This is a genomic window from Cetobacterium sp., from assembly GCF_051653945.1.
GTDB lineage: Bacteria > Fusobacteriota > Fusobacteriia > Fusobacteriales > Fusobacteriaceae > Cetobacterium_A.
Map to the genome: position 1 here is coordinate 57672 of NZ_JBOFXD010000116.1, position 57671 is coordinate 115342.

At 29.9% G+C, this 57671-nt stretch carries 46 protein-coding genes, 9 tRNA genes and 1 riboswitch (2 of these 56 cut by a window edge); of the genes, 48 read left to right on the plus strand and 7 right to left on the minus strand.

Features of this window, described 5'->3' with window-relative positions; translation table 11 throughout:
• The 9 genes from radC to argS all read left to right on the plus strand — a co-directional run.
• Window positions 1–566, plus strand: the 3' portion of a protein-coding gene (gene radC / locus ACRC8M_RS12435; protein WP_438529430.1) for a RadC family protein. 127 nt of this gene lie to the left of the window's left edge; the window shows 566 of its 693 coding nt (coding positions 128–693); the start codon falls outside the window, past its left edge; it ends in the stop codon at window positions 564–566.
• 52 nt (window positions 567–618) lie between these two features.
• Window positions 619–3459: an excinuclease ABC subunit UvrA gene (gene uvrA / locus ACRC8M_RS12440; RefSeq protein ID WP_438529431.1), complete on the plus strand. Its 2841-nt coding sequence runs from the start codon at window positions 619–621 to the stop codon at window positions 3457–3459.
• Window positions 3460–3463: 4 nt separating this feature from the next.
• The gene (ruvA, locus tag ACRC8M_RS12445) at window positions 3464–4063 is read left to right on the plus strand and encodes a Holliday junction branch migration protein RuvA (RefSeq protein ID WP_438529432.1); all 600 of its coding nucleotides are present in this window, start codon (window positions 3464–3466) and stop codon (window positions 4061–4063) included.
• A gap of 4 nt (window positions 4064–4067) precedes the next feature.
• Window positions 4068–5372 (plus strand): PhoH family protein, encoded by a 1305-nt coding sequence (locus tag ACRC8M_RS12450; protein ID WP_438529433.1) that lies wholly within the window; start codon window positions 4068–4070, stop codon window positions 5370–5372.
• Between the two features lie 77 nt (window positions 5373–5449).
• A complete protein-coding gene (secG, locus tag ACRC8M_RS12455; RefSeq protein ID WP_023051568.1) occupies window positions 5450–5674 on the plus strand; it encodes a preprotein translocase subunit SecG in 225 nt (74 codons plus the stop codon).
• 69 nt (window positions 5675–5743) lie between these two features.
• On the plus strand, window positions 5744–6973 hold the full coding sequence (locus ACRC8M_RS12460; protein ID WP_438529434.1) for a replication-associated recombination protein A: 1230 nt from the start codon (window positions 5744–5746) through the stop codon (window positions 6971–6973).
• Between the two features lie 13 nt (window positions 6974–6986).
• Window positions 6987–8228, plus strand: coding sequence for a histidine--tRNA ligase (gene hisS, locus ACRC8M_RS12465; protein ID WP_438529435.1), 1242 nt, complete (start codon window positions 6987–6989; stop codon window positions 8226–8228).
• Between the two features lie 16 nt (window positions 8229–8244).
• A complete protein-coding gene (gene aspS / locus ACRC8M_RS12470) occupies window positions 8245–10029 on the plus strand; it encodes an aspartate--tRNA ligase (protein ID WP_438529436.1) in 1785 nt (594 codons plus the stop codon).
• 324 nt (window positions 10030–10353) lie between these two features.
• Complete coding sequence (gene argS, locus ACRC8M_RS12475; RefSeq protein ID WP_438529437.1) at window positions 10354–12066, plus strand: arginine--tRNA ligase; 1713 nt, start codon at window positions 10354–10356, stop codon at window positions 12064–12066.
• A gap of 102 nt (window positions 12067–12168) precedes the next feature.
• Here the strand turns inward: argS and ACRC8M_RS12480 are convergent, their stop codons facing one another.
• A complete protein-coding gene (locus ACRC8M_RS12480; RefSeq protein ID WP_438529438.1) occupies window positions 12169–13371 on the minus strand; it encodes a class I SAM-dependent methyltransferase in 1203 nt (400 codons plus the stop codon).
• Between the two features lie 145 nt (window positions 13372–13516).
• On the opposite strand from ACRC8M_RS12480, the gene ACRC8M_RS12485 reads away from it, so the two are divergent.
• Window positions 13517–15646: a heavy metal translocating P-type ATPase gene (locus ACRC8M_RS12485; protein WP_438529439.1), complete on the plus strand. Its 2130-nt coding sequence runs from the start codon at window positions 13517–13519 to the stop codon at window positions 15644–15646.
• Window positions 15647–15721: 75 nt separating this feature from the next.
• On the plus strand, window positions 15722–16711 hold the full coding sequence (locus ACRC8M_RS12490; RefSeq protein ID WP_438529440.1) for a hypothetical protein: 990 nt from the start codon (window positions 15722–15724) through the stop codon (window positions 16709–16711).
• Window positions 16712–16719: 8 nt separating this feature from the next.
• Here ACRC8M_RS12490 and ACRC8M_RS12495 read toward each other — a convergent pair whose 3' ends face one another.
• Window positions 16720–18189, minus strand: coding sequence for an ATP-dependent helicase (locus ACRC8M_RS12495; protein ID WP_438529441.1), 1470 nt, complete (start codon window positions 18187–18189; stop codon window positions 16720–16722).
• Between the two features lie 228 nt (window positions 18190–18417).
• On the opposite strand from ACRC8M_RS12495, the gene adhE reads away from it, so the two are divergent.
• The gene (adhE, locus tag ACRC8M_RS12500; protein ID WP_438529442.1) at window positions 18418–21042 is read left to right on the plus strand and encodes a bifunctional acetaldehyde-CoA/alcohol dehydrogenase; all 2625 of its coding nucleotides are present in this window, start codon (window positions 18418–18420) and stop codon (window positions 21040–21042) included.
• Window positions 21043–21116: 74 nt separating this feature from the next.
• Here the strand turns inward: adhE and ACRC8M_RS12505 are convergent, their stop codons facing one another.
• Entirely contained in the window at window positions 21117–21578 is a 462-nt protein-coding gene (locus ACRC8M_RS12505) for a DUF2147 domain-containing protein (RefSeq protein ID WP_438529443.1), read from the minus strand.
• A 237-nt stretch (window positions 21579–21815) separates the two neighbouring features.
• Here ACRC8M_RS12505 and ACRC8M_RS12510 point away from each other — a divergent pair, with 237 nt between their 5' ends.
• The 6 genes from ACRC8M_RS12510 to ACRC8M_RS12535 all read left to right on the plus strand — a co-directional run bounded on the left by ACRC8M_RS12510 (window position 21816) and on the right by ACRC8M_RS12535 (window position 28735).
• A complete protein-coding gene (locus ACRC8M_RS12510) occupies window positions 21816–23318 on the plus strand; it encodes a glutathione ABC transporter substrate-binding protein (protein ID WP_438529444.1) in 1503 nt (500 codons plus the stop codon).
• Window positions 23319–23390: 72 nt separating this feature from the next.
• Window positions 23391–24317: a nickel ABC transporter permease gene (nikB, locus tag ACRC8M_RS12515; RefSeq protein WP_438529445.1), complete on the plus strand. Its 927-nt coding sequence runs from the start codon at window positions 23391–23393 to the stop codon at window positions 24315–24317.
• A 23-nt stretch (window positions 24318–24340) separates the two neighbouring features.
• Window positions 24341–25213: a nickel transporter permease gene (gene nikC / locus ACRC8M_RS12520; RefSeq protein ID WP_438529542.1), complete on the plus strand. Its 873-nt coding sequence runs from the start codon at window positions 24341–24343 to the stop codon at window positions 25211–25213.
• Window positions 25214–25236: 23 nt separating this feature from the next.
• The gene (locus ACRC8M_RS12525; RefSeq protein ID WP_438529446.1) at window positions 25237–26238 is read left to right on the plus strand and encodes an ABC transporter ATP-binding protein; all 1002 of its coding nucleotides are present in this window, start codon (window positions 25237–25239) and stop codon (window positions 26236–26238) included.
• Complete coding sequence (locus ACRC8M_RS12530) at window positions 26228–27193, plus strand: ABC transporter ATP-binding protein (protein ID WP_438529447.1); 966 nt, start codon at window positions 26228–26230, stop codon at window positions 27191–27193. The genes ACRC8M_RS12525 and ACRC8M_RS12530 overlap by 11 nt, the downstream gene beginning before the upstream one ends.
• Before the next feature lie 72 nt (window positions 27194–27265).
• Window positions 27266–28735 (plus strand): nucleoside kinase, encoded by a 1470-nt coding sequence (locus tag ACRC8M_RS12535; RefSeq protein ID WP_438529448.1) that lies wholly within the window; start codon window positions 27266–27268, stop codon window positions 28733–28735.
• A 46-nt stretch (window positions 28736–28781) separates the two neighbouring features.
• On the opposite strand, the gene folP is transcribed toward ACRC8M_RS12535, so the two are convergent.
• Genes folP through folE form a run of 3 tightly spaced genes read right to left on the minus strand, consistent with a single transcriptional unit; the run spans window position 28782 to window position 30989 of the window.
• Entirely contained in the window at window positions 28782–29609 is an 828-nt protein-coding gene (folP, locus tag ACRC8M_RS12540; protein ID WP_438529449.1) for a dihydropteroate synthase, read from the minus strand.
• Between the two features lie 9 nt (window positions 29610–29618).
• The gene (folK, locus tag ACRC8M_RS12545) at window positions 29619–30440 is read right to left on the minus strand and encodes a 2-amino-4-hydroxy-6-hydroxymethyldihydropteridine diphosphokinase (protein WP_438529450.1); all 822 of its coding nucleotides are present in this window, start codon (window positions 30438–30440) and stop codon (window positions 29619–29621) included.
• Window positions 30441–30452: 12 nt separating this feature from the next.
• Entirely contained in the window at window positions 30453–30989 is a 537-nt protein-coding gene (folE, locus tag ACRC8M_RS12550; protein WP_438529543.1) for a GTP cyclohydrolase I FolE, read from the minus strand.
• 147 nt (window positions 30990–31136) lie between these two features.
• Between folE and ylxM the strand changes: the two genes are divergently transcribed.
• The 13 genes from ylxM (at window position 31137) to ACRC8M_RS12615 (ending at window position 46058) form a co-directional block, all read left to right on the plus strand.
• Complete coding sequence (gene ylxM / locus ACRC8M_RS12555) at window positions 31137–31448, plus strand: YlxM family DNA-binding protein (RefSeq protein WP_438529451.1); 312 nt, start codon at window positions 31137–31139, stop codon at window positions 31446–31448.
• 11 nt (window positions 31449–31459) lie between these two features.
• Entirely contained in the window at window positions 31460–32803 is a 1344-nt protein-coding gene (gene ffh / locus ACRC8M_RS12560) for a signal recognition particle protein (RefSeq protein ID WP_438529452.1), read from the plus strand.
• A 66-nt stretch (window positions 32804–32869) separates the two neighbouring features.
• Window positions 32870–33133, plus strand: a complete 264-nt coding sequence (gene rpsP, locus ACRC8M_RS12565) for a 30S ribosomal protein S16 (RefSeq protein WP_023051405.1) — start codon at window positions 32870–32872, stop codon at window positions 33131–33133.
• 114 nt (window positions 33134–33247) lie between these two features.
• Entirely contained in the window at window positions 33248–35413 is a 2166-nt protein-coding gene (locus tag ACRC8M_RS12570) for a Tex family protein (RefSeq protein ID WP_438529453.1), read from the plus strand.
• A 3-nt stretch (window positions 35414–35416) separates the two neighbouring features.
• Entirely contained in the window at window positions 35417–37756 is a 2340-nt protein-coding gene (locus tag ACRC8M_RS12575) for an ATP-binding protein (protein WP_438529455.1), read from the plus strand.
• Window positions 37756–40551: an isoleucine--tRNA ligase gene (gene ileS, locus ACRC8M_RS12580; RefSeq protein WP_438529456.1), complete on the plus strand. Its 2796-nt coding sequence runs from the start codon at window positions 37756–37758 to the stop codon at window positions 40549–40551. The genes ACRC8M_RS12575 and ileS overlap by 1 nt, the downstream gene beginning before the upstream one ends.
• Before the next feature lie 19 nt (window positions 40552–40570).
• Window positions 40571–41029 carry a signal peptidase II gene (lspA, locus tag ACRC8M_RS12585; RefSeq protein ID WP_438529457.1) on the plus strand — a complete coding sequence of 153 codons (459 nt, stop codon included), beginning with the start codon at window positions 40571–40573 and terminating at the stop codon, window positions 41027–41029.
• Window positions 41030–41040: 11 nt separating this feature from the next.
• Window positions 41041–41913, plus strand: a complete 873-nt coding sequence (gene glyQ / locus ACRC8M_RS12590; protein ID WP_438529458.1) for a glycine--tRNA ligase subunit alpha — start codon at window positions 41041–41043, stop codon at window positions 41911–41913.
• A gap of 25 nt (window positions 41914–41938) precedes the next feature.
• Window positions 41939–44014 (plus strand): glycine--tRNA ligase subunit beta, encoded by a 2076-nt coding sequence (glyS, locus tag ACRC8M_RS12595; RefSeq protein ID WP_438529459.1) that lies wholly within the window; start codon window positions 41939–41941, stop codon window positions 44012–44014.
• 55 nt (window positions 44015–44069) lie between these two features.
• Window positions 44070–44157, plus strand: a riboswitch (SAM riboswitch).
• Between the two features lie 81 nt (window positions 44158–44238).
• Window positions 44239–45393 carry a methionine adenosyltransferase gene (gene metK, locus ACRC8M_RS12600; RefSeq protein ID WP_438529460.1) on the plus strand — a complete coding sequence of 385 codons (1155 nt, stop codon included), beginning with the start codon at window positions 44239–44241 and terminating at the stop codon, window positions 45391–45393.
• 83 nt (window positions 45394–45476) lie between these two features.
• Window positions 45477–45833: an arsenate reductase family protein gene (locus tag ACRC8M_RS12605; RefSeq protein WP_438529461.1), complete on the plus strand. Its 357-nt coding sequence runs from the start codon at window positions 45477–45479 to the stop codon at window positions 45831–45833.
• A gap of 71 nt (window positions 45834–45904) precedes the next feature.
• Window positions 45905–45979 (plus strand) — tRNA-Glu (locus tag ACRC8M_RS12610).
• A gap of 3 nt (window positions 45980–45982) precedes the next feature.
• A tRNA-Val gene (locus ACRC8M_RS12615) sits at window positions 45983–46058 on the plus strand.
• Between the two features lie 79 nt (window positions 46059–46137).
• On the opposite strand, the gene ACRC8M_RS12620 is transcribed toward ACRC8M_RS12615, so the two are convergent.
• A complete protein-coding gene (locus tag ACRC8M_RS12620; RefSeq protein WP_438529462.1) occupies window positions 46138–46644 on the minus strand; it encodes an OmpH family outer membrane protein in 507 nt (168 codons plus the stop codon).
• 97 nt (window positions 46645–46741) lie between these two features.
• On the opposite strand from ACRC8M_RS12620, the gene ACRC8M_RS12625 reads away from it, so the two are divergent.
• The 17 genes from ACRC8M_RS12625 to ACRC8M_RS12705 all read left to right on the plus strand — a co-directional run.
• The gene (locus ACRC8M_RS12625) at window positions 46742–48850 is read left to right on the plus strand and encodes a penicillin-binding protein (RefSeq protein ID WP_438529463.1); all 2109 of its coding nucleotides are present in this window, start codon (window positions 46742–46744) and stop codon (window positions 48848–48850) included.
• Between the two features lie 9 nt (window positions 48851–48859).
• The gene (gene priA, locus ACRC8M_RS12630; protein WP_438529464.1) at window positions 48860–51136 is read left to right on the plus strand and encodes a replication restart helicase PriA; all 2277 of its coding nucleotides are present in this window, start codon (window positions 48860–48862) and stop codon (window positions 51134–51136) included.
• Window positions 51137–51177: 41 nt separating this feature from the next.
• Window positions 51178–51681, plus strand: a complete 504-nt coding sequence (gene def / locus ACRC8M_RS12635) for a peptide deformylase (protein WP_438529465.1) — start codon at window positions 51178–51180, stop codon at window positions 51679–51681.
• Entirely contained in the window at window positions 51681–51950 is a 270-nt protein-coding gene (locus ACRC8M_RS12640) for a septum formation initiator family protein (RefSeq protein WP_438529466.1), read from the plus strand. The genes def and ACRC8M_RS12640 overlap by 1 nt, the downstream gene beginning before the upstream one ends.
• Window positions 51951–51958: 8 nt before the next feature.
• Window positions 51959–52984, plus strand: a complete 1026-nt coding sequence (gene glpX / locus ACRC8M_RS12645) for a class II fructose-bisphosphatase (protein WP_438529467.1) — start codon at window positions 51959–51961, stop codon at window positions 52982–52984.
• Between the two features lie 70 nt (window positions 52985–53054).
• On the plus strand, window positions 53055–53549 hold the full coding sequence (locus tag ACRC8M_RS12650; protein WP_438529468.1) for a hypothetical protein: 495 nt from the start codon (window positions 53055–53057) through the stop codon (window positions 53547–53549).
• Window positions 53550–53559: 10 nt separating this feature from the next.
• The gene (locus tag ACRC8M_RS12655) at window positions 53560–55071 is read left to right on the plus strand and encodes a glycoside hydrolase family 10 protein (RefSeq protein WP_438529469.1); all 1512 of its coding nucleotides are present in this window, start codon (window positions 53560–53562) and stop codon (window positions 55069–55071) included.
• A 53-nt stretch (window positions 55072–55124) separates the two neighbouring features.
• Window positions 55125–55200 (plus strand) — tRNA-Gly (locus ACRC8M_RS12660).
• A gap of 9 nt (window positions 55201–55209) precedes the next feature.
• A tRNA-Lys gene (locus tag ACRC8M_RS12665) sits at window positions 55210–55285 on the plus strand.
• Between the two features lie 9 nt (window positions 55286–55294).
• Window positions 55295–55369 (plus strand) — tRNA-Glu (locus tag ACRC8M_RS12670).
• 2 nt (window positions 55370–55371) lie between these two features.
• Window positions 55372–55447: transfer RNA gene (locus ACRC8M_RS12675), tRNA-Val, on the plus strand.
• A 5-nt stretch (window positions 55448–55452) separates the two neighbouring features.
• Window positions 55453–55529, plus strand: a tRNA-Asp gene (locus ACRC8M_RS12680).
• A 25-nt stretch (window positions 55530–55554) separates the two neighbouring features.
• Window positions 55555–55630 (plus strand) — tRNA-Thr (locus tag ACRC8M_RS12685).
• A gap of 2 nt (window positions 55631–55632) precedes the next feature.
• Window positions 55633–55715: transfer RNA gene (locus ACRC8M_RS12690), tRNA-Leu, on the plus strand.
• 126 nt (window positions 55716–55841) lie between these two features.
• A complete protein-coding gene (locus ACRC8M_RS12695; protein WP_438529470.1) occupies window positions 55842–56606 on the plus strand; it encodes a hypothetical protein in 765 nt (254 codons plus the stop codon).
• Complete coding sequence (locus ACRC8M_RS12700) at window positions 56536–57114, plus strand: Maf family protein (protein ID WP_438529471.1); 579 nt, start codon at window positions 56536–56538, stop codon at window positions 57112–57114. Before ACRC8M_RS12695 ends, ACRC8M_RS12700 begins: the two co-directional genes overlap by 71 nt.
• 21 nt (window positions 57115–57135) lie before the next feature.
• Window positions 57136–57671 carry the 5' portion of a rod shape-determining protein gene (locus ACRC8M_RS12705; protein ID WP_438529472.1) on the plus strand. 511 nt of this gene lie beyond the right edge of the window, so only the first 536 of its 1047 coding nucleotides appear in the window; the start codon lies at window positions 57136–57138; its stop codon lies off the right edge, out of view.

Sequence of the window (57671 nt, forward strand, 5' to 3'; positions counted from 1 at the left end):
ATTGCAAAGGGATTGCAAAGAATTTATTATTAAAATTTAAAACTATCAATAAGGTAATAAATGCTGAGTTAAATGATTTAAAAGAAGTTGAAGGTGTAGGTTTAGAAACAGCTTTGTATTTAAAAGTAATTGGTGATACAATGTCAAATCATTATTTTAAAAATTTAGATAAAGCTGATTTAACAACTTTAAAAGGCAAAAATGATTTGGTAAATTATTTGAAGGATGATGTGGGTACTTTGAAAAGTGAAGAGTTTAAAGTAATTTACCTAAGTAGTGATAATAAGATTGTTTGTGACGAGATTTTATTTAAGGGAACAATTGACAGAAGTGTAGTTTATCCCAGAAAGATAATGGAAAGAGCAATTGATAATAGAGCTAAGGGAATAATATTTGCTCATAATCATCCAAGTGGAAATTTAACTCCATCTAAAAAAGATATTGAATTAACCTTAGAAATGCAAGAGTTGCTAGAAAAGGTAGATATAAAATTGTTAGATCATATTATTGTTAGTGACGAGTCTTATTTTAGTTTTTATGAAAATGGATTAATTGAATATTATTAAAAATTTTAGCCCTCTTACATTGATTAAGAGGGTCTTTTAGTAAGGAGGAAAAATGTTAGATAAAATAATTATAAAAGGTGCTAGAGAGCATAATCTTAAAAATTTTGATATAGAAATTCCAAAATATAAATTTGTTGTTGTGACAGGGGTAAGTGGAAGTGGAAAGTCATCACTAGCATTTGATACTATTTATTCAGAAGGTCAAAGAAGATATGTAGAAAGTTTATCAGCTTATGCAAGACAATTTATTGGACAAATGAAAAAGCCAGAAGTAGATAGTATAGAGGGGTTAGCACCAGCTATTTCAATTGAACAAAAAACAACAAATAAAAATCCAAGATCAACAGTAGGGACAGTAACAGAGATATATGATTATATGAGATTATTATTTGCACATATAGGAAAAGCTCATTGTCCAATATGTGGAAAATTAGTAGAGAGACAAAGTGTTGATGAAATTGTAGAAAATGTATATGAAAAATTTAATAATGGTGACAGACTAATGATTTTAAGTCCTGTTGTTAAAGATAAAAAAGGAACACACAAAAATCTATTTTTAAATCTTGTAAAAAAGGGATTTGTAAGAGCCAGAGTTAATGGTGAAATTCTTTATATTGAAGAGGAGATAAACTTAGATAAAAACAAAAAGCATAATATTGAAGTTGTTGTAGATAGAATTGTTGTAGATAAGGAAGATGAGGAGTTTAAATCAAGATTAACTCAAAGTATAGAGCAAGGAATTGAACTATCAGAGGGGAAAATAATAATAAACTGGGGAGATGGAGAACAATTATATAGTGAAAACTTTTCATGTCCAGATCATGAAAATGTAAGTATTCCAGATTTGAATCCAAGACTATTCTCTTTTAATGCCCCTTTTGGAGCTTGTCCTGAATGCAAAGGGATAGGGAAAAAATTAGAGATTGATGAAAGTAGATTAATAGAGGATGAAAATTTATCAATATTAAAAGGTGGATTATATGTTCCAGGAGCAGCATCAGCTAAAAAAGGTTACACATGGACAATATTTGAATCTATGGCAAAAAAATATAAAATTGATTTAGATAAACCACTAAAAGATTTAACTAAAAAAGAGATGGATATAATTTTTTATGGAACTAATGGAGAGAAATTTAGAGTGGATTACACATCTAAAGAGTTCAGTTTTCATGGAGAAAAGGATTTTGAAGGAATTGTAAAAAATTTAGAAAGAAGATACAATGAATCTTTTTCAGAGAGCTCTAGAGAAGAGATCGAAAATAGATTTATGATAGAAAGAATATGTAAGGTATGTCATGGAAAAAGATTAAAACCAGAAGTTCTGGCAGTAACTGTTTATAATAAAAATATAATTGAGATAACAGAGTTAAGTATAAAAGATGCTTTAAACTTTTTTGAAACTATAGAGTTAACAGAAAAAGAGAAACAAATAGCACTAGAGATTTTAAAAGAGATAAAAGAAAGAATATCTTTTATGATAAATGTGGGATTGGATTATTTGAGTTTAGCTAGAGAAACTAAAACATTATCAGGAGGAGAGTCTCAAAGAATTAGATTGGCAACTCAAATTGGATCAGGATTAACAGGTGTATTGTATGTTTTAGACGAACCAAGTATTGGATTACATCAAAGAGATAATGATAAACTTTTAGCTACTTTAAATAGATTGAAAGAGTTAGGGAATACACTTATAGTGGTTGAGCATGATGAGGATACAATGTATCAAGCTGATTATATTTTAGATATGGGACCAGGAGCAGGAGTATTTGGTGGCGAAATTGTAGCTGCAGGAACACCTCAAGAAGTAATGGAAAATGAGAGTTCAATGACTGGAAGATATTTGAAAGGTGAAATAGGTATAACTGTACCAGAAAAAAGAAGAGAATCAAAAGAATATATAACTTTAAAAGGAGCAAAAGGGAATAATTTAAAGAGTGTAGATGTAGATATACCTTTAGGTGTTTTAACTGTTGTAACAGGGGTAAGTGGAAGTGGAAAATCAACACTAATAAATCAAACTCTTTATCCAATTCTATTTAATAAATTAAATAAAGGTAAACTTTATCCATTAGAATACTCTTCTATTGAAGGATTAGAAAGTTTGGATAAAGTTATAGATATAGATCAAAGTCCTATTGGAAGAACTCCAAGATCAAATCCAGCTACATATACAAAGGTATTTGATGATATTAGAGATATTTTTTCTCAAACAAAAGATGCAAAAGCTAAGGGATACTCAAAAGGTCGTTTTTCTTTTAATGTAAAGGGTGGAAGATGTGAAGCGTGTCAGGGTGCTGGAATAATAAAAATAGAAATGAATTTTTTACCAGATGTTTATGTTGAATGTGAGGTATGTAGAGGTAAAAGATACAATAGAGAAACATTGGAAGTTTATTATAAAGGGAAAAATATTTCAGATGTATTGGATATGAGTGTGGGAGAAGCATATGATTTCTTTAAAACAATACCAACGTTGGAAAGGAAATTAAAGGTGTTAGTAGATGTAGGGTTAGATTATATAAAATTAGGTCAACCTGCTACAACACTATCTGGAGGAGAAGCTCAAAGAATAAAATTAGCAAGTGAATTATCTAAAGTATCCAAAGGAAAAACTGTATATATATTAGATGAGCCAACAACAGGATTACACTTTGAAGATATAAGAAAACTTTTAGAAGTCATCAATAGATTGGTGGAGAAAGGAAATACAGTTATAATTATAGAGCATAATTTAGATGTAATAAAAAATGCAGATTATATAATCGATATAGGACCTGAAGGTGGAGATGGTGGAGGAAAAGTTATTTTAACGGGAACTCCAGAGAAAATAGCATCTTCTAAAAAAGGATATACAAGTAAGTATTTAAAAAAAGCACTAAAAGGAGAGAGATAGGATAATGTTTGAATATTTAAATGGAACAATAAAAATAAAAAAACCTGAATACTTAGCAGTGGATGTAAATGGGATAGGATATAGAGTTTATATAACTTTAAAAACTTATGATCAAGTACAAGTGGGAGAGAAAAGAGAGTTATACATATATAATGTGATAAAAGAGGATACATTTAAACTAGTAGGATTTTTACAGGAGAGAGAAAGAGTTCTTTTTGAGATGTTAATAGGAATTAGTGGAATAGGATTATCGTTAGCACTTTCTATAATGTCAACTTTCTCAATAGACAATATTAGAGAGATTGTTTTAACAGAAGATTTTAAAACCTTAAAAAGAGTTCCAAAATTAGGAGAAAAAAAATCGAAGCAGATAATTATAGATTTAAATAATAAAATTAAAACCTTAAATTTAATGGCTATGGAAGATCCATCAGGAGATGTGCTGAATAATGCTATAGAAGAAGAGCTATACATGGCACTAGATTCTCTAGGATACAGTAAAAAGGAAATAGATTCTTTAATGAGTAAAGAGGAGTTAAATAGTTATTCTACTTTAGAAGAAGCAATTAAGGGAGTTTTAAAAAAAATTCAATTAAGGGGATGATTTTATGAGAAAAATCTATGTTCTAGATACAAATGTTTTAATACATGACCACCGTAGTATTTATAGTTTTGAAGATAATGAAGTTATTGTTCCTATATTTGTAATAGAGGAGATAGATAATTTAAAAAGAAATAGTACGACAGCAATACAAGCACGACTAGCAGCAAGAGAGCTTGACAATATAAGAAAAAAAGGTTGTATTGCAAAAGGGGTAGAGCTAGAGAAAAAGATTTTTTTCAAAGTAGAGATAGAAAGTGATTTAAATTTATTACCACCAGCATTAAAAAAAGATTCAATGGATAATATGATAATTGCAACAACTCTCGGAATAAAAAAGAATAATCCAGATATGAAAGTGATATTGATAACTAAAGATATAAATATGAGAATTAAGGCAGACTCTTTAGGGTTAGAAGTTCAAGATTATGAAACGGATAGAACAGATTACACAACTTTGTATGATGGATATGAAGATATAGAAGTTTCTAGAGAGATCTATAATAAATTTGACAAATCTGGGAAAATAAATGTTTGGGAATTAGGCGAGGGATATCACTTTACAGAAAATATGTTTATTAAGTTCAAGTGTGGAGAAGATAAAACTTTTGGAAGATATATAGGTGGAAAAATCAGAAGAAATTTAGAAGGACAAATATCAGCTTGGGGTGCAAGAGCAAGAAATGATGAACAGGAATATGCAATGGAACTTTTAATGGATGAAAATATAAAGGTTGTAACATTGGTAGGTCGAGCGGGAACAGGAAAAACATTACTAGCAATAGCAGCTGGTTTAGAACAAGTTGTTGAAAGAGGAAAGTATAAAAAATTACTTATAGCTCGGCCAATAATACCAATGGGAAAAGATCTGGGGTATTTGCCTGGAAGTGAAGAGGAGAAATTGAGACCCTGGATGCAGCCAATATATGATAATATAGATTACTTAGCTGAAGAAAAAGGCGAAAAAACAGGTGAGAAAGTAATTTTAGGGCTTCAAACTATGGGACTTTTAAAAATAGAGGCCCTAACATATATAAGAGGAAGAAGTATTCCAAATGGATATATAATAATAGATGAGGCACAAAACCTGACTCCTCTTGAAGTTAAAACAATAATAACAAGAGCAGGAGAAAATACAAAGATAGTGTTGACAGGAGACCCTGATCAAATTGATAGTCCATACTTAGATTCAGATACAAATGGACTGACATATTTATCAGACAAATTAAAAAATGAAAGTATAGTAGGTCATGTTACTTTGAAAAAAGGTGAGCGTTCAGCATTAGCTGAATTAGCAGCAAAACTTCTATAATTTTTTCTTTTATTTTATCAATATATATATTATAATAATGTATAAGATAAAAGACGAAATTTGGGAGGAGTAAAGTTATGGAGACACTTTTAACACTGTTTTTATTTATTTTTGCTGTAGCTTTAATAATATTAGTTCTTGTTCAACCAGATAGAAGCCATGGTATGTCAGGTAGCATGGGAATGGGAGGTTCAAATACAGTATTTGGAGTTTCAAAAGATGGAGGACCACTAGCCAGAGCAACTGAAGTAGTAGCATTTTTATTCATACTTTCAGCACTTCTTCTGTATCTAGTAAAATAGTTAAAAGAGTTAAAGGCGTGTTGGGGTACACAATACGCTTTTTTATTTTAAAAAATAGGTTGTGATTAAATGCAAAGTATATTTGGTGGAAATTTTGAAGATGCAAAACCTTTATCTACTCGTTTAAGACCTCAAAAGTTTGCAGATTTTAAAGGGCAGGAAAAACTTCTAGGAAAAAATGGTGTTCTTAGAAAAATAATAGAGGGTAAATCTTTATCTAATATGATTTTATATGGTCCATCAGGCTCTGGAAAAAGTTCGTTAGGCGAAATAATATCAAAAGAATTAAACTATAATTTTGAGACTTTAAATGCAACAGTAGCAAGTTTAAATGATTTAAGAGAGATTGTAGAAAAAGCTAAAAGAAATTTAGAGTTATATGGGAAAAGAACAATTTTATTTTTAGATGAAATTCATAGATTTAATAAAACTCAACAAGATGCGTTATTGTCTTATACAGAGTCAGGAATATTAATTTTAGTTGGAGCTACCACTGAAAATCCATATCATAGTTTAAATAATGCCCTATTATCAAGGTGTTTAATCTTTGAATTTAAGCCATTAACAAGAGATAATATAAGAGAGATTTTAATAAAAGGCGAAAATTTATTAAACTTACAACTTCCTGAAGAGATTAGAGATGTTATTCTGGATATCTCTCAAGGAGATAGTAGAGTAGCTTTAAATTATTTAGAATTATATAAAAATAGTTGTATGGGATACTCTAAAGAGGAGATAATAGATATTTTCAGAGAAAGAAAAGCCTCTTATCATAAAGAAGAGGATAAATATAATATAATTTCAGCTATGATTAAAAGTATAAGAGGAAGCGATCCAGACTCAGCAGTGTATTGGTTAGCAAGACTTCTTCATGGTGGAGAGGATCCACGATATATCGCAAGAAGAATATTTATCCATGCAAGTGAAGATATTGGTATGGCTAATCCAGAAGCTATGTTAATAGCAAATAGTGCTATGAATGCAAGTGAAAAAATAGGGATGCCAGAAATAAGGATAATTTTATCTCAGGCAGTTATTTATTTAGCAATATCAACAAAAAGTAACTCAAGCTACATGGCAATAGATAAAGCTTTAAAAGATATAGAGGATGGAGACTTAGAACCTGTTCCAATACATATAGGTACTGGAGCGGTGGGATATAAATATCCACATAATTACGAAAATAATTTTGTGGAGCAAAAATATAGAGCAAATAGAAAAAAATATTATATTCCAGGAAATAATAGAAACGAAAAACTAATTGAAGAAAAATTAGAAAAATTATGGAAATTAAAATAATTGAGGTGATAAAATGAAGCTAATTAAAGCGGTTAGAGGAACTAAAGATATATTTGGAGATGAAGGAATAAAGTACGACTATATAACAAGAACAGCTCAAGAGTTTTTTGGAAATTATGGTTACTCAATGATAAAAACTCCTATATTTGAAGAGACAGATCTCTTTAAAAGAGGAGTAGGAGAGGGAACAGATATTGTTGAGAAAGAGATGTATACTTTTCAAGATAGAGGAGAAAGAAGCATAACTTTAAGACCAGAAGGAACAGCAGCTGTTGTAAGATGCTATTTAGAAAATAAGATATATGCAAAAGAGGAAGTTTCAAGATATTTTTATGCAGGTTCTATGTTTAGATATGAAAGACCTCAAGCAGGAAGACAAAGAGAGTTCAATCAAATAGGTGTAGAAGTTTTAGGTGAAAGTTCACCGATTTTAGATGCAGAAGTAATTGCAATGGGATATTCTTTTTTAAGTAAAATCGGAGTTACTGATTTAGAGGTAACTATAAATTCTGTGGGAGAAAAAGAAAGCAGACAGAGATATAGAGAAACTCTTTTAAACTTTTTAGAACCAATGAGAGAAGAACTTTGTGATGATTGTAAGATGAGAATGGAGAAAAATCCACTTAGAGTTTTAGATTGTAAAGTAGATAGATGTAAAGAGCTAACAGCTGATGCACCAATTATAACAGACTCTTTATCAGCAGAAGAAAAAGCACACTATGAAACAGTAAAAAAATATTTAACATTATTTAATGTAAAGTATAAAGAGGATCCAAGATTAGTTAGAGGATTAGATTATTATTCAAGTACAGTTTATGAAATTGTAACAAATAAATTAGGATCACAAGGAACTGTTTTAGGTGGAGGAAGATATGATAATCTTTTAAAGCAACTTGGAGATAAAGAGATACCTGCATTTGGATTTGCAGCTGGTGTTGAAAGAATAATGATGCTTTTAGGTGAAGATTTCCCAAAAAGAGAGTTGGATGTATATATAGCTTGGCTTGGAGAAACTACTATGGATTCTGCATTTAAATTAGCTAATGATTTAAGACTTTCTGGAAAATCTGTAGTTATAGATTATGCTTCAAAAGGAATGAAGGCTCATATGAAAAAAGCTGACAAAGTTGGAGCAAAAAATGTTATTATAATAGGAGAGGATGAGATGAATAAAGGTGTTGTTATGCTAAAAGATTTCATCAATAGAACTCAAGAAGAAGTAAGTATAGAAAACATAAAAAATATATTAAAATAATAGAAGGAGAAAAGCGATGACGTATTATAGAACTCATAACTTAGGGGAATTAAGAGCTTCAAATATTGGTGAAACAGTTACTTTATCTGGATGGGTTGATACAAAGAGAGACTTAGGTGGACTAACATTTATCGATTTAAGAGATAGAGAGGGAAAAACACAAATAGTTTTTCATACAGATGTAGCAGAAGTTTCAGTTGTAGAAAGAGCACAAAAATTAAAAAATGAATCAGTTATAAAAGTAGTAGGAGTTGTAAAAGAAAGACAAAGTAAAAATGCTAATATACCTACTGGAGATATTGAAGTGTTCGTAACAGATTTAGAAGTTTTAAATAATTGTGATGTTTTACCATTCCAAATATCTGGGGATGAAAATTTAAGTGAAAATATAAGATTAAAATATAGATATTTAGATTTAAGAAGATCTCAAATGACTAGAAATCTAAAAATGAGACATAAAATGATTATGTCAATAAGAAACTATATGGATGAAAAAGGGTTCTTAGATGTAGATACTCCAATTTTAACAAAGTCAACACCAGAGGGAGCAAGAGACTTCTTAGTTCCAAGCAGAACTAATCCAGGAGATTTCTATGCTTTACCACAATCACCTCAATTATTTAAGCAATTATTAATGATTTCAGGAGTAGAAAAATATTTCCAAATTGCTAAATGTTTTAGAGATGAAGATTTAAGAGCTGACAGACAACCTGAGTTTACTCAGTTAGATATCGAAATGTCTTTCATAGAACAAAAAGATATTATGAATGAGATAGAGGGATTAGCAAAAAGAGTATTTAAAAATGTAACAGGAGAATCAGCTGATTACGAATTCCCAAGAATGCCTTATGCAGAAGCTATGGAAAGATTTGGTTCAGATAAACCTGATACAAGATTTGCTGTTGAATTAAAAGATTTAACAGATATAATGGCAACTTGTGGATTTAAAGGATTTAAAAGTGCAGTAGAAGCTGGTGGAATTGTTAAAGCAGTTGTAGCTCCAGGAGTTGCAGAGCAATTCTCAAGAAAAATCTTAACTGAGTATGAAGATTATGCAAAAACATATTTTGGTGCAAAAGGGATGGCTTGGATAAAGTTAACAGAAGAGGGAGTTAACTCGCCAATAGCTAAGTTCTTTAGTGAAGAAGAGATGAATGCAATTATAGCTAGAACTGAAGCAAAAGTTGGAGATGTAATAATGATTGTAGCAGATAGAGCAAAAGTTGTATATGGAGCTTTAGGTGCTGTAAGATTAAAGTTAGGAAAAGAGTTAGGATTAATCAATAATGATGAATTTAAATTCTTATGGATAGTGGATTTCCCTATGTTCGAATATGATGAAGAGGAGCAAAGATATAAGGCTCAACATCATCCGTTCACATCAATAAAAGCTGAAGATATGCAGTTATTCTTAGATGGAGAAATGGATGAAGTTAGAACTAACTCATACGACTTAGTATTAAATGGATCTGAAATTGGTGGAGGATCAATAAGAATATTTAATCCTGAAATTCAAAGTAAAGTATTTGAGAAGTTAGGTTTATCTAAAGAGGAAGCACAAGACAAGTTTGGATTCTTTGTGGATGCATTTAAATATGGAGCACCACCACATGGAGGATTAGCTTTTGGTATTGACAGATGGTTAATGGTAATGTTAAAAGAGCAATCAATAAGAGATGTAATCCCATTCCCTAAAACAAATAAAGGTCAATGTTTAATGACAGAAGCACCAAGTAAAGTTGATGATAAGCAATTAGAAGAGCTTTATTTAGATTCAACATATAATTCAGAAATAGTTTAGTTATAAAAAATATACTATTCGTAAGGATTTTTTAATTGAAAAAATAATATAGAAGTGATATAATTGTCTTAAGAATAAATATTTCTGGTCTACTCGCTATTATCTGGAGGTTTTGGGCCTAAGGTCGCTATTGGGATTGGCGCTGTTATTTATAGTTCAGAAAAGTCACGGAAACCCTTGTTTCACGGACCCTGTGTATAGATAATATCTGGTTACCACGTATAAGAAATGGCGACCAAAACCGTAAGGAAGGCGGTAGACTGGAGTTATTCTTTTTAGGACTTTCGAGTCCTTTTTTTTTATTTCACGATGAAAGGAGAATAAATGTTAACTATTGAAAAACAAATAGAAGTAATTTTATTAGAAACAGTAAATAATCTTTATCCAGATAAAGAATTAAAACCAATAGAGATAACTGTAGCAACAAATGAGAAATTTGGAGATTTTCAATCAAATTTTGCTATGATGAATTCTAAAATAATTGGTGGTAATCCAAGAGCTATTGCTGAGAATGTTGTAAATAACATAGTTGAAAATAGCGTAATTGATAAAATAGAGATTGCAGGACCAGGATTTTTAAATATATTTTTAAAAGATTCATATTTAGGAGATTTAGTTAAAAAGATTTCAAAAGAGGACTATGAATTTAAAGGGCTTAATACAGAAGGAGATGTAATAATAGATTACTCTTCACCAAATATAGCAAAGAGAATGCATATTGGTCATTTAAGATCAACTATAATCGGAGATTCGATTAAAAGAATGTATAAGTATTTAGGTTATAATGTTGTGGCAGACAATCATATTGGAGATTGGGGAACTCAATTTGGAAAACTGATAATAGGATACAGAAACTGGCTTAATCAAGAGGCTTATAAAGAAAATGCCATTGAGGAATTAGAAAGAGTTTACGTTGAGTTTACAAGACAAAGTGAGGAAAATCCAGAACTTGAAGATCAAGCTAGAGAAGAGTTAAAAAAACTTCAAGACGGTGATAAGGAAAATTATAGATTGTGGCAAGAGTTTATAAAAGTTTCTCTAGATGAATATGCAAAGTTATATAATAGAATGGGTATAAACTTTGATACATATTATGGTGAATCTTTTTATCATGATTTAATGCCAGGAGTAGTTGAAGAGTTAGAAAATAAGAAAATAGCAGTTGAAGATCAAGGAGCAAAAGTTGTATTTTTCCCAGAGGAAGAGAAACTACATCCTTGTATTGTTCAAAAGAAAGATGGAGCATTTTTATATGCAACTTCAGATATAGCAACTGTTAAATTCAGATTAGCTAATTATAATGTAAATAAATTAATATATGTAACAGATGAGAGACAGCAGGATCACTTTAGACAATTCTTTAGAATTACAGATATGTTAGGATGGAGTGTTGAAAAGCAACATGTTTGGTTTGGAATAATGAGATTTGCTGATGGAGTATTCTCTACTAGAAAAGGAAATGTAATTAGATTAGAGGAACTTTTAGATGAAGGTAAGAGAAGAGCTTATGAAATTGTAAATGAGAAAAATCCAGAGTTATCAGAAGAAGAAAAAGATAATATAGCAGAAGTTGTAGGAACTGGAGCTATAAAATATGCTGATTTATCACAAAATAGACAAACAGCAGTTATTTTTGAATGGGATAAAATTCTAAGTTTTGAAGGAAATACAGCTCCATATTTACAATACTCTTATGCAAGAATTAAATCTATATTAAGAAGAGCAAAAGAGCAAAATAAAGATGTTAAAGAGGATGTTACAATAAACTTTGTGGATAAAACAGAAAGAACGTTAGCTCATCATTTAACACAGTTCCCAGGAGTTATACTAAAAGCTGCTGATAGTTGCAGACCAAATTTAATAGCAGATTATTTATTTGAATTATCAAAAAAATTCAATAGTTTCTATAATGCATGTCCAATATTAAATCAAGAGGACGAAACTTTATATTCAAGATTGTTATTAGCTGAAAGAACAGCAGCAGTATTGAAAGAGGGACTAAATATTTTAGGAATAAATACATTAGAGAGAATGTAAAATTAAAACCAGTGTGAGAGCACTGGTTTTTTTATCAGTTTAAATTTCATCTAAAAATCTTGTCATGCAATAATTTGTTTATAAAAATGATCTCCTAATATATTATTTTTTAAAATAATTTTTAAGCAAACTATCTAAAAGTGGATTAACACCTAAAAATTGTAGGTATCTATCGTATTCTTTTCTTTTTTCTTTTAATTTTTCTTCAGAAGGAGAACCTAAAATAGCTTTAATCAGAATATTTTTAGGAGTATGCTCCATATCTATAAATTCCATAACTTTTGTATTATAACCACAAAGTTCCAAAGAAAGAGCTCTTAGTGCGTCTGTAGCTAAAGAACTGAATCGTTCTTGTAAAATACCATGATTTCCAAAAGGGGATAGAACTCCTTTTAATTCCGTCGCTGAAGATTTATCGATTTTTTGATTTATTTCTGACTGACAACAAGGTACAGCTAAAATAGCTTTAGCACCTAATTCTAATCCTTTAAGAAGAGAGTAATCAGTAGCATTATTACAAGCATGTAATGAGAATATTAAGTCAACATCTTTAAAAATATCAAAATCTTTAATATCTCCTTTTAAAAACTGTAAATTATTAAAGTTTAAATCTTTAGCAATGATATTGCAATGATTAATAACATCCTCTTTTAAATCTAAGCCGATAACATCAATATTTAAATTTTTAATATTTTTCAAATAATGATACAAAGCAAAAGTTAAGTATGATTTACCACATCCAAAATCAATTATTTTCATTGAATTTCCAATAAGTTTTTTTTCTTGCAACTCTTTTAAAGTATCTTCAATAAATTCTAAATATCTATTTATTTGTCTAAATTTGTTAAACTTTTCTTTACTAACTTTTCCAGTTTCAGACATAACTCCAAGTCTAATTAAAAATGGAATAGGTGTATTATCTTGTAAAATGTAATTCTTTTGTTTATTATGAGAAAGTTCTAATGTTTTACTTTCAGTATTTTTTCTTTTTACAGAAAAACCTTTTTTATTTTGTAAAATTTGAATCTCCTGATTAGATGTAACTATTAAAATTTGTTTAAATGTATCAATAATTTCATCTAAAATTTTATAGCTATCAGTTAAGAGTTCGTTTTTATGAAAAGCTTTATTATTTACAAAGCTTTCAAACTGTATAAAAAAATCTTCTTTTATTTGAATAGGTTTTAAGTTTATTTTTTTATAAGAACTTTCTTTTGTGGGATTTGAAAAAATCCCTTTTATAAAATTATTATTATTAATACTATCTTTAAAAATATTTAAAATATCATTTTTTAGGTATTTCATATTAAACTCCTTATTTTCGATAATCTATATTATACTCTGTAAGAGAAAAATATTCAAAAATTTTTTGACAAAAATAGTAAATTATGGTATTTTATAGTCATAGATATAGGGGGTATAGGTATATTGAAAACAAGGAGATGAAATGATGAAAAAAGAGTATGAGATTGAAAATCTCCACTGTGGAGGTTGTGCATCAAAAATTCAATATGAATTGGATAAATTAGCTGAATTAGAAGGTGTTAACGTTGATTTTTATACAAAAAAATTGAAGTTTACACTGAAAGAAGAGGTAAATGAAGATGAACTTATTGAAAAATTAAATAAAATTGCAGATAAAGTAGAACCAGGAACATATTTTAAAAAAGTAAAAAATGAGGATAATAATCTAAATGAAAATGAGGATACTCACGAACATAATCATTCTCATAGCAATGAATTAATTTCAAAATTAGATTTAATTACTCTAACAGTTGGAATTACTCTTTTTGTTGTTGGATTAACATTACCAAAGAGTTTACAAAAAGATATAATTCTAATTATTGCATATGGGTTATCGGGATATGATATATTATTAAATGCTTTAAAAAATATAAAAAGAGGAAAATTCTTGGATGAGAATTTTTTAATGAGTATAGCTACAGTTGGAGCTTTAGCTTTAGGTGATTTTGGAGAAGCTGCTGGTGTTATGATTTTCTATAAAATAGGAGAATTTTTCCAAGATATGGCGGTTAATAACTCAAAAAAATCTATAGAAAAGTTAATGAGTATAAAACCAGAGTTTGCAAATGTAAAAGATAAAAATGGTACTATAGAAATGATGAATCCTTCAAGAGTGAATGTAGGGGATATACTAATTGTAAAACCTGGAGAAAGAGTTCCTTTAGATGGAGTTATTGTACTAGGAACAACAACTTTGGATAAATCAGCTTTAACTGGGGAGTCAGTTCCAGTAATAGGTGAAGTGGGAAGTGAAATACTAAGTGGCTCTATAAATATAAATGGAACTATAGAAGTAAAAGTTACAAAATTATATTCTCAATCAACTGTTAGTAGAATAATAGATATGGTTCAAAGTGCAGGAAGTAAAAAAGCTCATGCTGAAAAATTTATAACAAAGTTTGCAAGATATTATACACCAATAGTTGTTTTTATGGCGATTTTAATAGGCGTTGGAGTACCATTACTTTATGATGGAGATTTTAAACTTTGGTTTAGTAGAGCCCTTATATTTTTAGTAATCTCTTGCCCATGTGCATTAGTTTTATCAGTGCCATTGACATTCTTTAGTTCTATTGGAAAGGGGTCAAAAGAAGGGATATTAATAAAAGGTGGAAATTATTTAGAAAGATTAAAAAATATAGATACAGTTGTATTTGATAAAACAGGAACTTTAACAAAAGGAAGCTTTAAAGTAACAAAAGTTGAGGCAATAAATGGAACAGAAAAACATTTGGTGGAATATGCTAAGGCTGGAGAGTTTTATTCAAATCATCCCATAGGAAAAGCTATATTAAATTATGGAGATGTGGAAGTTTCTGAGTGGGATATACAAGGGCATAATGAAAAAGCTGGATATGGAGTAAATGCTCTTTATTCTGGAAAAGAGATTTTGGTAGGTAGTAGAAAATTCTTAGAAAGCCATAATATTAGTGTTGAGCTACCAGAAGAGTTTGGAACAGTAGTTTATGTTGCTGTAGATTCAGAGTTTGTTGGAAGAATTTTTGTAGAGGATGAGATAAAAGAAAATTCGAGAAAAACAATAGATGAGTTAAAATCACAAGGTATTGATGTGTATATGTTAACTGGAGATAATAAAAAAACAGGTAAACATATAGGAGATATTCTAGGAATTGATGAGGATAAAGTTTGTACAAATCTTCTTCCTCAAGACAAAGTAAGTAAGTTAGAAGAGATAAAAAGTAAAAGTAAAAAAGGAACTATATTTGTGGGTGATGGAATAAATGATGCACCAGTATTAGCTATGGCTGACATAGGAGTTTCTATGGGAAAATTAGGAAGTGATATTGCCATAGAAAGTTCAGATATAGTTTTAATGAATGATGATCCATATAAAATAATAGAGGCATTGCATCTAGGACAAAAAAATAACCAAGTTGTATTAGAAAATGTAGGATTTGCTTTAGGAGTAAAAATAGTGGTTATGATTTTAGGAGTTTTAGGAATTGCAAATCTGTGGTTAGCTATTTTTGCAGATGTGGGAGTATCAGTATTAGCTGTTTTAAATGCATCTAAAATTTTGACTAAAAAAAATTAAAGAATAAAAAGAGAGTTATTATACTCTCTTTTATTTTTGTGTTATAATATATAAAAAAAGAAAAGGGAGATAGATATGTTTTATTTTGTTTACGGAGATACTCCACTTCCATTAAAATATGAAGAGTTAATGGAAAAAATAAAAAAGTCAAATCCTAATATTCCAATGAAAGTCTATGATGCTTCGCAAGGTGAAGAAGAAAACTTCTTAGAAAGTATTTCAATAAATTCTATGTTTGTTCCAAAGGAACTAATAGTTTTAAAAAGAGCAGAAAAAAGTAAAAAATTAGATCAATTATTAAAAATAGTTGGTGAGTATGATTTAACAAAAAAAGAGGTTGTAGTTGTTTATGAAGAGGAGTTAAACGACTATGGAAAAGGGATAAATGAAGTTGGAAAAAAAGTTCTAACAAATGCAGAAAAATTAGGAAAGACAATTGTAGCAAGAAAAGCTTTAGAAAAAAAAGGAATAGATTTTTTTATAGAAAAAGAATTAGGAATATCAGAGTACGAATCTGAAAAATTATCAGAAATTTTGGGTGATGATTTTTTCAAAGTGAAAAATGAAGTTGAGAAAATAAAGAATTTTTTAAACGGAAAAACATTTATATTAGAAAAAGTTTTACCTATTTTATCAATAAGTGACGAATATAATTTAAAAAAATTAGTCGAAGATTTTATGATAGAAGACAATATTGAGATATTACTAGAGTATTTAAAAAAAAGTAAAGAGTATATGTTATTTTTGTATTTAATTTCAGAAGAACTAAGTTTGGCACTCAAATTAGTAGGCCTAAAGAAAAGTGGGGAATTAAGAGAAAATATTTCATACAATGACTTTAAAGGAAATATATATGAAAAATTAAAAAAATATTTTAAAAATAATAGAGGTTATACTAAGGAATATCCTATTTTTTTAAAACTGAAATATATGTCTTTGTTTAGTGAAGAGTTTTTATTAAAAAAAATACAAAAATTATTAAAGATTGAATTTTTAATAAAAAATGGTGGAATAGATGAGAGCATTGGGATAGAAAAGTTTATAATTGATTTAAAAAGAGGATAGTTTAAAAACTATCCTCTTTTTATATTAAAAAAACTAGAATCAATATTTTCAATAAATTGAGATGGAGTATTAAATAAACCAAAATCACTATAAAAAGATAGGGGATATGATAAAAAAAGCTCTTTTTTAGCTCGAGTTAAAGCTACATAAAAAAGTCTTTTTTCCTCCTCTATATTAAAAGTATCACCTATTGAACTTGGAATGATACCTTCTAAAAGAAGAGGAATAAATACATAATCCCATTCTAATCCTTTGGAGCTATGAATAGTTAAAAATGAGAGAGTTATATTTGTATTATGAAATTTATGTTTAAAAATATTTTCTAGAAATGGATTTGAAGCAACATTAAATTTAATATTGGAAGATTTAAAAAATTTGATAAACTCTTCCATATAAATAAAATTTCTAAAAAGAACTCCAATCGTAGCAGTTGGATTTAAATCTAGAATATTTTTAATTTTATCAAAAATAAATGAAATTTCATTAAAATGATTTTTAAAAATATTTAAATTAGGTTTTTTTAAGGACGTATCTTTAGTTATAAGTGATTTTCTAAAACAATATTTTAATTTTTTAGAAAATTCATTTGATAAATCTAAAATAGGACTGGTACTTCGATAGTTTTCTTTTAAAATAATAGTTTTAACGTTGGGAAATTCATTGGAAAAATTTAGGATATTTTCCATGGAAGTTCCTTTAAAACCATAAATACTTTGATAATCATCTCCTACAACCATGAGATTAGAATTTTTAGCTAGTAATTTTAAAATATCAACTTGTAAATTATCAGTATCTTGATATTCATCAACCATAATATATTGAAAATCGACATTGATTAAATTGAGGTTTAATAGTTTGTAAAATTGAATAAGTAAGTCATTAAAAGAATAGAAATTCTCTATTTTTTTTAATGATTCAAAATTATTAAAGAAATTTATAACTAGAGTTTTAGATTTTTTATCTAATTTTTTAAAGTTATACTCTTTTAAAATAGAGGAAGATGTTAAAGAGATAACTTTTATTAAAATGTCTTTAGAAAAAATTTTTAAAACATCTTCATAAAGAGGAGTTTTTTCAGCTAAAATTAAAGCATCATCTATGGTAAGAATTTTAAAATTTTTATTTTGACTATATTTTTTTAAATATTTATATGCTAAAGAATGAAAAGTTTCAATACAAATATTTGAATCAGGTAAAAAAGAACTGATTCTTGTTTTTATTTCATTGATAGCTTTTCTAGTAAAAGTTAGAATCAGAATATTTTTAGAAGGGATTTTTAATTCAATTAAAAGAAGAGCTCTGTATATAATGGTTCTTGTTTTTCCAGAACCTGCTCCAGCTATAACTAAAAAATGGCTGTTAAAATTTATTACGGCTATTAATTGATCAAAATTCAAATTATTGCTTAGAAATTTTTTAAAATTATCAGATAAATCTAAATTTTTTAAAGATATATTTTTTAAATGTTTTTCTTTCATAAAACAGATTCTCCCCCCTATAAAAATAAAGCTTAATAGAATATACCTCAACAAAGTAAAAAAACCAAATAAAAGTAGCAAAAAATTGAATAATGAGTCTAAAAAATGAAAATGATCAAAAATTGATGGTTAAAAATTAGAAAACTTATCGAAAAAAAATTTTAAAAAACACTAAAACACAAGTATACTAGCATTATAAAAATGAAAATTCAAACAGGGGTGATGTTTATGACACTGATAAATACAATAGAGAAAGTAAGATTAGCACAAAAAGAATATTCTAAATTTACTCAAGAAAAGGTAGATGAAATATTTAGAGAGGCTTCATTAGCTGCAAATAATGCTAGAATAAAATTAGCTAAAATGGCAGTAGAAGAAACTGGAATGGGGATTGTTGAAGATAAGGTTATAAAAAATCACTTTGCTTCAGAATATATATACAACTCATATAAGGATACAAAAACTTGTGGAACAATAGAAGTTGACGCAGCTTACGGAGTTGAAAAGATAGCTGAACCAATTGGAGTTATAGCTGGAATAGTTCCGACTACAAACCCAACATCAACAGCAATATTTAAAGCATTATTAGCTTTAAAAACAAGAAATGGAATTATTTTTTCTCCACATCCAAGAGCAAAAAATGCAACAATAGAGGCAGCTAAAATAGTTTTAGAAGCAGCAGTAAAAGCTGGAGCTCCAAAAGATATAATTGGATGGATAGCTGAGCCATCAGTTCAAGCATCTAACGATCTTATGAAAATGGCAGATTTAATATTAGCAACTGGAGGACCAGGAATGGTTAAGGCTGCTTATTCATCAGGAACACCTGCAATTGGAGTAGGAGCTGGAAATACACCGGTAATTATAGATGAAACAGCACACATAAAAATGGCAGTAAACTCAATTTTATTATCAAAAACTTTTGATAATGGAGTTATCTGTGCTTCTGAGCAAGCAGTAATAATTCCAGCTTCAATTTATGATAAAGTAAAAGAGGAGTTTACAGCAAGAAATGCTTACATCTTAAAAGGTGATGAAGTAGATAAAGTAAGAAAAACAATAGTAATAGATGGACATTTAAATGGAGATATTGTAGGACAGTCTGCTTACAAAATAGCTCAAATGGCTGGAGTAACTGTTCCTGAAAATACAAAAGTTATTATAGGAGAAGTTGAATCAGTTGAATTAGAAGAAGCATTTTCACATGAAAAATTATCACCAGTATTAGCTATGTATAAAGCTAAGAACTTTGAAGATGCTTTAAAGAAAGCAGATAGATTGATAGAGCTAGGTGGAATGGGACATACATCAGTTTTATATGCAGATGAATTAGTTGCAAAAGATAAAATTGATTTATTTGGAAAAACAATGAAAACAGGAAGAACATTAATTAATATGCCTGCAGCTCAAGGAGCAATAGGAGATGTATTTAACTTTAAACTAGCACCATCATTAACACTGGGATGTGGATCATGGGGAGGAAATGCTGTTTCTGAAAACGTTGGAGTTAAGCATTTAATAAACATAAAAACAGTTGCTAAAAGGAGAGAAAATATGCTATGGTTTAGAATTCCTGAAAGAGTATACTTCAAATTCGGATCTCTTCCAGTAGCTTTAGAGGAGTTAAAAGGAAAGAAAAAAGCTGTAATTGTAACAGATCAACAATTAGCTTCTTTAGGATATACAGATCATATAACAACAGTTTTAGAAAATATTGGAGTAGATTTTAGAGTATTCTCAGATGTACAAGCGGACCCAACTTTAAGTGTAGTTGAAAAAGGTGCAGAATTAATGAGAAACTATAATCCAGATGTAATCATAGCTTTAGGTGGAGGTTCAGCAATGGACGCGGCTAAAATTATGTGGGTTATGTACGAGCATCCAAAAGTAAACTTTAAAGATTTAGCTATGACATTTATGGATATTAGAAAAAGAATAGTTAAATTCCCTAAAATGGGAGAAAAAGCAGAGTTCTGGGCGGTTGCAACTTCAGCAGGAACAGGATCAGAAGTAACTCCATTTGCTGTTATAACTGATGATACAACAGGAGTAAAATATCCGTTAGCTGACTATGAAATTACACCAAATGTAGCAGTAGTAGATCCACAACTAATGTTATCAATGCCAGCTGGTTTAACAGCAGCATCAGGAATAGACGTAGTAACTCACGCTATTGAGGCATATGTATCTATAATGGCGTCAGAATTTACTAATCCATTAGCATTAGAAGCAACTAGATTAACATTTAAATATCTTCCTGAATCAGTAAGAGGTGGGGCATCAGCAGTTAAAGCTAAAGAAAAGATGGCAAATGCATCTTGTATGGCTGGAATGGCATTCTCGAACGCATTCTTAGGAATATGTCACTCAATGGCTCATAAATTAGGAGCAGCATTCCACTTACCACATGGAGTAGCAAATGCACTATTACTTGATGAAGTAATTAGATTTAATGCAACAGATAGACCGTTTAAAATGGCAGGATTTGCACAATATAAATATCCACATGCAAAAGAGTGTTATGGAAAATTAGCTGACTACTTAGGATTTACAAAAGGAAATGAAACTCCAGAAGAGAAAGCTAAAATATTAAGAAAGAAAGTAGCAGAATTAAAAGCTGAAATTGGAATAAAGTCAACAATAGCAGAATATGGAGTTTCAGAGCAAGAGTTTTTATCTAAATTAGACCAAATGGTTGAAGATGCATTTGATGACCAGTGTACTGGAGCAAATCCAAGATATCCATTAATGAGTGACTTAAAAGAGATGTACTTAAGAGCTTACTATGGTCCAGAAAAATATTTAGCTATGCAAAAGAAAAGCGAAGAAAAATCTGAGAAAAAAGCAAAATAAAATAAGCCACCTTAATTAAATTTAGTCATATAAAAAATAAAACCTCCTAAATATTTAGGAGGTTTTATTTATAATTATTTAATTTTTGACCATATTTGTTTAGATCCTATAAAGCCTGATTTATCAAGACTTCCTTTTACTATAAGGGTATTTGGGTCTTTAAAAGAGATAGAGCAGTAGTAAGTTTTTCCATTTTCTGGATTGTAAATAAATCCATTTTCAAAACGATCTTTTTCAGAGTTATATGTGAAATCACTAACGAAATTTATACCAACTAATGGTCTTGTTTTTAGTTTTTCATCAGGATTTGCTAAATCTATTTTAGTTTTTCCTTCTAACTTGTGACCTTTCTCATAAATTGGGATAGTTAGTTGTATAATTTTTCCAAAATATCTATTGTCTATCTTTTGAAATTCAACTATAATTTGATTGCCATTTTTAGCTTTTTCAGTGATCCATTTTCCTTGAATATTCTCTTCTTTTGAAAAAGTTAAGGTACTAAATATAAGTGTAACTAATAAAAATATTTTTTTCATTTTATTCCTCCAAAATATTTGTTTTTAATATTATAACAGGTGTAATTAAATAAATCAATACTGAAAAAAAGAACAAAATAAAAATATTTTTTCTTTTTTGAGTAATAATAAAAAAAATTTATTTTTTAAATGGGACATATTCATTAAATAAATTTGATTTGTACGATATAAAAGGTTATATTTTATTAACAATATTAAATTATTGAAAAAATAAAATAGAAATGCAGGGGGGAAAAAATGAAGAAAAAAATACTTTTATTAAGTACTTTAGCAATTTTTTTAGGATTGAATTTAGAGGCAAGAGCCGACAAGAATACCCTAGTTATAGCTAATGGAGCAGATGCTAAGACATTAGATATACATGCAACAAATGATGCACCGTCAGCAAAAGTATCAGGACAAATATATGATACTTTAGTAAAACAGGACACTAATATGAATATAGTTCCTGGATTAGCTGAAAGTTGGACTCAAGTGGATGATAAAACAACAGAGTTCAAATTAAGAAAAGGTGTAAAATTTCATAATGGAAAAGAGTTAACAGCAAATGATGTTAAATTTTCTTTAGATAGAATGAAAGCGTCACCTCAAGTGTCGCATATAATAAAAGCAGTGGATTCTGTAGAAGTTGTAGATGACTATACTGTAAGAGTAAAAACAGCAACTCCTTTTGGACCACTATTAAGCCACTTATCACATAATGCATCAGGAATTTTAAATAAAGAAGCTGTGGAAAAGGCTGGTGGAGCTTATGGACAACATCCAGTAGGAACAGGACCATATAAGTTTGTTAATTGGCAAGCAGGAGATAGAATAACGTTAGAGGTTAATCCAGATTACTATTTAGGAAAAGCTCCAACAGATAAAGTTATCTTTAGAAGTATTGTTGAAGGAACAAATAGAACAATAGGATTGGAAACAGGAGAAGTTGATATAGCTTTTGATATTGATCCTGTGGATAAAAATATGGTTAGAGACAATGATAGATTGGAACTAATTGAAGAACCATCTTTATCTACAACATATTTAGGATTTAATATGGAGAAAGATTCTTTAAAGGATAAAAAGGTAAGACAAGCAATAGCCTATGCGTTAAATACTCAAGATATAGCAGAGGCAGTATATCAAGGATCAGCTCAAACAGCTAATTCATCGATAGGACCAAAAGTTTTTGGATATAATCCTAATGCAAAAGCATATGAGTATAATCCAGAAAAAGCAAAAGAGTTATTAAAAGAAGCTGGATATGATAAAGGATTAAAATTAAAGTTATGGATAAATGATAATCCAATTAGAAGAGATATAGCTGTTATTGCTCAGGATCAATTAAAACAAGTTGGAATTGATGTAACAATTGAAACTCTTGAGTGGGGAGCATTTTTAGATGGAACAGCTAGAGGAGATCATGATTTATATATACTAGGGTGGGTTTCTGTAACAGGAGATGCTGATTATGGATTAGATCCACTGTTTAACTCAGCAAATAAAGGTGGAGCTGGTAATAGATCATTCTATTCAAATCCAAAAGTTGATGAGTTATTAGTAAAAGGAAGAAGTAGTGTTAATCCAGAAGAGAGAAAAACTTATTACTATGAAATTCAAGATATAGTACAAGAGGAAGTTCCAGTATTAACATTAGTTTATCCAACGCAAAATATTGGAGAACAAAAAACTGTACAAGGATTCAAGATGCATCCAGCAGGACACCATAAAATTTATGGAACTTATAAAACAAAGTAAAATATTTAAATTTTAGAAAGGAAACCATTTAGGTTTCCTTTCTAGTATAAAGCAAATAAAGGGGGCTACACAATGTACAAATATATAGTAAAAAGAATACTATTGTTAATACCTGTATTACTAGGAGTTTCATTCTTAGTGTTTACAATAATGTCATTTACACCAGGAGATCCAGCTCAGCTTATCTTAGGAGAAAGTGCTCCTAAAGAAGCAGTAGCACAATTAAGATTAGAGATGGGATTAAATGACCCTTTTATTGTTCAATATTTAAGATTTGTAAAAAATGCAGTAGTTGGAAATTTTGGACAATCTTATACAACAGGAAGAGAGGTATTTGGAGAAATTTTTTCAAGATTTCCAAATACATTAATATTAGCAGTTTTAGGAATAATTATAGCTGTTTGCATTGGAATTCCACTAGGGATTATATCGGCAACAAGACAATATACATTAATTGATAGTGTTAGTATGATAGGAGCTTTATTAGGAGTATCAATGCCTGTTTTTTGGCTTGGATTAATGTTAATTTTAACATTCTCAGTTAACTTAAGATGGTTACCTTCTGGAGGATTTGATGGATTAAAAAGTTTGATACTTCCATCTATAACTTTAGGAGTGGGATCAGCAGCCATAATTACTCGTATGACTCGTTCTTCTATGTTAGAGGTTATAAGACAGGACTATATAAGAACAGCAAGAGCTAAAGGTGTAGCAGAAAAAGTTGTTATAAATAAACATGCTTTAAAAAATGCATTAATTCCAGTTATAACAGTAGTAGGGTTACAATTTGGAGGACTTTTAGGTGGAGCTGTTTTAACAGAGTCAGTTTATTCATGGCCAGGTGTAGGAAGGATGATGGTAGATGCCATTAGACAAAAAGATACACCTACAGTTTTAGCATCAGTAATTTTCTTGGCAGTAACATTTAGTATTGTAAATCTAGCAGTAGATATACTATATGCTTATGTGGATCCAAGAATAAAATCGCAATACAAATAAAGGGGTGAATAAAAGTGGCTACTATAAAAAATGAAAACGTGGGGAAAAAAAGAAGCCAATGGGCAGAGTTGTGGAAAAATTTAAAAAGAAACAAGATGGCTCTATTTGGTTTAGTAATATTAGTTATAATAGTTTTACTTGCAATATTTGCTGATCAAATAGCAAATTATGATCAAGTAGTAATTAAGCAAAATTTAAGGATGAGATTAAAACCGCCTTCATCACAACATTGGTTAGGAACTGATGAGTTTGGAAGAGATATATTTGCTAGATTAGTTCATGGTGCTAGAGTCTCTTTAAAAGTTGGTTTAATAGCAGTTGGAATAGCGATAGTGATAGGAGGATTTCTAGGAGCTATTGCAGGATATTATGGTGGTAAATTAGATAATATAATAATGAGAGTAATGGATATATTTTTAGCTGTACCGAGTATACTTCTTGCAATAGCGATAGTATCAGCATTAGGACCAAATCTTTTAAATTTAATGATAGCAGTGAGTATATCATCTATTCCGAGATATGCTAGAATAGTGAGAGCTTCAGTACTTTCAATAAGAGACCAAGAGTTTATTGAAGCAGCAAGAGCAATAGGAGCAAGTGATGCTAGAATAATATTTAGACATATTATTCCAAACTCTTTAGCACCTGTAATTGTTCAAGGAACACTAGGGGTGGCGAATGCAATATTATCAACAGCAGGATTAAGTTTCATTGGATTGGGAATCCAACCCCCTGCTCCCGAATGGGGATCAATGTTATCTGGAGGAAGACAATATCTAAGATACGCATGGTGGGTAACAACATTTCCAGGTGTATCGATAATGATAACAATACTATCTTTAAATCTTTTAGGGGATGGTCTAAGAGATGCATTAGACCCAAGATTAAAACAATAATTACAGTAGGGAGATGGACGTAAATGGAAAAACTATTAAATATAAAAAATTTATCTATAAACTATGAAGCAAATGACGAGAAGGTTATGGCAGTGACAGATTTAGAGATAGAATTAGCAGAGGGAGAAACACTTGGGTTGGTTGGAGAAACTGGTGCAGGAAAAACTACTACAGCATTAGGAATAATGAGATTAGTTCCAAATCCACCTGGTAAAATTTTATCTGGAGAGATTAATTTTCAGGGAAGAAATCTATTAACTATTTCAGAAGAGGATATGAGAGCCATAAGAGGAAGACAGATAAGTATGATTTTCCAAGATCCAATGACATCTTTGAATCCTGTATTAACTGTAGGAGATCAAATTGCAGAAGTAATACAAATTCATGAAAAATTATCGACAAAAGATGCTATGGAAAAAGCAAGTGAAATGTTAGAGTTAGTTGGAATTCCAGGGAATAGATTAAATGATTATCCACATCAATTTTCTGGAGGAATGAAACAAAGGGTTGTAATAGCTATAGCTTTAGCGTGTAATCCAAAATTATTGATTGCAGATGAACCAACAACAGCTTTAGATGTAACAATTCAAGCTCAAGTTTTAGATTTGATGAATGACTTAAAGGAAAAATTAAAAACATCAATGTTACTAATAACTCATGACTTAGGGGTAGTTGCGCAAGTGTGTGATAAAGTAGCAATTATGTATGCAGGAGAAATTATAGAATCAGGAACGCTATACGATATATTTGAAAAACCTAAGCATCCATATACACATGGACTGTTTGATTCAATCCCTAGTTTGGATGAGGATGTAACAAGATTAAAACCAATAAAAGGATTGATGCCAGATCCTACAGATTTACCACCTGGATGTAGATTCCATCCTAGATGTCCGTATGCACAAGAGGAGTGTTCAAGAAGAAGTCCAAGAACAACGATTGAAAATGGACACAAAGTAAAATGCTTAGCCTACGAAGGGGTAATAAATGTACCAGAGCTACAGGAGGGAAGAAATGGCAGATAAAATACTAGAGGTAAAAAATTTAAAAAAATATTTTAATACTCCAAAAGGACTTTTACATGCTGTAGATGGAGTTACTTTCTCAATAGAAAGAGGTAAAACTTTAGGGGTGGTTGGAGAATCTGGTTGTGGAAAATCTACAACAGGAAGAGTAGTTTTAAGACTTCTTGAAGCAACTGATGGAGAAATAATTTTTGAAGGAAAAAATATACGGGATTATGGAAAAGCAGAGATGGTCAAATTAAGAGAAGAGATGCAAATTATTTTCCAAGATCCATATGCTTCTTTAAATCCAAGAATGACTATAAGTGAAATAATAGCAGAACCATTGATAATTCATAAAAAGTGTAAAAACAAAGAGGAGTTACAAGAAAAAGTAGCTAAGCTGATGGAAACAGTAGGACTTAGTGAGAGGTTGACAAACACATATCCACATGAATTAGATGGGGGGAGAAGACAAAGGATTGGTATAGCTAGAGCATTAGCGTTAAATCCTAAGTTTATAGTTTGTGATGAGCCAGTTTCAGCTTTAGATGTTTCCATTCAAGCTCAAGTACTAAACCTTATGAAAGATTTACAAGAGGAGTTTGGACTAACATATATGTTTATAACTCATGATTTGTCAGTAGTAAAACATTTTTCTGATGATATAGCTGTAATGTACTTAGGAGAACTTGTAGAAAAAGCTCCAGCAAAAGAGTTATTTAAAAATCCAGTACATCCATATACGAAAGCTTTACTATCAGCAATACCTATTCCAAGTATAAAGCACAAGATGAGTAGAGAGAGATTAAAGGGAGAGATAACATCACCAGTTAATCCAGGAGTAGGGTGTAGATTTAGAAAAAGATGTAGCATGGCGGTTCCAGAGTGTGGAAACTCAACACCAGTTTTAAGAGAGATATCACCAGGACATTTTTATGCATGTCATTTAATAGAAAAAGAAGAGAAAAAATAGAAGAATAAAAAGGATAACTCTAAATTAGACTAAATACTAATTTAGAGTTATTTTTATAAAGGAGGAAAGGTTATGGAGAGATTTAAAAGTAGAAAGTATCATTTAACATCAAAATTAGTTTTATTGAAAGCAATTAACGATATTTATCCATCATTTCAAGTGGTATTTAGAAACTCTTTAAATAATGGAGTTTATGTAACAATAAATGGGAAAAATTATATTTCAGAAGAAGAGATAAAAAAAATAGAAACTAGAATGAATGAAATAGTAGCAAAGAAAAAAATCATTAAAAAAATTCAATTTAGTTCAGAAGAAATAACAGAAAAACATTTGAAAAATATTAGAGAGGATTTGAAAGAACTTTTAGAAACTACGGGGATAATATCTTTTTTCGTATATGAATTGGATAATTATAGAACTTACTTTATAGAAGAGTTATATGATAATACTCAATATGTTGATATGTTTGAATTATATCCATACGATGAAGGGTTTATATTTAAAACACCTAAGGAGATAAATGGAGTTATTCAAATTCCACCTATGATAGATGATGTAAAGTTAGCTAAAGTATATAAGGAGAGTTCTAAGTGGAATGATATAATGGAAGTATCTTGTGTTGGAAGTTTAAATAGAATTAATTTACAAGGAGATATAATAGAGTTAATTAGAGTGAATGAGACTCTTCATGATAAAAAGATAAATAATATAACAGAGAAGATATTAGAGGACAAAGATATAAAAATAGTTACAATAGCTGGTCCAAGTTCATCAGGAAAAACAACTTTTAGTAATAGATTAAAACTTCATTTAATGGCATCAGAAATAAGACCATTGATGATATCTTTAGATGATTATTATATAAATAGAGAGGAAATTCCTATTGATGAAAATGGAAAAAAAGATTTTGAAACAATCAGAGCTCTAGATATAGAACTTTTAAATAAAAATTTAAAAGATTTGATGTTAGGAAGAGAAGTAGAGATTCCAAAATATGATTTTACTAGTGGTTTAAGAAAAGAGAAAGGTGAAAAAGTAAAAATATCCCCAAAAACAATTATAATTTTAGAGGGGATCCACGGGTTAAATAATAGTTTAATTGAAGGGATTTCTCAAAGTCACATTTTTAAAATTTATATTAGTTGCCTAACTCAATTAAATATAGATGCACATAATAGAATAAAAACAAGTATAGTAAGAAAAATGAGAAGAATTGTTAGGGATAGTATTTCAAGAAATTTTGATGCAGAGGAAACTTTAGAGATGTGGAGTAGGGTTAGAAAAGGAGAAAGCAAAAATATATTTCCATATCAAGAAAATGCAGACGTTATATTCGATACAAGTTTAGCTTACGAAATAGGTGTTTTAAAGCCAGCTGTGGAGAGAGAATTGATTAAAATAAAAATGGGGAGTCCACACTATGATGAAGCTAGAAAACTATTGAGATTACTAAGTTATTTTACAACAATTTCAGATCGATATGTGCCAGATGAATCGATATTAAAAGAGTTTATAGGTGGGAGCTATTTTTATAATTATTAAATACAAGATTAAAAATAGGAGAGCATTATTGCTCTCCTATTCGTAATTAATTATTTTTAGAGTAATAAACAATTTTATCGAGAATAGACAAGGCTTTTTTATGTTCTAAAACATTATGAACACGAATTATTTTAGCCCCTTGAAGAATACCAAGTGTATTAACAGCAACGGTTCCTTCAACTCTGTCATCAGGATCAAGATTTAAATTTTTTCCTATGAAAGCTTTTTTAGAAACTCCTAATAAAATTGGAGCGATAAAAGTAAGCTCTTTTAAACGATTTAAAACCTCAATATTTTCATTATAACCTTTTCCAAATCCAATTCCAGGGTCGATTATAATTTTATTAGGATTAAGACCATTTTTCTCTGCGATTTCAAAAGATTTTTTGAAGAATTTTTTCATAGAAAGAATAATATCCTCTTCATAAATTTTTGAGTCTTGATTATGCATAGCAATAACAATGCAATTGTACTTAGCGGCAACTTGAGCCATTTCGCCGTTATCTTTTTGAAGTCCCCAAACATCGTTGATAATATGAGCCCCAGCTTTAATTGCAGCTTCAGCAACTTCATGTCTATAAGTATCAATAGATATTATACAATCTAATTCTTTTGATATTTTTTTTATAATAGGAACTACTCTTTCAATTTCAGTTACTAAATCAACCTCTTCATGACCAGGCCGAGTTGATTGACCACCTACATCGATGATATGAGCTCCTTGAGCAACTAAAGTTTTTGCATGTTCGAAAGCTAAATCGACAGAATTAAATTTTCCACCATCAGAAAACGAATCTGGAGTGACATTTAAAATTCCCATGATTAAAGTTTCTTTGTTTAAAATAAAAGTTTTCCCTTGAGATGAAAAAATCATAACAACCTCCTATAAAGATTTATCTAGGATTCTTTTTAATGTTGAAACAGTTTTGTTCTCTAAAGGATGAATGATATTTGGAGCAATTTCATTTAGTGGGTCTAGTACAAATGAACGTTCACACATCCAAGGATGAGGAATAGCTAAGTTCTCCTCCTCAACAATAAGGCTATTAAAAAGTAAGATATCTATATCAATAACTCTAGGTCCCCATTTTACCTCACGAACTCTTCCCATTATGATTTCAATATCTAGAAGTTTTTCTAAAAGCTCTTGTGGTGTAAAAAGAGTTTCAATTTTAAGGCAAGCGTTTAAAAAATTATCTTGTATAATATCCCCAAAAGGTTCGGTTTCTAGGAAGTTACTTACTTTTATAACTTGTGTATTTTCAAGATCTGATATATGAGAAATGGCAGTATCTAAATTAAGTTTTAAATTACCAATATTTGTGCCTATAGAAAGGTACGAAGTATTTCTAGAACGTGTAATCTCTACTGCGACATAATCAAAATGCTTTTTAATAGGAGCCCAAGGTTTTTTTATTTTAACTGTAACGTTTTTAATAAGAGAATACTTTATAAGAATCTCTTTAGCAATTGCTTCAGCAAGAGCTTCAATTAAGTCGAATGATTTTGAAAAGAAAACTTTTTCCACATCATCAGAAACGAATCCATAGTGTGTAGAATGATTTAAATCATCATTAACACCAGCTTTTCTGGTACAAGTTTCCATTTCAATAGAAATAATAAATTTTTGTTGTAAAAATTTTTCTTCAGCAAAAACTCCATGATTACCTATAAATTCTAAATTTTTAATATATATTTTATCCATAAAACTCTCCCTCTAATTTTTAATTAAAGTTAAAAACTCTGTTTTTAAACTATGATTGACATTGAAAATACCTTTTGAAGATGTTGTAATGACTTTAGTACCAATGGATTTGACTCCTCTCATAGTCATACACATGTGTTCAGCTTCCATTAAAATATATACTCCTTGACATTCAAGTCCTTTATAGATTGTTTCAGCAATCTCTTCGCAAAGTCTTTCTTGTAACTGTGGTCTTTTACAATAAGCTTCAATAACTTTTATAATATCTCCAAAACCAACAATTTTATTATTGGGAATATAACCAATAGAAATTTTACCAAAAAAAGGTAAAAAATGATGTTCACACATAGAATAAAAAGATATATTTTTTTCAATGATTAAGTCATTATTTTGTATTGGAAATGTTCTTTTTAAAAAGTCATACGGATCTAAAAGAAGACCTGAAAAAATCTCTTTATAAAAAGTTTCAATTCTTTCAGGTGTGTTTTCAATAACTTCATCAGAGATTAAGTTATTGTCGTTGTTTATTTCAAGAATTATATTTTTAATATGTGTTTTTAAGTTCACTAAATCACCTCAAAAGTTTGATATAAATTAATTATACCATATAATAGTAAAGGTAAAAAACTTAAAGTTTTGTAAAGAAAAAATGCTTGACAAAAAATATAAATATAGATATAATATGTTGGTGATATTATGGAATTGAATGAGATGTTAGAAGTCTCTATTCTGCTTGACTATTATAGAAATCTTTTAAGTGATAGACAAAAAGAATATTTGTTAGAGCACTTCGAGGAAGATCAATCTCTTACAGAGATTGGAAAGAAGTATAATGTAAGTAGACAAGCTGTCTATGATAACATAAGAAGAGGAATAAAAATTTTGAGAGATTATGAAGAGAAGATAGGATTTCATAAAAGAGATTTAGAATTACTATCGCAGTTAAAAGAGCTGAAAAAAGATTTCACAATTAAAAAACTGGACGAAATAATCGAAAAAAACTTTTAGTAGGGGTGGCCATGTTAGAAAATTTAGGAAATAGATTCCAAGACATAATGAAAAAAGTAAGAGGTCATGGGAAACTAAGCGAAAGTAATATAAAAGAGGCTTTACGTGAAGTTAGAATGTCTTTACTAGAGGCCGATGTAAACTACAAAGTTGTTAAAGAATTTGTTGCAAAGATTCAAGAAAAAGCTATTGGAGCTGAAGTTTTAACTGGAGTTAATCCAGGGCAACAATTTATAAAAATAGTAAATGATGAGTTGGTAGAGTTATTAGGTGGTACAAACTCTAGACTTACAAAAAGTATTAAAAATCCTACGGTAGTAATGCTTGCAGGACTTCAAGGTGCTGGAAAAACAACTTTTGCAGGAAAATTAGCAAAATATTTAAAAAAGCAAGGTGAAAAACCATACTTAATAGGAGCAGATATTTATAGACCTGCTGCTATGAAGCAGCTAGAGGTTTTAGCACAACAAGTTGGTGTTGATGTTTACTTTGAACTTGGAAGTAATGATGCTGTTGGAATTTGTGAAAGAGGTTTAGAAAAAGCAAAAGAAGCTGGAGCAACATATTTAATTATAGATACTGCTGGAAGATTACATATAGATGAAAAGTTAATGGAAGAGTTAAAAGAGGTTAAAAAAGTTGTAAGACCTCAAGAGATTTTACTGGTAGTTGATGCAATGATAGGACAAGATGCAGTTAATCTTGCTCAATCATTTAATAACGCATTAAGTATAGATGGAGTTGTACTTACAAAATTTGATGGAGATACTAGAGGTGGAGCAGCACTGTCTGTTAAATCTGTAGTTGGAAAACCTATTAAATTTGTAGGAACTGGAGAAAAAATTGATGACTTAGAGTTATTCCATCCCGAAAGATTAGCTTCAAGAATACTTGGAATGGGAGATGTAGTTTCTTTAGTTGAAAAAGCACAAGAAGCAATTGGAGAAGAGGATGCTAAATCTCTTGAGGAGAAGATTAGAACTCAAAAGTTTGATTTAGATGATTTCTTAAAACAATTACAAAATATAAAAAAATTAGGTTCTCTAGGAAACATATTAAAAATGATTCCTGGTATGGGACAAATTGGAGATTTAGCACCAGCTGAAAAAGAGATGAAAAAAGTTGAAGCTATTATTCAATCAATGACTAGAGAGGAAAGAAAAAAACCTGAAATACTAAAAGCTAGTCGTAAACTAAGAATTGCAAAAGGTAGTGGAACAGAAGTTGCTGATATAAATAAGCTACTGAAACAATTTGAACAGATGAGAGAAATGATGAAAATGTTCTCAACTGGAAAGTTCCCACAACTTCCTGGAATGGGTGGAAGAAAAGGTGGAATGAAGTTTCCATTTTAAATAGAGAAAAATAGAAGCAATACCAAAAATAAAAAAATAGAAATATAAAAGGAGAAGTGATTTTAGATGTTAAAATTAAGATTAACTAGAATGGGAAGCAAAAAGAGACCTGTATACAGAATAGCTGCAATGGAAGCTTTATCAAGAAGAGATGGAAAAGCAGTAGCTTACTTAGGAAACTACTATCCATTAGAAGAGGGAAAAGTAACTCTTAAAGAAGAGGAGATCGTAAAATTCCTTATGAACGGAGCACAACCTACAAGAACAGTTAAGTCATTATTAGACAAAGCTGGAGTTTGGGCAAAGTTCGAAGCTGCAAAGAAAAACTAATTGTAAAAATTTAGGTGCCTGTAAAGGCACCTTTTTTTCTGTTTGTGTTAGACATTGATTATTAAAATGTGGTATAATACAAGGTAAATTCAACTATGAAAAGGAGATGGATTAATGGATACACTCTTTAATAGAATTGCAAAAGAGATGGGATTAAAAGTTGAACAAGTTGCAAACACAATAAAACTTTTAGACGAAGGATCAACAGTACCATTTATAGCAAGATATAGAAAAGAAGTTACTGAGAATTTAGATGAAACAAATATTTTAAAAATATCAGAGTTAATAACTTACTTAAGAAACTTAGAGATAAGAAAAGAAGAGGTTATTAGATTAATCGAAGAACAAGGTAAGTTGACAGATGAGTTAAAAAATCAAATACTTTTAGCTGAAAAGCTTCAAATGGTAGAAGATTTGTATTTTCCGTATAAGAAAAAAAGAAAAACAAAAGCAGACGTGGCAAAAGAGCAAGGGTTAGAGCCTTTAGCAGAAAAAATCTATCAATTAAAAACTCTGGCTGAGCTTGAAGAAGAAAGTCTAGTATTTGTAAATGAAGATGTAGAAAATGTAGAAAAAGCTATTGAAGGAGCAAAATTAATTGTAGCTCAAAATCTTTCAGAGACATTAGAGTATAGGGAAAGATTAAGAGAAGATATGCTGAAAAAAGCTATTATAACAGCTAAGAAAAGTAAAAAAGTAGAGGAACTTGATACAAAACAGATATATAAGGATTACTATGAATATACTGAACCTGTAAAAAAAGCTTTATCTCATAGAATTTTAGCTTTAAATAGAGGAGAAAATGAGGGAGTATTAATAGTTTCTTTAAATTTTGAAGAAAAGGATAGAGATAGTGTAGAAAGATACTTATTGAAAGACTTTAAGAATAAAGAGTTAAACTTTTTGCATAAAGAAATTATAGTTGATGCTCTAGATAGATTAATTTTACCTTCTATTGAAAGAGAAGTTAGAAATATTCTAACAGAAAAAGCAGAAGATGAAGCTATTCTAGTATTTAAAGAGAATTTAAAAAACCTTTTAATGCAACCACCACTTCATGAAAAAAATATATTAGCTTTGGATCCTGGTTATAGAACAGGGTGTAAGGTGGCAGTTATAGATAAAAATGGATTTTTTAGAGAAAATACGGTGTTTTATTTAGTAAAAGAGATGCATCATGAGAATCAGCTAAAAGATGCTGAAAGAAAAATGAAGGATTTCATAAAAAAATATAACATAGATATAATTGTTATTGGAAATGGAACTGCTTCGAGAGAGACAGAAAGTTTTGTAGCTAAAGTTTTAAAAACTGTAGATAGTGATGTAAAATATCTAATTGGAAATGAAGCAGGAGCATCAATTTATTCAGCTTCTAAAATTGCAGTTGAAGAGTTTCCAGATTTAGATGTTACAGTTAGAGGAGCAATTTCTATAGGAAGAAGAATTCAAGATCCTCTAGCAGAATTAGTAAAAATCGACCCTAAATCTATAGGAGTTGGTATGTATCAACATGATGTTAATCAAAAAAGATTAGATCAATCTCTTACAGAGGTTATTGAGTTAGTAGTAAATAATGTTGGAGTAAATGTAAATACAGCTTCATGGGCATTACTTTCATATGTTTCTGGAATTAAGAAAAGTGTTGCAAAAAATATTGTAGATTATAGAAAAGAGAATGGGAACTTTAAAAATAGAAAAGAGTTATTAAAAGTTAAAGGTCTAGGAGCTAAAGCTTATGAGCAGATGGCTGGTTTCTTAATTATTCTTGATGGTGAAAATACTTTAGATAATACAATAATACATCCTGAATCATATAAAATAGCAGAGGAAATACTATCATCTGTCAACCTCTCTTTAAAAGAGTACGGAGAGGATTTAGTTAAAGCTAAAGAGATTTTAGATGGATTTGATTATAAAAGTTTTGCTCTTAAAAATAGCTATGGGTATGAAACAGTGAAAGATATATATGAAGCACTAGTTAAAGAAAGAAGAGACCCAAGAGATAGCATTCAAAAACCACTATTAAAATCAGATATATTAAATATAGATAATCTTCAGCCAGGTATGGAGTTAGAGGGTACAGTAAGAAATGTAATTAAGTTTGGTGCTTTTATAGATATAGGATTAAAAAATGATGCATTACTTCACATCTCAGAAATATCAGATAAATTTATAGATGACCCAGGTAAAGTTCTTTCAGTTGGTCAAATAATAAAGGTTAAAATAAAGGATATAGATAGAGAGAGGGAAAGAGTAGGCTTGACTAAAAAGGGGCTTTAAAGGATGAGAATAAGAAAAGATTCCTTGTTAATAAAAATAATTTTTTATAATGATATAGCAATATTTTTGACCTCAATTTTAATCGCAATAGTTGTAATACTAACTTCATTTCAAGATATGGAACAGAGAATCGAAGATACGACTAAAAATAAGATGAATCTTCTTATGGGAAATTATAAATCTTATTTTGGAGAGATTAGAAATGATGTCTATAAAGAGATTGGAAAATATAGAATCAGTGAAGGGAATCAACAAGTAGCAGAAATGCTAAAATATAATTTGTTAAAAGAAGATTTTAGAAATTATTATAATTCTGTAGTAACAATTTTATCTTCTAAGGGCGAGTTATTAGGAGAGTATGGAAATAAAGGGGATTTAGGAACACTAAATGAAGATAATATTCATATACTACTAGAAACGTCGAGTAAAAAAGAGTTTGAAGAAACTGGGTATTATTTAGCACAGGTAGATAATAAAATTTATGGAAGAGTAGTTATTCCTTATGGAAATGAAACAACAACTTATTATCTAGTAGTTTCAACTCCTATAAATAGAGATTTTTTAACTTCTTTGACAGATGGATTAGAATTAAGCTCGAAGGATAGAGTATACTTTGTAACTAATAGTCCTGATAAAGATGAGCTTCAAGCTAGGTTTTTCTTTTCAAATAGAACATATAAAGAGATCTTAAGAAAAGATTATAAAAATTATTATTTGAATAAAAAAATCAATGGTTTATCATATTATGTTGGAATTTATAATTTAATAGGTTATAATGATAGTTATTTAGGAAGTTTTGTACTATCGTTATCGAAAGAAAGTTTAACTGAAGAAAAACTAATGACATCTATTTATATAGGTATTTTAGTTCTTTTAATAATGATTATAAGTTCTACAGTATCGAGTAAAGTATTTAGAAAACTATTGATGCCTCTTACTCAAATAGCTGATTTAGCTGATGAAATTTCAAAGGGTGAAAAGGTTGAGGATATAAAAGTTATTGGTCAAGGTGAGATTAGGACATTATCGATATCTTTTAAAGAGATGATTGAAAAATTGAATATTGCTCAAGATGATTTAACTATTCAAAACAAAGAGTTAGTTAGAAATATTGAGAGAATTGAAGCTATTGATAAACTTTTAATGGGCATGAATATAGAACAAGATACATTTAAAACTATAAAAAAACTTGTTTCAGGATTCACTTCAGAAGTCGGGCTTGGTTACAGTAGAGCAATGTATTTTAGATACAGTAGAGAAAATGATTATTTAATCGGAGAAGAAGTCGCTATAAACCGTAGTTTAAAAGAGGAAAGTAAAAAAGGATTTAAATTTCAATTGAAAAATTTGAAAGAGTTAGTTTTATTTACAAAAGTTCCTATAAATAATGATAATTTATTGGCAAAATCTTTTAAAGAGCAAAAGATAATCTATAAAAATGATGCTGGATATAAATATGATTTAGGAAATGATGTTTTAAAAGCTATAGGACTGAAGAATTTCTTTATTTTTCCAATTCATGGAGCTGGGAAATTTTCTGGTGTAGTGGTAGTAGATAACTATGCAAAGGATATCAGAATAAACCAAGAAGAGTTAGAGCTACTAAATTTACTTTCGATGAATTTTTCCATAGGAATAAATAACAAAGAAACAATTTTAGATACTTTAGAAAGCGAAAGGGTTCTAACAATAGAAAAGTTAGCTACAAGATTTTTAAAGTTAAGAGGAGAGGTTGTTGAAAAGTTACTGAAATGTATTGACTCAGAAAATCCTGGAGAAAAGATAATAGAAGAGTTAACAACTATTAAGCCATATTTAGCAAGAATTAAAGAGGATAACGAATCATTAAAAATTTATTCTGAAGAGATTGAGGATAGATATGAGCGAGTTAGTTTAGATAAAATAATAAATGAGACAATAGCAGACTATAGCCAAAAATTTAAAAGTGAAAACATTTCGATTTCATTTTTTAATGCTACAAGTGGAAGTGTCTTAGGTAGTAGAAGAAAATTAAAAAAAGTAATAAAAGAGCTTATAGATAATGCTTGTAATGCTCTCTTAGATAAACAAAACAATAGAAGGATAGATATAATTCTTTCTAAAAGAAAAATTAATGAAAAAATAGAGTTGAAAATTATTGATAATGGTATTGGAATATCAGCTAGACAATTGGAAGATATTTACGAACCATTTATAAGTTATTCTCCTCAAACCCTAGGGTTAGGATTGTTTTTTGTACACAAGGTGATAAAAGACCACGGAGGAGTAATAAAGCATTTCTCAGAAGAGGGAAATAATACTGAAGTAAAAATAACTTTAAATGCATATAAGGAGGAAGTCTAATGGAAGAAAAAGATTACGGGAAAACGTTGAACCTTCCGAAAACAAGTTTCCAAATGAGGGCAAACTTACCAACGAAGGAACCAAACATCTTGAAAAAGTGGGAAGATGAAAAAATTTATGAAAAGGGATTACAAAAGGGAAGTAAAACATTTATACTTCACGATGGACCTCCATACGCAAACGGTGGAATCCATATAGGTCATGCTTTAAATAAGATATTAAAAGATATAATTTTAAAGTATAAAAGATTATCTGGATACACAGTGCCTTACGTTCCAGGATGGGATACTCATGGATTACCAATAGAGTTAAAGGTAAGTGAGGAATTAGGTGCAAAAATGAAAGAGATGTCACCTCTTGAAATTAGAGAGAAGTGTACAGAGTATGCTAAAAAATGGGTAGAGATTCAAAAAGAAGGATTCCAAAGATTAGGAGTTTTAGGAGAATGGGATAAACCATACTTAACTTTAAATCCTGAATATGAAGCAAAGCAATTAGAAGTATTTGGTGAGCTTTATGAAAATGGATATATTTTTAAAGGATTAAAACCAATTTACTGGTCGCCAGTAACAGAAACAGCTTTAGCAGAAGCTGAAATAGAGTATAAAAATCATGTTTCTCCATCTATTTATGTAAAAATGGAAGCAAACAAAGAGATTATGGATAAATTAGAGATGACAGAACCGTTATATCTAGTTATCTGGACGACTACTCCATGGACTTTACCAGCAAACACTGGAATAGCATTAAACGGAGAGTTTGAGTATGGAATATACAAAACAGAAAAAGGAAACTTAATCTTAGCAAAAGTTTTAGCTGATAAAGCGTTTGTTGATATGGGAGTAAAAGAAGTAGAGTTAGTAAAAGAGTTCGTAGGAGCAGATTTAGAAAACTTAACATACAAGCACCCATTCTTAGATAGAACTGGAAAAGTTGTTTTAGGAACTCACGTAACTGCAGAAGCGGGTACAGGAGTAGTTCATACAGCACCTGGACATGGTCAAGATGACTACGTTGTAGGAGTAAGATATGGATTACCAATCATTTCTCCAATTAATAATAAAGGAGTATTGACAGAGGAAGCTGGACAATTTGCTGGATTATTCTATAAAAAGGCAAATAAAGTTATAGCAGAGCACTTAACAGAAACAGGGCACTTATTAAGCTACAAAGAGTTTGAGCACTCTTATCCTCATGACTGGAGATCAAAAACTCCAGTAATCTTTAGAGCAACTGAGCAGTGGTTTATAAGATGTGAAGGTTCAGATTTAAGAGAAAAAGCATTGAGAGCTTTAGATGATGTTAAATTTGTTCCAGAGTGGGGAAGAAATAGAATAGGTTCTATGTTAGAGACAAGACCTGACTGGTGTATCTCAAGACAAAGAACATGGGGAGTACCAATTCCTGTATTCTATAATGAAGCAACAGGAAAAGAGATATTCGAAAGAGAGATTTTAGATAGAGTTATTGAACTTGTTAAAAAAGAGGGGTCAGCAGCTTGGGTAAAATATTCAGCTGAGGAGTTAATTGGAGAAGAACTACTAGTTAAGTACAATCTAAAAGGATTGGAATTAAGAAAAGAAACAAATATAATGGACGTTTGGTTTGACTCAGGAGTATCTCATAGATCTGTTTTAGAAACTAGAGAGGGATTACACAGACCAGCTGATTTATATTTAGAAGGATCAGATCAGCATAGAGGATGGTTCCAAACTTCATTATTAACATCAGTTGGATCAACAGGAGATGCACCATTTAAGATGTTATTAACTCACGGATTTGTAAATGATGGAGAAGGTAAAAAGATGTCAAAATCTGTAGGAAACGTTGTAGCTCCTCAAGATATAATCAAAGTTTATGGAGCAGATATACTAAGATTATGGTGTGCATCAGTTGACTATAGAGAAGATGTGAAAATATCTGATAATATTTTAAAACAAATGGCAGAAGCTTACAGAAGAGTAAGAAATACAGCTAGATATATATTAGGAAACTCAGCAGATTTTAATCCTGCAACAGATGCAGTAGCTTATGAGGACTTAATGGAAATTGATAAGTGGGCATTAAATAAGTTAGAAAGATTAAAAAGAGTGGTAACAGAGTCATATGAAAAATATGAGTTCTATAACTTATTCCAAGAGATTCACTATTTCTCAGGAATTGATATGTCAGCATTCTACTTAGATATAATCAAAGATAGATTATATGCTGAAAAAGCTGATTCTAAGGAAAGAAGAGCTGCACAGACAGTAATGTCAGAAGTTTTAGTGACATTAACTAAAATGGTAGCACCTATATTGTCATTTACAGCTGAAGAGATTTGGGAAACTTTACCAGAATCATTAAAAGATTCTGAGTCAGTATTATTGACTGATTGGTATGTAAACAATGATCAATACTTAAATGATGAGTTAGATACAAAGTGGGAAGAGATTGTAAAGTTAAGAAAAGATGTTAATAAAACATTAGAGTTAGCAAGACAAGGGGAAAATAAGATAATAGGAAACTCTTTAGATGCAAAAGTTATTTTAAGTGCAGATAATGCAGAGTTAGCAAAATTCTTAGAAGATAATAAAGAGATTTTAGAAGAGGTATTTATCGTTTCTCAATTAGTAATTGCTAATGAAAAAGATGATTCATTTGTAAAAGGTGAGGAGCAAGAAGCTTTATTCGTAAAAGTTGAGCATGCAGATGGAGAGAAGTGTGAAAGATGTTGGAAATACTCGACAGAGTTAGGAACTAATCCAGAGCATCCAACAGTATGTCCAAGATGTACATCAGCACTAGTTGATTAATTATTCAAAGAGGTGAGCTGTGTTATATATAGGGATAATATTTTTATTAGTATTCTTAGATCAAATATCCAAATATGAAATAGACACTTGGTTAGTAGAAGGAGAAACTTTCCCAATTTTGGGAGAGTTTTTCCATCTAACTTATGTAAAAAATAGAGGTATAGCTTTTGGAATGTTTCAAGGAAAACTTGATATAATCTCTATTTTAACAATCATTGTAATATTCGGATTAGGTTTTTACTTTTTTAAAAATAGAAATAAATTTTCGGTTATTGAGAAGTTAGGGTATTCGTTTATTTTAGGTGGAGCAATTGGAAATATTATTGATAGAATCTACAGAGGATTTGTTATTGATATGATTGACTTTAGAGGAATATGGGTATTTGTCTTTAATTTAGCTGATGTTTGGATAAATATAGGAGTTATTTTAATAATAATAGATAGCTTACTAGATAGTAAAAGGAAAAAGAAAGATTAGGAGGAAGTGAAATGACATTTCAAGAGATGATATTTGCTCTTCAGCAGTATTGGAGTTCAAAAGGGTGTATCATTGGAAATCCATACGATATAGAAACAGGAGCTGGAACATTTAATCCAAATACATTTTTAATGTCTTTAGGACCAGAGCCGTGGAGTGTAGCATATGTTGAGCCATCAAGAAGACCAAAGGATGGTAGATATGGAGAAAATCCAAATAGAGTTTATCAACACCACCAATTTCAAGTTATAATGAAACCATCACCAGATAATATTCAAGAGCTTTATTTAGAATCGCTAAAAGTTTTAGGAATAGATCCTTTAAAACATGACATTCGTTTTGTTGAGGACGATTGGGAGTCACCAACATTAGGAGCATGGGGATTAGGATGGGAAGTATGGCTAGATGGAATGGAAGTAACTCAGTTTACATATTTCCAACAAGTTGGAGGATTAGAGTTAGAAGTTGTTCCTGTTGAAATAACATACGGATTAGAAAGATTAGCATTATATATTCAAAATAAAGAAAATGTGTATGATTTAGAGTGGGCACCAGGAATTAAATATGGGGATATGAGATATCAGTATGAATATGAAAATTCAAAATATTCATTTGAAGTAGCAGATTTAGAGAGCCACTTTAGATGGTTTGATGATTATGAAAAAGAAGCTGATAGAGCATTAAACGAAAACTTAGTAATGCCAGCATATGACTATGTTTTAAAATGTTCTCACACATTCAACGTTCTAGACTCAAGAGGAGCAATCTCTACAACAGAGAGAATGGCTTATATTTTAAGAGTTAGAAACCTAGCTAAAAGATGTGCAGAAGTATTTGTACAAAATAGAAAAGAACTAGGATACCCTTTACTGAAAAAAAAGTAAAAGGAAAAAAGAGGAGGAATAGAAAGTGAGATTACTTTTTGAAATAGGAATGGAAGAGTTACCTGCAAGATTCCTTGTTCAAACTCTAAAAGAGATGAAAGAGAACTTAGAAGGTAAGTTAAATGAAAAAAGAATAAAATTTGATGAAATAAAAACTTTTGGAACACCAAGAAGACTTGTTGTTTTAGTAGAAGGATTAGCAGAAGCTCAGGAAAGTTTGGATATTTTAAACATGGGACCTGCAAAGCAGGTTGCTTTTGGTGAAAATGGAGAGATTTCAAGAGCGGGATTAGGATTTGCTAAATCTCAAGGAGTAGAAGCTACAGATTTAGAAATCATAGAAACTCCTAAAGGTGAATATATAGCAGTTAGAAAGTTTTTAAAAGGTGAATGTACAAAAGCATTACTTTCAGATCTTTTAAAAGAACTGGTACTAGAGATTAACTTTCCTAAATCAATGAAGTGGGGAATGAAAAAATTAAAGTTTGCTAGACCAATCCAATGGTTCTTAGCTTTAGTGGATGAAGAGATAGTAAATCTTGAAATAGAAGGAATAAAAAGTGGAAGAGCATCTAGAGGACATAGATTCTTTGGAAGCAACTTTGAAGTATCTGCTATTGATGAATATTTTGAAAAAATAAAAGAAAATAATGTAATTATAGGTGTTGAAGAGAGAAAGAACTTAATTAAGAAACTTATAAAAGAAAAATGTGAGGATTCTAATGAGCAAGTTTTAATAGATGAAGATTTATTAAAAGAGGTTGCAAACTTAGTTGAATATCCATATCCAATAGTTGGAACATTTAATTCTGATTTCTTAGAGGTTCCTCAAGATGTTTTAATTATATCTATGCAAGTTCACCAAAGATATTTCCCTATTTTAGATTTAGAAGGAAAACTTTTACCTAAATTTGTTGTAATCAGAAATGGTATAGAAGATTCTGAACAAGTTAGAAAAGGAAATGAGAAGGTTTTATCTGCAAGACTTGCTGATGCAAGATTCTTCTACCACGAAGATTTAAAGAAGCCTCTAGTAGAAAATGTTGAGAAATTAAAACAAGTTGTATTCCAAAAAGATTTAGGTACTATATATAACAAAGTTGAGAGATCTCAAAAAATAGCAGATTATTTAATAGAAGCTACTGGAATGGAAACTAGAAAAGAAACAATTGATAGAACAATTTTATTAGCAAAAGCTGACTTAGTTTCTAATATGATTGGAGAAAAAGAGTTTACAAAACTTCAAGGATTTATGGGAGCGGACTATGCGCTAAAATCAGGAGAGTCTGAGTTAGTAGCAAAAGGAATTGAAGAGCATTATTATCCAAGATATCAAGGAGATCTTTTACCAAAAGGTGTAGAAGGAATTATAGCAGGAATATCTGATAGAATAGATACTCTTTGTGGATGTTTTGGTGTTGGAATAATTCCAAGTGGTTCTAAAGATCCATTTGCTTTAAGAAGAGCAGCCTTAGGAATTGTAAATATCGTTTTAGATTCAAACTTAAATATCTCTTTAAAAACTTTAGTAGAAAGAGCTTTAGATACCCTTGCAGTTGCTGGAGTATTAAAAAGAGATAAAGCTGAAGTTTTAAATGAAATAATGGAGTTCTTTAAGCAAAGAGCGTTAAATGTATTTACAGAAATGGGATATTCAAAGGACATTGTATCTGCAGTTGTAGATAAGAGTTTTGACAATTTAGTAGATACTCTATTAAGAATAAAAGCTGTTGATGAATTTACAAAAATGGATAGCTTCAATAACTTAGTTTCATTAATGAAAAGAGTTGGAAATATCTCTAAAGGGTTTGAAGGAGTTATGGTTGATCCTAATCTTTTAAAAGAGGATATAGAGAAAGAACTATTTGATAAATCACAAAAGGTTGCAAGAGATGCAAAAGAGATGTTAGTTGCTAAAAATTATATTGGGTACTTAAATGTACTTTTATCAACTGAAGATATTATCAATAAATACTTTGAAACTATAATGGTAATGGATAAAGATGAGGTTATAAAAAATAATAGATTATCACAGCTTAATTACATTGCTACAATCTTCAATAAAATGGTTAATTTGACATTGATCGAAGAGAAAAAATAAAAAAAATATTGACTAAATAATACAAATAATATATAATTTAGTTACAAAAAAAACAAAATCATCAAGAGAGACTGAGGGACTGGCCCTATGACGTTTCAGCAACCTACCTTAGAGGTGTGGTGCTAATTCCAGAAAGATGACCTATAAGAGCATAAAGCCTTTTATCTTTCTGGAGAGATAAAAGGCTTTTTTTATCTCTTTTGATTAATATTTAGGAGGAAACAATGAAAAATTTAACTTACTTTACTTCAGAGTGTGTATCACCAGGACATCCAGATAAAATAGCAGATCAAATATCAGATGCGGTATTAGATGCATGTATTAAAAATGATCCAGCAGCAAGAGTAGCTTGTGAGGTTTTCTGTACAACAGGTCAAGTTGTTGTAGGAGGAGAGATTACAACAACAACTTATATTGATATACAAGATATAGTTAGAAATAAAATAGATGAAATTGGATATAAGCAGGGAATGGGATTTGATTCAGATTGTGGAGTATTAAATGCAATTCACTCTCAATCACCAGATATCGCAATGGGTGTAGATGTAGGAGGAGCAGGAGATCAAGGAATAATGTTTGGTGGAGCTGTAAAAGAAACTCCAGAATTAATGCCATTAGCATTAGTTTTAGCAAGAGAGATTATTGTAAAGTTGACTAGATTGACAAGATCAAAAGAGTTATCATGGGCAAGACCAGATGCAAAATCTCAAGTTACATTAGCTTATGATGAAAATGGAAAAGTGGTAGGGGTAGATACTGTTGTAGTTTCAGTTCAGCATAATCCAGATGTAACTCAAGAGCAAATTCATAAAGATGTAAAAGAGTTAGTAATAAAGCCAGTTTTAGAAGCTTATAACTTAAGTGCAGAAGAAGTAAAAAATTATCACATAAATCCAACAGGAAGATTCGTAATTGGAGGACCACATGGAGATACAGGATTAACTGGAAGAAAAATAATCGTAGATACTTATGGTGGATTCTTTAGACATGGAGGAGGAGCTTTTTCTGGTAAAGATCCTTCAAAAGTTGATAGATCAGCTGCGTATGCAGCTAGATGGGTAGCAAAGAATATTGTTGCAGCAGACTTAGCTGATAAATGTGAAGTTCAGTTATCATATGCTATTGGAGTAGTTGAGCCAACATCTGTAAAAGTAGAAACATTTGGAACAGGAAAAGTGGATGAAATTAAACTAGCTGAAGCTGTTCAAAATGTATTTGATTTAACACCAAGAGGAATTGAAAGAGATTTAGAGTTAAGAAGTGGAAACTTTAATTATCAAGATTTGGCAGCTTTTGGTCATATTGGAAGAACAGATTTAGATTTACCTTGGGAAAGAGTAAATAAAGCTGAAGAGTTAAAAAAATATTTAAATAGATAATACTACACAAAAAAAGGGAAGAATAAACTTCCCTTTTTTTTATTTTAATGTTAAGCTATAAAAAAAGAGAGGAGAGGTGAATTATGAAATATTTATTTGTAAATTATCCCAAGTGTTCAACATGTGTAAAAGCTAAAAAATGGCTAGAAGAAAATGGTATAGAGTTTGAATCAAGACACATTGTTGAAAATAATCCAACAAAAGAGGATTTGAAAAAATGGATTGCTTTAAGTGGTCAACCAATAAAAAAATTTTTTAACACAAGTGGTATTCTTTATAGAGAAATGAACTTAAAAGAAAAAGTGGCTCAAAATAATGAAGAGGAACTTTTAGATATCCTTTCAACTAATGGAATGTTAGTAAAAAGACCTTTACTTGTAGGAAAAGATAGGGTTTTAATAGGATTTAAGGAAAAAGAGTGGGATGAGATAAAAAAATAAAAATATTGTTGACAAACAATAAAAAAAATGGTACTATTATTATGTAGCAGCAACGCAGAATATGCGAAGTTGCCCCGTTCGTTCAGTGGTAAGGACAATAGATTTTCACTCTATAAACAGGGGTTCGATTCCCCTACGGGGTACCATTTGGAAGCATAGCTCAGTTGGGAGAGCACCTGCCTTACAAGCAGGGGGTCACTGGTTCAAGTCCAGTTGTTTCCACCATTTAGATTTTAAAAGCACATATGTGCTTTTTTTTAATTTTTTGTAAAATAAAAAAGGGATAAATTTTGCTTAACCCTTTTTACAATTGTTTTTTCAAAAGATTAGTGGTATCTAATTTATATGATTCTTTATTGTTTAAAAAATTAAGAACATCTTCAGTTAAGTCGACTCCGCCATAAATTGTTGCACTTTTTTCAATGACCATCTCTAAATTTTTTTGTTTTCCGATTAAGATAGCAACAGAATCTATTTCGAATTTTATATCATAAATAAAATTTTGTTGGTCTTCTTGAAAAACTCTTTCAGAAATTTCGATTTTTTCTTGAAATTGTTTTTTTAAATCTAATAATTTTTTCTTGTCTTCTTCTTTAATTTTTGAATTTGATTTGATAATTTTCTCTTGTTCCAATAAACTTTGTCTTAATCCTTCAATTTCTGAATTTAACTCTAATCTTTTATTTTCAAGTTTTTCTTCCATTTCAAAACGCTTATTGTATTGACTAAAGATGTATTCAGAGTCTATAACTCCAATATTGAGTGCAAAGGCTGAAGTGGTCATAAAAAGCAATAGAAATAAAACATTCATATAAATACTCCTTTTTGTGGAATTTTATTCTTATTATACATTATTTTGCCAATATTTGATATAATATTTAAAAGAAAAATAAAAAGAGGGTGGAAAATTGAATAAGAAACTAAAAATATTTTTACTTTTGATACAGATATTTGGTATTGGGCTTTCTTTATATTATAGAAAATTTTTATTAACAGTAGCGGTTATTTTAATGTTAATATACAATCTATATGTTTTTTTTAAATGGAAAAAGATAAAAATGAAAAATAATTTTATATTGAGGTCTTTTATAGCTTCGGATATAATATTGTTTTGTTTTTTTGTTTTGATATTTAGAATGATTCAAATACAACTTTTTGATTCAAATAACTATAAAGAAGCGATAAGTAAGCAGGTAAATGTTGAAAGAAGAGAGGGTGGAGAAAGAGGAAATATATATGACTCCAAAGGAAAAGGGTTAGCGTATAGTATTAATATGTATGAGTTATCAGTAGATCCAAAAAGATTTGTTAAATCTTTAGAAGCTCCAGAGGCTTTGAAAGAGCTAGTGAATAAGAAGTATATAAGAGATAACTATAAACCCTTATTAAATACTATTAATAAGCTAGGAAAAGAAGAGAGAGTTTATAAAAGGTTAAATAGAAATATAGATGACGTAGAAAAAAAAGAGATTGAAGAGATTTTGGAGAAATATAAGATAAAAGGTAAAAATATTATATTTTTGAGTGGAAGAAAAGAAAGACGTTATTATAAGTCAGATCAATATTTCTTTTTAGTTGGAAATATTGGATTTAAAAAGGGAACAGAGAAAGAGGGAATTTTTGGAATAGAACTTTTTTATGAAAATTATTTAAAAGGAGATAAAATATCTAGAATTATTCCAAGTATTAGAAGTTTAGGAGTTGGATTGCCAACATCAAGTGCCAGAACAAAAGTTAATTTAGATGGTATGAATATTCATCTAACTGTGGATAATGATTTACAATATATCCTGAATGATGAAATGGAAAAGCAATATAGAAAAACAAATTCAGAAGAGGCATATGCTATTTTAATGGATCCAAATAATGGAAAGATATTAGCAACTTCATTTTTTAGAAAAAATAAAAAAAATGTAGCAAATCCAATATTTCAATCTCAAGTAGAGCCTGGTTCTATATTCAAACCTCTTATAATAGCAGCGGCATTACAAGAGAAAAAAATAAGAAGGAATACCAGTTTTGATATAGGAAATGGAACTATAACAAAATATAAACATACCATAAAAGAGAGTAGTAGAAGTGTAAAAGGCGTTTTAACAACAGAAGAGGTATTAAAAAAATCAAGTAACGTAGGTATGGTATTAATAGGGGATAAATTTACAAATGAAGAGTTTGACTCATATTTAGAAAAATTTGGATTATATGATAAAACAGGTGTTGATTACCCCTATGAAAAAAAGCCTAGAAGAGAATCGGTAAAAAGATGGGATGGATTGAAGAAAAGTACTATGTCATTTGGACAAGGAATTGCTGTAACACCAATTCAAATGATTACCGCTTTTTCAGCAGTAATCAATGGTGGGACAATGTATCAACCATATATAGTTGATAAAATAACAGATAAAGATGGCTTGGTAGTTAGAAGAAATTTACCTATACAAAAGGGAAAAGTAATAACAGAGGCAGTATCAAAAGAGATGAGAGCGATGATGGAGCTAGCTGTATTAGATGGAACAGTAAAAAAGGCACATGTAGATGATTATAGAATTGGTGGAAAGACAGGAACAGCTCAGTACAGTGAGCATGGAAGATATGTAAAACATGAGTATCTATCATCTGTAATGGGATTTTTTCCTGTAGAAAAACCTCAATATATATTGTTAGCTATGTTTTTTAAACCTCAAGGAGATATTTTATATGCTAAATATGGTGGAACATCAGCGGCACCTGTTTTAGGAGAAGTTGTAAAAAGAGTGACAAAATTAAAAAATATTTATTCACAAAAAATAGAGAATATAAAAGTACAGGGAAAGAAAAGTTTAAGAAGTATAGAAAATAACGAAGAGTTGCTTATAATGCCAGATTTAAAAGGATTAAGTGCTAGAGAGGTTATTGAGATTTTCAAAGGTAGTGATATTGAAATTGAATTGACGGGAACAGGAGTTGTAAAAAGTCAAAGTTTAGAGCCTCAAAAAGAGTTAGTAGATGTAAAGAAAATAAAAATAAAATTAGACTAGGAGAAAGTAATGAGATATTATAGTGTCTATATAGAAAAGACAAAGGATTTCTATACTTATGCCAGTGATGAAGAAAATATAAATATTGGGGACAGAGTTTTGGTGTCTTTTAGAAATAAAGATAAAGTTGGATTAATTATTGAAGAGGAAAAAGATAAAGATTATACTTTTAAAGTTTTAAAAATAAAAAAAATATTACATGAAGAGTTAAACTTTTCTAACAATTTTATAAAATTATTGTTATGGATAAAAGATTATTATATGAGTCCATTTGATCAAGTTTTTTCTACTGCAGTACCAGCTGGAGTAAAAGTAAAATATGAGGATATATATAGACCTAAAAATCTTAATTCTATTTTAGCTAGAGATGAAGTTTTGGAGTATTTTTGGAAAAAAAGTTTAGTTAGAAAAAAAACACTAGTTGATAGATTTTCAAAAATTAAAGTACAGGAATTTTTAGATAAAGATTATTTAAAAAATGAAGATGGTTGGTATAAATTAGAACAAAAAAATGAAGATTTAGAATTGAAGTTATATTTTCAGGAGAGAGTAGAGGTCGGAAAATTAACTTTGGAAAAGAAATTTGATAAAAAAATTATAGAAAATCATTTGAAAAATGATACATTGATATTTGAGAGAAAAATAAAAAGCTTTAATGAAGAAAAATTTAAAAAAGAGATTGAAAAAGAAAAATTTAGAGAAGATACTGAATTAAACTTAGAACAAGAAAAAATAAAAAATGGTATTGAAACTTCAAATAAAAGACATTTTTTAATAAGAGGGGTAACAGGATCAGGAAAAACTGAGATATATATACATCTTATAAAGAGAGCTTTAGAGAATGAGAAAGGCTCAATATTTTTAGTTCCAGAGATATCTTTAACTCCTCAAATGATAAAAAGATTTAAAAAAGAATTTGGAGAGAGAGTGGCTATACTTCATAGTAGGCTTTCAAGTGTAGAAAGGGCTAAAGAATGGTATAGTATATATACAGGTGATAAAAGAGTTGTTTTAGGGGTTCGTTCAGCTATCTTTGCTCCTGTAAAAAATCTTGAATATATTATTGTAGACGAAGAGCATGAAAATAGTTATAAACAAGACAGTACACCAAGATATAATGCAAAGTATGTAGCTATAAAAAAAGCGGAGTTAGAGAATGCAAAAGTAGTTTTAGGTTCAGCAACACCATCAATCGAAAGTTATTATTATGCGAAAAAAGGGATATTTCAACTTTTTGAGATAGATCATAGATATAAGGATGCAAAATTACCAGAGATAGAGATTGTAGATATGAAAGAGGAGAAAGATAGCTTTTTTAGTGAAAGACTTTTAGAGGAGATAAGAGGAGCACTTTTAAGAAAAGAACAGATAATACTTCTTCTAAATAGAAAAGGTTATTCTACACTAGTTCAATGCCAAGATTGTGGACATATGGAAGAGTGTGAACATTGTTCTATAAAATTAAATTATTACGCAAGTAACAATAGATTGAAATGTAACTATTGTGGTGTATCAAAAAGATTTTTAGGTCATTGCTCTAAATGTGGAAGCAAAAATATATCTTTCAGTGGGCGTGGAGTTGAAAGGGTAGAAGAGGAACTAAGGAAAAGATTTCCTGTAAATATAATTAGAGTGGATGGAGATGTTTCAAAAGAAAAGAATTTTTACGAAAATATGTATAATGATTTCTTAGGTGGGAAATACGATATTATGATTGGAACTCAAATGATATCTAGAGGGTTGCACTTTCCTAATGTTACTTTAGTTGGGGTTATAAATGCTGATACAATTATGAGCATACCTGATTTTAGATCTGGAGAAAGAACATACCAGATGATAACTCAAGTAGCAGGTAGAGCTGGAAGAGGAGAAAAAAAGGGAAAAGTCATAATTCAAACTTATCAACCTGAAAATTATATAATAGAAAAGATTCAAGAAAATAGTTATATAAATTTTTATGAGAAAGAGATAGAAAAAAGAGAGATTCTTCTTTATCCACCATTTTCAAAAATAATAAATATTGGGATATCATCCAATGAAGAGGATGGATTGGAAGAGTATTGCCATATGATATTTAAAGAGATTGAAAATGAAAAAGTGGAGCTATATGGACCTATGAAATCTTTAGTTTATAAGGTGAAAGGAAGATATAGATGTAACATATTTATAAAAGGGGACAGAAGAGAGATCAATGATTATAAAATATTTTTAGAAAATAAACTAAAAAAAATAGAGAATAAAAAATATAGAATAGTTGTTGATGTAGACCCGATTAATCTAATATGATATAATATATATTGAAAAAAAAGAGAATTGGAGGAAAATACATGTTATACGACATAAAAATATATGGAAATGAATGTTTAAGAACTGTAGCTGAGCCAGTAACAGAAATAACACCAGAGATACTTGAAATTTTAGATAATATGGTGGAAACAATGCACGAAGCTAATGGAGTAGGACTTGCAGCACCGCAAGTTGGAATAAGCAAAAGAATGTTTGTAATTGACGTTGGGGATGGGATTGTAAGAAAGATTATAAATCCAGAGTTAATAGAGTTATCAGATACTGTTGAAAATGTGGATGAAGGATGTTTAAGTGTCCCAGGAATTTATAAACCTGTAAAAAGATCAGTGACAGTAAAGATAAAGTATTTAAATGAAAAGGGTGAAGAGGTAATAGAAGAGGGAACAGAACTTTTAGGAAGAGCTTTTCAACACGAATATGACCATTTAGAAGCTATTTTATTTGTAGATAAAATATCACCAGTAGCTAAAAGAATGGTATCTAAAAAATTACAACTTTTGAAAAAAGAGGTAGGTAAAAACTAATGAAAAATCTGCTTTGGATAGTCCCGTTAGTTATACATTTTGCATTTTTAGGACAAAATATATTTAGATCATTTGTTAAAATCGATAAGTTAAAAATGGAGCAAGAGATAAAGATTAAACAAAAAAAAGAGATTGAAAACTTAATTGTTAGATATGATGAAATGATTGAGAATATAAATAATCCCTTTTACAGAGAAAAAGTAGCTAGGAATCAACTCCAAATGGTTTTACCAGGAGAAAAAATTTATAGATTAATTGAAACAAAGTAGGAGGAAAAATGAAAAGAGAGTTAGCTTTAGAGTTTGCTAGAGTTACAGAAGCAGCAGCCTTAGCAGCTTACAAATGGGTAGGTAGAGGAGATAAGGAGGCGGCAGATCAAGCAGCGGTAGACGCTATGAGAACTGTGCTAAATGGGATAAAGATTCAAGGGGAGATTGTAATAGGAGAGGGAGAGATTGATGAAGCTCCTATGCTATACATCGGTGAAAAGGTAGGAATAGATTCTCCTGAGAAAGAAAGATATTCGCAGGTGGATATCGCTGTAGATCCAGTTGAAGGAACAAGAATGACAGCACAAGGGCAAGCTAATGCAATAGCTGTTTTAGCAGTAGGAAACAAAGGGAGCTTTTTAAAAGCACCAGATATGTATATGGAAAAATTAATAGTAGGACCTGAAGCGAAAGGTGTAATTGATTTGTCAAAACCTTTAATGGAAAATATAGATAATATCTGTAAAGCTTTAAACAAGCCATTAAATGAGCTAACGGTAGTAGTATTAGATAAACCAAGACATAAAACTATAATAAAAGATCTACAAGATTTAAACATTAAAGTTTATGCTTTACCAGATGGAGATGTAGCTGGTTCAATATTAACATCAGTTGTAGATTCAGATGTAGATGTACTTTATGGTATAGGTGGAGCTCCAGAGGGTGTTATATCAGCTGCTGTAATCAAAGCTTTAGGTGGAGATATGCAAGCTAGATTAAAATTAAGAAGTGAAGTAAAAGGTGTGTCATTGGAAAATGATAAAATATCTGCATATGAAAAGTCTAGATGTGAAGAGATGGGACTAAGAGTAGGAGATGTTTTAAAGATGGATGATCTTGTAAAAGATGATGAAGTTATTTTCTCAGCAACAGGAATAACAAGTGGAGATCTTTTAGAAGGTGTAAAAAGAAAAGGAAATATAGCTAGAACTCAAACTTTAGTTATAAGAGGAAAAAGTAAAACAGTTAGATATATAAATGCTGTTCATAACTTAGACTATAAACCTGAAGATATAATGGAACTAGTAAAATAATTAAATAATAATTGAATAGAAAAGTAGAGAGTATTCTCTACTTTTCTTCGTTATTGAATGAGGAGGAGAAATGTTTTTTTATGATGATTTTATAAAAAAAATAGAAAAGACAAAAGTACAATATAAACCACTGAAGAAGTATACTCTTGAAGGTAAAAAAATGATTGTATGGTTAGGAACAGGATTACCACTTATATTAATTGGAGCTCTTCAAGGGTATATAGGGTATACAAAGAATTTTAGCGTACCATACATAGGAATAGCGGCATTACTATTATTCTTAGGATTTAAACATTTAAAAAATATTTTTAAATATAAAATAATTTTAGATTGTGAGAATAAAAAGATTGTAGGTCAAGGATTGAACCTATCTTTTGATGAAATAGATACATGTACTATGAAAGAGGGAGTAGTAGGAAAAGGAAATAGATTACAAGTTATAATAAGAATAGTTACAATTGATAAAAGAGAGATAATTATACCTTTAATTATGGGAAATAAAATTGATTTTATCTGTACTTTAAAGGATGAACTAAAGGGTAAGTTTTCAATAATAAAGGGATAGGAGTGATTCTATGAAAAAATTAACTTTTTTACTTTGTTTGTTTTTAATAAGTTTTTCTTTTTGTTTTAGTAAAGATGATAAGCGAGAGTTTAGAGGAGTTTGGATAGCAACAGTTGACAATATAAACTGGCCTTCTAAACAAGGATTAACTATTGAAGAACAAAAGCAAGAGTATATCGATATTTTAGATGAAATAAAAAGTTTGAATATGAATGCTATAATAATGCAGGTAAGACCTACAGCAGATAGATTTTATAAAAAAGTTAATAAAGAGCCATGGTCTAAGTATATAACTGGAGAAAGTGGAAAAGATCCAGGATATGATCCTTTAGAATTTTTTGTAGAGGAAGCTCATAAAAGAAATTTAGAATTTCATGCGTGGTTTAATCCATACAGAATAACATTAAAAAATAATGAAAAAATTCCTGAGAATCATATAGCAAAAAAAAATCCTACTTGGGTTATTGAGTATGGTGGAAAATATTATTATGATCCTGGAAATCCAAAAGCTAGAGAGTTTACAGAGGATGTTATAGTTGATGTTGTAAAAAACTACAATATAGATGGTGTCCATATGGATGATTATTTTTATCCATACCCAGTATTAGATAAAAATAAAAAAGTTGTTCCTTTTGGAGATACTAAATCTTATAAACTATATGGAAAAGGAATGAAACTTGAGGACTGGAGAAGAAAAAATACAGATACCTTCGTAATGGAATTATCGAAAAAAATAAAAAAAGTAAAACCTTATGTAAAGTTTGGAATAAGTCCTTTTGGAGTTTGGAGAAATAACGATAAAGATTCAACTGGATCAGCAACAAGAGCAGGGGCAGAAAATTATGATACTTTATATGCAGATACAAGAACGTGGATACAAAACGAATGGATAGATTATATAGTTCCACAAATATATTGGGATTTTAATTTAAAAGTTGCTCAATACGATATTTTAGTTAATTGGTGGATAGATGAAGTTAAAAATAGCAATGTTCATTTGTATATAGGTCATGCAGCTTATAAAATTGGAAGTAATAAAGCTTGGAAAAACGAGGATGAACTTATAGACCAGATAAAGTATAATAGAAATTTTGAGAATGTCCATGGAAGTGTATTTTTTGGATTTGATAAGATTCAAAAAAATAGCTTAAATATTAAAACAAATTTAAAGGAAAAAGTTTACGATAAACAGATATTACCTCCAACAAGTCCGTGGATAGATACTGTAGCTCCAAAACCAGTGACTAATATAAAGGCAGAGCTTATAAAAGAGGGAGTTCTTTTGACTTGGAGTGATCCAGCTAATAACTATGCAGACTATTATGCCATATATAGAAGTACAGATAAAGATTTTGATGAAAAAAATTCTAAATATCTTTTAACTACTGTAAAAAGAAAGTATGGATTGAAGTATTTAGATAAAAATATTGAAAAAAATAAGACTTATTATTATAAAATAGCTCCAGTAGATAGAGTTCATAATCAAGGTGAAGTGAAGGAAAAAATTATTTTAAAAAAATAAAAAAGTTTGTTGACAAAGAGTATTAAATGTGGTACTATATTTTTGTAAGTGATGCGGGAGTAGCTCAGTTGGTAGAGCGTCAGCCTTCCAAGCTGAATGTCGCGAGTTCGACCCTCGTCTCCCGCTCCATACAAAGATGCGTCATTAGCTCAGATGGTAGAGCACACGACTTTTAATCGTGTTGTCACTGGTTCGAGCCCAGTATGACGCACCATTTACCACTGCCCCGTTCGTTCAGTGGTAAGGACAATAGATTTTCACTCTATAAACAGGGGTTCGATTCCCCTACGGGGTACCATTGGAAGCATAGCTCAGTTGGGAGAGCACCTGCCTTACAAGCAGGGGGTCACTGGTTCAAGTCCAGTTGTTTCCACCATTAATGGGGGTGTAGCTCAGTTGGTTAGAGCGCATGCCTGTCACGCATGAGGTCGCGAGTTCGACCCTCGTCACTCCCGCCATTAATTTTTTATAAAGTAAATAAAAGCCGCTTTAGCTCATCTGGTAGAGCAACTGACTTGTAATCAGTAGGTGATTGGTTCGACTCCGATAAGCGGCACCACTGCGAGGGTGGCGGAATTGGCAGACGCACCAGACTTAGGATCTGGCGTTTCGACGTGAGGGTTCAAGTCCCTCCTCTCGCACCACTTTATGACTGATAACAGTAGACTTCAACGAAGTCTACTTTTTTTTTATCCAAATCTTAATTGCTTGAAAACTATATATCTCTATGGTACAATAATATGAAAAAAGTTTAATAAAAAGGTGCTTGAATGAAAAAAATAAAGTGGTTATTTAGTTTTAAATATATATATATAATTTCATTGATTTACTTTTTTTTAGGATATTTTTATCCTAATCTTTTGCAAATAAATAATATATATCTATATATAAAAGAGTATTTTGGAATATATGAAAAGTTACTTTGGATATTTTTAGTAGGATACGGTTTTTCAATGTTTATGAAAAATCCAAATAAAAGAGTTGTTTTGAAAACGAGATTATTTTTTATGATTATTTTAGGAATAGCTACAGGATATCTTTATTTATTAGATAGTTTAAAAGAACAAACAGAAAGAACAATAGATTCAACTCAACAGTATGTTATTCAAGTTGGTCTATTAAATATTAATTTAGGTTATATTGAATTATATACATTTTTAAAGATATTTCCAAATGTTAAAACTAATGTGTTTGTAGGTAGTTTGATTTTTATAATTTTTCTTTCTGTGATTGTAATTTGTGGAAAAATGATAAGAAAATTAATTGTATCAGTTATTAATTTTTTTAAAGGACAAATCCTTAGAGTCAGAGAGGAAAAAAGATTAAAAGAGGAGCAAATTAGATTAGAGAAACAAGCTAAGTTAGAAAAAGATATCTATGATGAAATATGTAGTATTCAAAAAGCTTATCAGGAAAAAGATCATTTAGAAATGGAAATAGATAAAGAAAGGATAGATGAAGACGATGATACTAGCATCCAAATCTCCGAGAAGGAAAGAGATATTAGCACAGTTGGGATTTCAACTGCAAATTGAAAGTAAAGATATAGAAGAAAAAAGTGATGAAGTAGAGATTGTAGAACAAATAAAAGATATTTCTTTAAAAAAGGTTATGGCAGTGGCTGTAGAAAATCCCAAAGAGTTTGTTGTAGGAGCTGATACAGTTGTTGTGATAGATGGGAAAGTTTTGGGAAAACCTAAGAGTGAAATGGATGCTGAAAAAATGTTAAAATCTCTTTCTGGAAAAAGCCATGAAGTGATAACGGCTTATACATTGATAAATTTAGAAAAAAACATAAAAATAACAAATTCTGTAGAGAGCACGGTTTATTTTAAGCAGATCAGTGATGAAGAGATAGAATGGTATATAAAAAGTGGAGAGCCTATGGACAAAGCTGGGGCTTATGGGATTCAAGGATTAGGTTCAATTTTTGTAGATAAAATAGATGGAGATTTCTTTGCAATTATGGGGTTTCCAATAAATCATTTTATAAAAACTTTAAACGAGTTAAAAATACCAATAGAAAGTTTAAATAAAATATAAATTAATTTAAGGAGAGTTGTAATGAAAAAAATATTTGGAAAAGTTTTAGGAATATTTTCAGATGATTTAGGAATAGATTTAGGAACTTCAAATACATTAATCTGTGTAAAAAATAAAGGAGTTATAATGAATGCTCCATCAGTTGTAGCTATAAATACAAAAACAAAAGAGATTTTTGAAGTTGGAGATAAAGCTAAGCAGATGATTGGAAGAACACCTCATACAGTTGAGGCTATAAGACCACTAAAAAATGGAGTTATTGCAGATTATGAAATAACAGAGAAAATGTTAAGAGAGTTTTATAAAGTTGTAAATAGAGGAAGAAGTTTATCAAGCCCAAGAGTTATTATCTGTGTTCCAGCAGGAGTAACTCAAGTTGAAAAAAGAGCTGTTATGGATGTGACAAGAGAAGCAGGGGCAAGAGAAGCATACTTAATAGAGGAACCTATGGCAGCAGCAATTGGAATTGGATTAAATATATTTGAGCCTGAAGGGAATATGGTTGTTGATATTGGCGGTGGAACTACTGAAATTGGAGTAATATCTTTAGCAGGGAT

What these genes read in the sequence shown, in the direction of transcription:
- glyQ (WP_438529458.1), top strand. Translation starts at nt 41,041, where the DNA reads ATGACATTTCAAGAGATGATATTTGCTCTTCAGCAGTATTGGAGTTCA.
- ACRC8M_RS12650 (WP_438529468.1), top strand. Translation starts at nt 53,055, where the DNA reads ATGTTTTTTTATGATGATTTTATAAAAAAAATAGAAAAGACAAAAGTA.
- ACRC8M_RS12700 (WP_438529471.1), top strand. Translation starts at nt 56,536, where the DNA reads ATGATACTAGCATCCAAATCTCCGAGAAGGAAAGAGATATTAGCACAG.
- adhE (WP_438529442.1), top strand. Translation starts at nt 18,418, where the DNA reads ATGACACTGATAAATACAATAGAGAAAGTAAGATTAGCACAAAAAGAA.
- ileS (WP_438529456.1), top strand. Translation starts at nt 37,756, where the DNA reads ATGGAAGAAAAAGATTACGGGAAAACGTTGAACCTTCCGAAAACAAGT.
- def (WP_438529465.1), top strand. Translation starts at nt 51,178, where the DNA reads ATGTTATACGACATAAAAATATATGGAAATGAATGTTTAAGAACTGTA.
- ACRC8M_RS12450 (WP_438529433.1), top strand. Translation starts at nt 4,068, where the DNA reads ATGAGAAAAATCTATGTTCTAGATACAAATGTTTTAATACATGACCAC.
- argS (WP_438529437.1), top strand. Translation starts at nt 10,354, where the DNA reads ATGTTAACTATTGAAAAACAAATAGAAGTAATTTTATTAGAAACAGTA.
- ACRC8M_RS12510 (WP_438529444.1), top strand. Translation starts at nt 21,816, where the DNA reads ATGAAGAAAAAAATACTTTTATTAAGTACTTTAGCAATTTTTTTAGGA.
- metK (WP_438529460.1), top strand. Translation starts at nt 44,239, where the DNA reads ATGAAAAATTTAACTTACTTTACTTCAGAGTGTGTATCACCAGGACAT.
- ACRC8M_RS12620 (WP_438529462.1), bottom strand. Translation starts at nt 46,644, where the DNA reads ATGAATGTTTTATTTCTATTGCTTTTTATGACCACTTCAGCCTTTGCA.
- ACRC8M_RS12535 (WP_438529448.1), top strand. Translation starts at nt 27,266, where the DNA reads ATGGAGAGATTTAAAAGTAGAAAGTATCATTTAACATCAAAATTAGTT.
- aspS (WP_438529436.1), top strand. Translation starts at nt 8,245, where the DNA reads ATGACGTATTATAGAACTCATAACTTAGGGGAATTAAGAGCTTCAAAT.
- ylxM (WP_438529451.1), top strand. Translation starts at nt 31,137, where the DNA reads ATGGAATTGAATGAGATGTTAGAAGTCTCTATTCTGCTTGACTATTAT.
- secG (WP_023051568.1), top strand. Translation starts at nt 5,450, where the DNA reads ATGGAGACACTTTTAACACTGTTTTTATTTATTTTTGCTGTAGCTTTA.
- ACRC8M_RS12485 (WP_438529439.1), top strand. Translation starts at nt 13,517, where the DNA reads ATGAAAAAAGAGTATGAGATTGAAAATCTCCACTGTGGAGGTTGTGCA.
- rpsP (WP_023051405.1), top strand. Translation starts at nt 32,870, where the DNA reads ATGTTAAAATTAAGATTAACTAGAATGGGAAGCAAAAAGAGACCTGTA.
- ACRC8M_RS12490 (WP_438529440.1), top strand. Translation starts at nt 15,722, where the DNA reads ATGTTTTATTTTGTTTACGGAGATACTCCACTTCCATTAAAATATGAA.
- hisS (WP_438529435.1), top strand. Translation starts at nt 6,987, where the DNA reads ATGAAGCTAATTAAAGCGGTTAGAGGAACTAAAGATATATTTGGAGAT.
- ACRC8M_RS12570 (WP_438529453.1), top strand. Translation starts at nt 33,248, where the DNA reads ATGGATACACTCTTTAATAGAATTGCAAAAGAGATGGGATTAAAAGTT.
- ACRC8M_RS12480 (WP_438529438.1), bottom strand. Translation starts at nt 13,371, where the DNA reads ATGAAATACCTAAAAAATGATATTTTAAATATTTTTAAAGATAGTATT.
- ACRC8M_RS12695 (WP_438529470.1), top strand. Translation starts at nt 55,842, where the DNA reads ATGAAAAAAATAAAGTGGTTATTTAGTTTTAAATATATATATATAATT.
- folP (WP_438529449.1), bottom strand. Translation starts at nt 29,609, where the DNA reads ATGATTTTTTCATCTCAAGGGAAAACTTTTATTTTAAACAAAGAAACT.
- folK (WP_438529450.1), bottom strand. Translation starts at nt 30,440, where the DNA reads ATGGATAAAATATATATTAAAAATTTAGAATTTATAGGTAATCATGGA.
- nikB (WP_438529445.1), top strand. Translation starts at nt 23,391, where the DNA reads ATGTACAAATATATAGTAAAAAGAATACTATTGTTAATACCTGTATTA.
- ruvA (WP_438529432.1), top strand. Translation starts at nt 3,464, where the DNA reads ATGTTTGAATATTTAAATGGAACAATAAAAATAAAAAAACCTGAATAC.
- ACRC8M_RS12525 (WP_438529446.1), top strand. Translation starts at nt 25,237, where the DNA reads ATGGAAAAACTATTAAATATAAAAAATTTATCTATAAACTATGAAGCA.
- ACRC8M_RS12575 (WP_438529455.1), top strand. Translation starts at nt 35,417, where the DNA reads ATGAGAATAAGAAAAGATTCCTTGTTAATAAAAATAATTTTTTATAAT.
- ACRC8M_RS12530 (WP_438529447.1), top strand. Translation starts at nt 26,228, where the DNA reads ATGGCAGATAAAATACTAGAGGTAAAAAATTTAAAAAAATATTTTAAT.
- ACRC8M_RS12460 (WP_438529434.1), top strand. Translation starts at nt 5,744, where the DNA reads ATGCAAAGTATATTTGGTGGAAATTTTGAAGATGCAAAACCTTTATCT.
- ACRC8M_RS12655 (WP_438529469.1), top strand. Translation starts at nt 53,560, where the DNA reads ATGAAAAAATTAACTTTTTTACTTTGTTTGTTTTTAATAAGTTTTTCT.
- ACRC8M_RS12505 (WP_438529443.1), bottom strand. Translation starts at nt 21,578, where the DNA reads ATGAAAAAAATATTTTTATTAGTTACACTTATATTTAGTACCTTAACT.
- ACRC8M_RS12495 (WP_438529441.1), bottom strand. Translation starts at nt 18,189, where the DNA reads ATGAAAGAAAAACATTTAAAAAATATATCTTTAAAAAATTTAGATTTA.
- priA (WP_438529464.1), top strand. Translation starts at nt 48,860, where the DNA reads ATGAGATATTATAGTGTCTATATAGAAAAGACAAAGGATTTCTATACT.
- ACRC8M_RS12640 (WP_438529466.1), top strand. Translation starts at nt 51,681, where the DNA reads ATGAAAAATCTGCTTTGGATAGTCCCGTTAGTTATACATTTTGCATTT.
- ACRC8M_RS12605 (WP_438529461.1), top strand. Translation starts at nt 45,477, where the DNA reads ATGAAATATTTATTTGTAAATTATCCCAAGTGTTCAACATGTGTAAAA.
- uvrA (WP_438529431.1), top strand. Translation starts at nt 619, where the DNA reads ATGTTAGATAAAATAATTATAAAAGGTGCTAGAGAGCATAATCTTAAA.
- ffh (WP_438529452.1), top strand. Translation starts at nt 31,460, where the DNA reads ATGTTAGAAAATTTAGGAAATAGATTCCAAGACATAATGAAAAAAGTA.
- glpX (WP_438529467.1), top strand. Translation starts at nt 51,959, where the DNA reads ATGAAAAGAGAGTTAGCTTTAGAGTTTGCTAGAGTTACAGAAGCAGCA.